Genomic DNA, 50,182 nt, shown 5'->3' with positions numbered 1-50,182 from the left:
GCGCGCGGTCTGCTCCGCAGACACGACGCGCCGCCGCTACGCGGCGGGTAATCCCGCGCTCCGCGCGGGATGCGGCGGACTCCGTCCGCCGAACGGGCCCACTCCGTGGTCCCGTTGGCCCGGCCTTCGGCCGGGCCTGTTCTGTACCGGCCTGCTCCGCAGTCCGGTACAGAACATGACGCACGCTCCGCGCGCGTCATGGCTGGCTGCACGAGGGGGGTACCGGCTTTCCGCTGTTGGGTTGGGCCGGGGTTGGCGGGTGCGTTTCTTGGGGATTGACGGCCTGTCATCCCGTGGGCCGCCTCTCGATGAGATTGTGCCGGCGGGCGATCCTGTCGGCTGGCACTGGGACCGCGGATTGGTGCGTCAGTTTCAGGGTTAGCTTGGTTCTGGGATAATGGCCAGGGTGCCCCTCCCCTGGTGCCGTTTTCTCCAGGACCGAGTCCGGCGTCCATGACAGATGCGGTTTCCGATGATCGCCTGGAAAGTGAGCAGTGGGAATGAGCGTCATGGATTTGCGTCCGCATCAGGTCGAGGCAGTGGACGGCGTGTTGAGGGTTCTCGGTACGCCTTCTGGTGGGCACATGCCGCCTGAGGGGCTGCGGGCGCAGGTGATCGCTGCCACGGGTTCGGGGAAGACGCTGATCGGTGTGGAGGCCGCGCGGCGGCTGTCTGCGCGGCGGGTGCTGGTCTTGGTGCCGACGCTGGACCTGCTGACGCAGATGGCCGGGGCCTGGCGGCGGGCCGGTCGTCGGGGGGCGATGGTCGGGGTGTGCTCGCTGCGGGCGGAGGAGAGCCACGGGGTGCCCTGCACCACCGACCCGGTTGAGTTGGTGGAGTGGACGCGGGATTTGGACACGGTGACCGTGTTCGCGACGTACGCGTCCGTGGGGCTGGGCATCCTGCAGCGGGCGCACGCCGGCGGCCTGGCCGTGTGGGATCTCATGGTCGTGGATGAGGCGCACCGTACGAGTGGTGATGTGGGTAAGCCGTGGGCTGCGGTGCATGATCAGCAGCAGGTTCCGGCGGTGCGGCGGTTGTATATGACGGCGACGGCGCGGGTGTGGGAGGCCGGGGGTGGGGGTTCGTCGCGGTTGGTGGCGAGTATGGGCGAGGACTCGCCGGTGTTTGGGCCGGTGGCGTACAAGCTGCGGTTGTCGGAGGCGATCCGGCTGGGGATTGTGGCGCCGTATCAGGTGCTGTGCCTGGATATCCGCGACCCTGGCGTGTGGGAGCTGTTCGCTGAGGGGGATGCGGCCTCGGATGCGGTGCGTGGGGCGCGGCTGGCGGCGATTCAGGCGGGGTTGATGCGTGCGGCCGTTCAGGAGCGGTTTCGGCGGGTGTTGTCGTTTCATTCGCGGGTGGGTGAGGCGGAGGCGATGGCGGTCGGTGTTGCCGAGACGGCGGCCCGGCTGGCGGTCGGGGAGGCGGAGGTGTTCCCGCCTGCGGAGCGGGTGTGGGCGGACTGGCTGTACGGCGAGCATGCGCCCGGGCACCGGCGGATGGTGCTCGATGAGTTCGCCTCGGATTTCCTCGGTAAGTATGCGGCTGAAGGACAGGACGTTCGGGCGGCTTTGCGGGTGTTGAGTTCCGTGCGGGTGCTCGGTGAGGGGGTGGATACGGCCGAGTGTGATGCGGTGCTGTTCGCGGACGTACGCGGGTCGATGGTCGACATCGTGCAGATGGTCGGGCGTGCCCTGCGTATGCATCCGGGGCACGGGAAGCTGGCGACTTTGATCGTGCCGGTATTCCTGCGGCCTGATGAAGACGCGGGTGAAATGCTGACCTCGGGGGCGTACGGGGCCCTGGCGAAGGTGCTGACCGCGCTGCGGGCACATGACACGGAGACCATCGAGGCGCTCGCCGACCCGCGGATGCGCTCCGGCCGGCCACAGCCCGAGATGGACGACGGCCAGGGCGTCGCGGACGACGATCAGGGGTGGAGTGGGGACCAGGAGGCGGACGACGAGCAGGGCGCGGGCGAGGAAAGGGCGGCGTGGGTCAGTGGGCGTGCGGCCGGGCTGGTGCGGTTCGCCGAGGAGCGGGATCCTGCCGTGTTGGCGGCGTTTGTGCGGCTGCGGGTCATCGACCCGGAGGGGGCCTACTGGCGGCGCGGTATCGAGGTTGCGTCCCGGTGGCTGCGGGAGACGGGTGCGGCCGAGCTGCGGGTGCCGTACACGTACGTCACCCCGGAGTCGTGGGGTGCGGCCGGCAGGCATCCTTTGGGGCGGTGGCTGGCAGACCAGCGGAAGTACTACGCGGCCGGGACACTCGAGGCGGAGCGCGTGATCGAGCTCGAGGCGTTGGGGATGGTGTGGTCGGTATGGGAGAGCGCGTGGGCGGAAGGCCTCGCTGTGGCCCGTGACTACGCGGCCGTGCACTCCCATCTGTTGCCGCCCACGGCTGCGGTCTGGGAGGGGTATCCGATCGGGAAGTGGGCCAAGAACGCCCGGGACGCGGCCCGCAGGACGCGCCTGAACGCTGAACGACGGGCGGCTGGGGAGACGGGCGTGAGTGCTGCTGGAGAGCTGTCAGAGCGGCGGATGGACGCTTTGGACGAGATCGACCCTGGGTGGTGCCCGGCGTGGGAGATCGGGTGGCAGCGGGCGTTCCGGCTCACGCACGCGCACGTTCAGGCCGGCGGAACACTCCCGCGGGCCGTGGGTGAGGTGATCGTGCAAGGCGAAGACCTCGGCGCGTGGGTGGCCGCGCAGCGGGCCGGGTGGGACAAGCTGCTGCCGGCGCAGCAGTGGCTGCTGTCCGGTGTGCTCGGGCTCGAGCCGCTGCCCGCTGGGGAGGCGGCGCGGCCGGTGCGGCGCAGTCAGGACGAACGCTGGGCGGCCAACCTCGCCGCCGCACGGCAGTACCACGCCCGCGAAGGGCATCTACGGGTGCCACGCAAGCACATCGAGTACGTCGACGAGGGCGAGAGTGACGGTCAGCAGGCCGTGAAGCTGGGAACCTGGCTCGACAACACACGACGCCGCGCCGACCGACTCAGCGCAGAGCGCCGCACCGAACTCGACGCGTTGGGCATGCACTGGTGACACCGGCGCACAGCGCGGCCACAGAGGACCGGCCAGCCCGAGGACCGCATTGAGAGGCCGCAGGACGGAGGTGGCCAGGGGGGTGTCGCGGCTGGTTCAGTCGGCGTCGGTGGTTCCGTCCTGGTCTACCGGCGCTGCAAGACGTTCCGGATGCTCGTAGTAGTCGCTGATCCGCTCGAGCAGTTCCCGCAGTTCCGGATCGTCTTCAGCGGCGTGCGGGAGCGCGGCGTACTCGTCTAGCTACTCCCGGGCCAGTTCCTCCTCGACGGCCCGCGCTGCCTGAAGTGCGCGTTCCTCGATCGCCTGGAGAAGGACTCCGCTCAGCAGGGTCCCGCCGCCGAGCGCAAGGTCGAGGAGATCGGGTGGCAGCGGTGCTTCCGACTCACCCACGCCCACCTCCAGGCCGGCGGAACACTCCCCCAGGCCGCGGGCGAGGTGATCGTGCAGGGCGAAGACCTCGGCATGTGGGTCGCGATGCAGCGCGCGGGCTGGGCCAAGCAGCGCGCGACGATACGCGCCTGGAAAGCGAGGCGGAGCGGCGGGAGGAGGAGAGGGCTGCGGTTCTGGCCGCTGCGCGCGAGCGGGAGCAGAGGTGGGTTGCGGATCTGGGCGCGGCGCAGGCGAACATCGGTGAGCTGACCGGGCAGCTCGCTGCTGAGCGTCGTGGGCGCCGGGTGGAACCGGCAACGATCGACGCGTGTGCGTTCCCCGCCCGCTCGCGGCCCGCCTGCACGCCACCGCCGGGGGCTGCCACCGGTCTCCTGCCCGGCCGCGGGACCTCACCGAGGTCCGGGGGGCGGGTTACCTCCCGTCCCGCGGCTCGCTCTTCGTCCTGCTGTCCGCATGGCCCGCTGCCTGCTGGCCTCCGAGCAGGACATGGGGCCCGGTGGGTTCAGGCGGGCTGCCGCGCCGGCGGGGAGGCGGGGCTCGGCGAGGATGCCTTTGGTGGCGCTGTGCGGGCCAGGAGGAGGAGCAGTCCGCCGCAGGCAGCGACCAGGACCCAGCCGGGGCGGGAGGCGTGGGCCAGCCCCGCCGGGGTGGCGGCCGTGACCAGTCCGCCGGCAAGGGCGATCCCGAGGGCGGCGCCGAGTTGCCTCGCGGTGGAGGTGATCGCCCCGGCTACGCCGGCACGGGCGGGCGGCAGTCCGTTGACCGCGGTGTTGGTGATCGGAGCGTTGGCGAAGCCGAACCCGATGCCGATGAGCAGGTAGGCGGCCAGCAGCAGGAGCACGCTCGTGTGCGGGGTGAGCCCGACCAGGCAGAGGGCGCCGGCCGCGATGAAGGCGCCGCCCAGCAGCAGCGGCCGTCTCGGTCCCGTGCTGGCGACCATGCGGCCGGACCAGGGGGCGCAGACGGTCGCTCCGACGGCCAGGGGCAAGGTCGCCAGGCCGGCGGCCAGTGGCGTCCATTGCCGGGTGTGCTGCAGGTAGAGGGTGTTCAGCAGCAGCGTCATGTTAAGGGCGACGAACACGGCCACCGCGCCCACGACGGCGCCGCTGAAGGCCGGGCGCTTGAAGAGCCGCAGGTCCATGAGTGGTTCAGTGCGGCGGGACTCCACCCGCACGAATACGGCTGCCGCCGCGGCGGCCCCGGCGCAGCCAGCCAGCGCCGCGGGCGATGTCCAGCCGATGCGCGGTCCTTCGATCAGGACGCCGACCACGGCGGTGAGGACCACGGTCAGCAGGAACTGTCCGGGCAGGTCGAGCCGCCTGTTGTGCGGCGCCCGGGAATCGGGCACGAACACTGCGCTGAGCAGCAGGGCGGCGGCGATGACCGGGGCGTTGATCCAGAACAGCGCCCGCCAGTCGAGCCCGTGGAGCAGCGCGCCGCCCGTGACGGGGCCGGCGGCCATGCTCAGTCCGAACACCGATGCCCAGATGCCGATCGCCTGCGCCCGTTCCTTCGGGTCGGTCATCACGTTCACCACGATCGCGAGTGCCACCGGGCTGAGCATCGAGGCGCCGATGCCCTGCAGGGCACGAGCCGTGATGAGCAGGCCGGCGGACGGGGCGAGGGCGCAGAGCAGTGAGGCGGTGCCGAAGACGGCCAGTCCGCACTGGAACACCCGGCGGCGTCCGAAGCGGTCCGCCATTGCGCCGGAGGAGATCAGGCAACTGGCCAGGACGAGGGTGTAGGCGTCCACGATCCATTCCAGTCCGCGGGTACCGACCCGCACACCGCGTCCGATGGCCGGCAGGCCCACGTTGACGATGGTGGTGTCCAGACCGACCAGGAACATGCTCAGGCAGCAGACGGCCAGGATCGTCCAGCGTCTGCGCGCACTGAGCGGGGAGGGAACGGGATGTGTCGTCGCGGTCATGTCTGCCTCTGGTGTCCGGGAACTATGTCCGGCAAGACTCAGGCCGCGCGGTGGCCACGGCCCAGCAGTTTTGCGGACCCTGCAAAATGGGTGCATGGGCAAGGAAGTCGAGGACGCGGAGCTGGAGCAGATCCTCAACGGCATCGGGCCGCGGCTGCGCAAGCTGCGCCGGGAGCGGGGACTCACGCTCGAGGCACTCGCCGTCACGACCGGGATCTCCGTCAGCACGCTGTCACGGGTGGAGTCGGGCAGGCGCCGTCCGACGCTCGATCTGCTCATCCCGCTGGCACGGGCGCACCACGTCGCGCTCGACCAGCTGGTGGCGGCACCGGCCAGCGGTGACCCCCGGGTGCATCTGCGGCCCCTGCCCAAGAGGCGCGGCAGCGTATTGGTGCCCCTGACGCAGTACCCGGGCCGGGTTCAGGTCTTCAAACAGGTGCTGGCGCACCGCGAGCCGGAACTGGTCACGCACGAGGGCTACGAATGGCTCTACGTCCTCGCCGGCCGGCTGCGCCTCGTCCTCGGGGCGCGAGAGTTCACGCTGCGGCCCGGCGAAGTGGCCGAGTTCGACACCACAGAACCTCACTGGTTCGGGCCCGCGGACTCCAACGCCGTAGAGATCCTGCACCTGTTCGGTCCCCGCGGGGATCAGCCCACCGTCCGCACCAGGCCATCCACCACGGACCCTGTAATGCCTGGCGCCCAGAACCCGCCGACGACGAGATGACCCACACCCCAGCGCGTGGGTCGACGACCAACTCACCGTTCGTCATCGCAGCAGACCAACCAGCTTGGGCCCGCCCGGCGGTGAGTCCGGTGCCCGGCCACTGCTGCGGCCGCCGGGCTGCGTCAGTGTGCCGGCCGGCCCTGCTCCAGGACGGATGGCCGGGGCTCACCAGCAGTGTGTCGGCGGTGCGCGGTCCGGTGGCGGCGGCCAGGACGCCGACCGTGAAGTCGGTGAATCCCGCCTCGTCGAGCAGTTTGGTCCACACGTGCCCCTTCAGGACCGAGCTGTCGAGATCACCCACGTGGCAGCTTCGAGGGGGCCGGCTGCCTTCAGCCACGGCGTGCGCTGAACGTCGGTGACCAGTTCGTCCTGGGTCTCCGGTGCGCCGAAGGGCTCGACGACGTCCACCCCACGATCCGCGCCGTCCGAAGGAGTGCGGGTCCCCCGCGGCCTGAGCTTCCCTTGGAGACGACTGCGGCCGGAATCGGGCGGCACGTGCGGGCGACGAGGCGGCCTACTCGTGGGAACGGTCTACATCGCTTGATCGGCGCGCTCGGGCTTCGTACGCTCGCCCGATGGGCCACGATGATCTGCCGACTCTCGAACTTGCCTTTCCCGGTCCGGAACGCGACCAGGGGGTGGAGGCGATCATGAGCGGCCGCAAGACCGCGCTCACGGGCCTGTTGGAGATCCACCAGCACGTCGGCGAGGCTGTGCCGACAGTCGGTCAGCGCTTCGCGGTGCTCGATTCCCAGGGGCGTCCGGCCGTCACGATCGAACTGGTAGACGTACGGGTCGTCCCCATGAGGGAGATCGACGACGACTTCGCCCGCGCCGAGGGCCGCGGCTACCGGGATGCCGCCGAGTGGCAGGGGGCCCACGAGAAGTTCTTCCGGAGCGAGGGTGTGACCAAGTTCCTGGGGCGCACCGCGATCGTCGGCGACGACACCCTCGTGGTCGCCCAGCGGTTTCGGGTGATCGAAAGCGAAGCATCCTGAAACCTGCCCCATCTCGGCAGGAAACCGGGCGGCAACGCCCCGTCGAGTGCGTCCGGACGCCGCCTTAGACGTCATTTCACTTGGTGAGTCTGCGGTGCATATGAGGGTCGCGGCGATGGCGTTGAAGGCGAGGAAGTGTTCCGGCTTGCGCTCGCAGCGGCGGCGGAGGGGGACGGGGCACTGACTGCGTTGCATGTGCGGATCGCGGCGGAGCTGGCGGGTGTGTCGGAGCGGACGGTGTGGCGGTGGCTGGCCGATGTGCGGCGGGGGCATGTCGAGGCGCGGCCGCGGCAGGACGCGTTTTCGCTGAGTGACGGCTCAAGCAGTGGCGCGGTCTGGCCACACGAACCGACAAGCTCGCCATCACCTATGAGGCCGCACTCCACCTCGCCGGCGGCACCGGACCCGCGCTCTGCTGGATGCTGACGAGGCGGCGTGTGCCGCGTAGGCGATCTCCCCAGCACCGAGGCCGATTCCCATCCCGCACAACCCTGCCCAGTCGCCAGGGGCCTGCACGGGCATGTGCTCCGCCCAGGAGTCCGCTGCTTGTATGCCTCGGCGTCGAAGCCAGGTGGGCGGCCACCTTGGCGGCCCCGCCGCAAGCGGTGACCGAACTGGTCGGACGGCTGAGGGATGACAGCTGGGGCACGTAAAAAGGGGCGGCTTTCTCCGGCGAGCCCGCCGATCACGCGCTCGGACGCTCCCGCGGTGGGCTGAGCACCAAGGTGCACCTGGCCGCGGACGGCGGGGTAAGGCCTCTGGACTTCACCGTCACTGCAGGTCAGGTTGGTGACGCGCCGGCACTGATGTCCCAGGCGGTCACTTCGTCCGGCGCACGTGAGTGTGCCCGATGACCCCATTGCTTTCGAGTATCGCGCAGCTCTACATGACCTTCGTTCGCCTTCGTGCTAGAGCTGATACCAGTTGTCGCCACTGGCTCGGAGCGAACGGCCGAGGTAGTCCTGCAGGTTGTTGGCGACCCATCGACGGCTGTCGCTCTCGTGCTCCCAGACGAAGATGTCGGGACGCTCGGGCTGGCGCGCACCGGCCAGCCCACGCTGCTAACGCATATCGAGGGAAGTGGCCTGGTCGAACGCCGTGAGGCTGTACCAACGACAGCGCAAGGCGCACTCCTCACGCCGTATTCATGTCGAACACGGCATCGCCCACCTCAAGAACCCTTCGAATGTCCCGCATCCGCGTGCCCCGCGGCGGCCACCGTGTGCTGGTGGGACAGCAGGCCGGCGACCGCTTGGACGCGCGGTCAGCCGCATCGGGCGGGAGCCCTGCCTCGCGGCCACCCGGGAATGCGACCCAAGGCGAAAAGGTTTCCTCCCTTATGGACGATCCATCCAGCAATGCTGCCTTTCCCGTACCTCCGGCCGAGGCGATACGTGCGGTTCTGGCGGCCGACCGCGTCGGCACACTGCAGCAGATATCCGCCCTGAGCCGTGAGTTCGAAGGGATCGTCGAGGCGAACGCCCTGGTGGCCATCGACGACGAGCACGACCCGGAGGGGGCGAGCACGGCCTTCGAGCGGGCGCACGTCGCTGCCCTGCTGTCCCAGGCGCGCGAGCATCTGATCGATCTCGAGCACGCCCTGGAGCGCTTGGAGAGAGGCGACTACGGGCGCTGCGAGCAGTGTGGTGAGCCGATCCCGACGGGGCGCCTCGAAGTTCGCCCGGCGGCGAAAACCTGCGTGCGCTGCGCGTCTGTAGCACGTTGAAGCGTGCATGGTCGAGGGCGCGACCAGCCTTCGAGACCCGCGTGCGGGGGTCTACGTTCTCAACGGCGGAGATCAGGCGGCCCACGGGCCTCCTGGGGCTCCTGGGGCTCCTGGGGCTCCTGGGGCTCCTGGGGAGACCGCGCTACTTCGCTCCGGATTCGCTTCGCTGGGAGGCTTTGGGGGACGGTCGCTCAGCGTGATGGCCTGGCTTGGCATCGGGGACGCACCCGGACGGGCCGAAGACCGGCAGCAGCTGTCGCCATGTACAGCCCGTCGTGGCCACGGAACACGATCGCCGTCCAGCACCTGCCGGTCCCCATACCTCCGTCATCCACCACCCTGCGACCGCACGGGAGCAGCAGGAACCACCCGCTGGAACAACTGCCACAGCCCATCCGGCACCAGCCGCTCCGCCAATGCCATCATGCCCGTGAGCCTACTGATCAAGCCAGTCGAGACGATCTTCAAGGCTGGGCAGGTCGGCGCTTGCGTGACCAGATTCGATCTACTCAGGCCGAGACGCTGACGCGGCCAGGGTCCGAGGCATGCCGCGGCAGCCGTGGCACATGCCCTGCCAAGCACCGGAAGACACCCGGTTCAGAGCGACACGGCACCAGGGCGGCGATGGCCACTCACTGTCACCAGTCCGGGTAGCTGGGGCGCAGGCATGTCTGACAGACACTGCCGTTCCAGGGCCCGTTCGAGCCGCAGTGGTCGCACATCCAGCTCACGTGCGTGCCGATGGCTCCGCCTGTACGGCCCTCGCCGACGACCGCGACATCGTCGGTCTCCAGGAGGTCGGCCTGCGCCGCGCTGATGCGCTGAGCGGAGGTCCCGGGGCCGGTGCCAAGGGGGTCGTCACAGCGCAGTTGAGCCGTCATCTGTCTGTCCTGTCGCGGGTGGCCCCTGGTCTCTACGGGGGCGGAGAGACCAGGGGCCATTGGTGACAAGGCGGTCACCTCAGGGTGCTGGTTGCGCCGCTCCGCTCATCGCCGGGCGGGGAGCGTCGAGCTTTTGCCTCTGCAGGTGCGCTCGGCGAGCGGTGCCCCAGGCGCTCGCCGAGCCGCATCTTCCGCTCGGGTGCCGGGGTTCTGGCGTCGCGGTTCGGCTGGTTGGTCAGCGGAGGAGGGCGATGCGGATGGCTCGTTCGACGAGGGCGGCGGTGTTGGCGTGGCCTTCGGCGTTGGGGTGGACCAGGGTGACCCGCTTGTGGATGACAGCGCAGTTCAGCAGGGTGCCGGGGAGTTTGGCGGGCCAGTAGTCCGCGGCGTCGCCGCAGATTCCTTCGACCCACTTGGTGTCCGCGCTCTGGCAGGCGTCGTGGCCCACGCTGGAGGAGTAGACATCGACGTAGCGGTCGCCGAAGAAGGACGTGACCCGCTGGATCGTGCTGTTCAGCGGCTTGAGGACGTGGTCACGAAGCCAGTCGATGTCGGCGTGCTTGATCGAGCCCAGTTCGGTGAGCGACGTGCGGTTGCAGTCGGCGGCCTCCTCGGGCAGCACGGCCGGATAGCCGACGGTGATCACCTTGGCGTTGGGTGCGGCCTGGTGCACCTTGGCCAGCATCGTGACGTACTCGTCCTGGACCCTGGCGAGCTTGTCCTGGATGCTCTCCTCACCCTCGGGAGGACTGGTGTAGTACTCGCGGCAGGACTTGCCGAGCGTAGCGCCCAGTTCGAGGCACTTCAGGAGCATGCCGCCGAAGGGCAGGCTGTTACCGCCGACGCCGATGGTGACGACATCGGTCTCGTCGTTGAGCTTTGCTCGCTGGATCTGCGGGTCCACCGCAGGCCAGCCTCCGGCGGGCGGCTGGACCGGGCTGATCGGTGTCTGCTTGCTGTCGGCGATGTCAGCGATGGTGGCGTTGCCGCAGCTGACGTTGGTCAGGTGAACGTACTTGCCCGGCGGGAACTCTTCGAGCTCCCGCTCGACCACACCGGGGTAGGCGTCGCTGGTGCGGTCACAGCCATCCCGCGACGCATCGCCGAGCGGAGGCTGCGGGTCCCCGACGAACCCGCCCGCGGTGTATGAGTCGCCCAGCGCGGCCCACTCGTACTGGTCGGCCGCGCCGGCGGGGAGCGCGGGCACGAGGGCGACCGCCGCCATAGTGAGTGCTAAGGCCAGGGCTCGCCTGCGCAGGCGGGAGACGGGGTGTCGCATGGATCCTCCAGGGTTAAGCGGCAGCGGGGAGTTGTCGAGGTGAAGGCCGCCAGTCGGCGCTAGAGGTCGAACGCACCTCACACCTCATCTCGCTCTCCGTAGTCGATTGACTACCCTTCGAAGGTAGAGGGGAGCACGCGGCGTCTGACGGGTGCGCCAGGTAAACCACCCGCCCGTATAGCGCTGATGCTCTGGCCGCAGCGAGTACGCCGGCGGCCACCCCGACCGCTGAGTCACTGAGGTGCAACAGACGATGCCCCGCCCTGATGGGGCAGGGCATCATCCTTCGTCCGTCTGCTCATCGGGCGGGCCTTTTGGCCCCTGGGCGGCATCTCGTCAGAGCGTGCATCGAAGGGCGCGCGGCACGCTGCCGGTGTCCGGGGCGGGTCGGTGCTGCGGGCCGCGTACGGCGCGCAGGCCCGGCTGCGGCCACTGGTACATACGGTGGCTGATCCTGGCGTCGCCGAGCAGGTCGACCTGGACCTGGTGGAAGACGCGGCCGTCGGCCCAGTCCTGGCGGGCCATGACCGAGGCGTACCGCCAGCGCCCATGAGAGGTCGGTGCCATCGGCACCGACCCTGACACAGCATGACCTTCTGCTTCGTGGCATGACGGGACAACTCTTGGCTACTGGCTGGACGCCTTCGAGGGCGGAGCCGAAGCAGGATCACGGCTGCCGTGACAATGCCGTGAAAGATGTGGGCGCTGACGGGCCGGCCATCCTTTGCCGCCGCCCGGGTTGCGGCTACCCGGGGGCATCCAGTTCGTGGAGGGGATGGACGAGGAGTTCACCGATGCAGCGGCGACGCACACTCCGGAAGGCAGCGCCTTTTCGGGCGGCAGTGAAGCTCCGTCAGGTGCGCAGTGCTGATGTCGCCTTCGCCACCAGCAGTACGGCCAACAGGCCGATGGTGATGAGGACGTAGCCGGAGGTGGTGAGCGCGCCGAGAGTACCGAGCACGGCGACACCGAGGGCCGAGCCGGCCTGGCGGATGCCGTTGAGCGCGCCCTGGCTGGTGGCGGCGTACTCCTGCGGGGCGGATGCGGCCATCGCGGCGGCGGCGCCTGGGATGGACAGGGTGCCGGTCGCGGCGAGGGTGAGCTCGGCCACGAGGATCAGGGGCAGGGGCGGGTGATGACCCACCGCGAAGGTCAGGAGCACGCCGGAGAGGACGGTGGCCGTCATGCCGGTCAACAAGATCGGGCGGGGCCCGTAGCGGGCGACGAGCCGGCCGGTGAAGAACGGCATGACGCATACCGGGAAGGCGATCGGCAGCGAAGCGATGCCGGCCCTGAACGGGGTCAGGTGGTAGGTGTGCTGCAACCACAGCGCGAACAGGTACATCCCGCCGAAGTAGGCGAAGCAGGACACCGCAGCGGCGATCATCGCTGCCCGTACCTTCGGCAGGGCGAGCAGGGCCGGCGGCAGGACCGGGGCGGCCGCCCTGCGCTCCACGAGGGCGACGGCTACGAAGCAGACCAACGCGGCTGCGATGGGGATCAGGGCCTGTGGCGTGCCCCAGCCCTTGATGCCGGCCTCGACCAGGCCGAAGGTGAGCAGGCCGAGTCCGGCGGTGGACAGGGTGAGGCCCGGACGGTCCAGGGCGCGGGTGGCGCGCACCGGCGGCGCCGGCAGTCGGCGGGCGAGGAGCAGCGCTGCCAGTGCGATCGGCGGGTTGACAAGGAACACCAGCCGCCAGCCGCCGAGTTCGACCAGGGCGCCGCCGAGGATGGGCCCGGCGGCGGCACCGAGGCCGCTGAGGGCGGTCCAGGTGCCGATGGCTCGGGTGCGGCGGACGGGGTCGGGGTGGAGATGGATCAGCAGCGCCAGGGATGCGGGCACCAGGCCGGCGCCCGCGGCTCCTAGCAGTGCACGGCCGGCGATGAGGGAGCCGATGTTCGACGTGAGGGCGCACACCACGGACAGGGCGGCGAACAGACCGAGCGCGGTGGCATACACGCGGCGGGGGCCCCACCGGTCGGCGATGACACCGCCGGCGAGCAGTAGCCCGGCGAAGACGACGGTGTAGGCATCGACGGCCCAGGGCAGTACGGCGGCGGCCGGGTGCAGGGACTTCTGCATGTCGGGGACGGCCACGTTGAGGATCGAGGTGTCGAGCAGGACGAGTAGGTTGCCTGCGGCGATGCCGGCGAACGCTGGCTTGGACAGGAAGGTGGGCAGTGGGGGCTTTTCCGGCGCGGCGCCGGAGATGCAAGAGAGGGGCTCTGCTGTGGTCATGGCTGCAGCGTGTCCCAACGGCCCCCCGACCTGCGACGCCGTAAATCCGATAGCCCCATCGGAGAGTCCGATGGCCGTTACCCTACCGTCGTGGACTCTCGCTATCTGCGCGCTCTTGTCGCTGTCACCGATCATGGCGGCATCTCTGCTGCCGCGCAGGCTTTGGGGTATGCGCAGTCCAGCCTCAGCGCTCAGATCAAGCGGCTTGAAGCGGACTTGGGAGTGAGCGTGCTGGTGCGCGCGGGCACTGGTGCGGTACTCACGGAGGCCGGCGAGAGACTACTGCCATACGTCCGCGAGGCCTTGGAGCTGGAGGAGCGGATGCGTCGGGTGGCCCGCGGCGAGCGGCCGCGGCTGCGGATCGGGGCGCAGGAGTCCCTGGCGCACGTGTGGATGCCCGATGTCCTGGCAGCATTGAAATACGGGACGAGCGACACGGACAGCGGTGCGGACGTGGAGCTGACGGTCACCAACCGGCAAGCGCTGCAACATGCCCTTGCGGAAGGCGTGTTGGACTTGACCTTCCGCTACGACAATGGCGGCCGGATAGTCGGCCCGCACACGGTCGTCGGGCACGATCGAACCGTGCTTGTGGCGGGGCCGAGCCATCCGCTGGCCCGCAAGGAGGTCGTAACGCCCGCGGAGATGCTGCGGTACGACTTCTTGGTGGCGGAGCCCGGGTGCACCTCGGAGATGCTGGTGGACCGCTTCGGCCGGGATTTGCTCGCCGGCGCCCAACTGACGATGATTCAAGGTTCGTTGTCAGCGCTGCTGCGGCTGACCGGATACGGACACGGGGTGTCGCTGCTGCCTGAATTGGCGGTGGCCCGGCAGCTGCAGGGAGGGGAGCTTACCGCACTGCGGCTGGCCGAGCCGATCCGCCCGGTCAGCATCGTCGCGCAGTGGCGGCCACGGCTGGGCCGGGCCGAACGCACCCTGCACGCCCTGCTCGACGTGGCGCACCGAGCCGACCCGCTGCCCGAAATAACCCGCGCGTTCCACGCCGGGCAGGGACATCCGCGGAAGCCTTGAGGAAGCCCTCAGCGACTGACTGCCGCCGCGGCTGAGGCACGCGAGGGCGAGCTGGCGCGCCTGTGTCGTCGCAGTGGGGCTCCCCGAGCGGGCCTGCCCGGCGGGCGTGGGGGGCGCTGCGCCCGTAGGCTGAGGGCGATTCTTGGTCCGAGGTTTCGGTTGGCCGGTGCCCTGGGGACCCGCGTTCCGCGCGACTGGGCGCCGGCCTTTTGCCGTCCGCCTGACCGACGTGCGGCCACGGCCTTGCCCCCGGCTACTTCACCCGTTCTGACGCAGCCGCGCCGGCGTCAGTTGAGCCGGCTGCGGATCCGCCAGAAGCTCAGGACGGCCAGCAACCCGGCGAGGACCGTGAAGATCGCGGTCTCCATCCATTGGAAGGTCCAGTAGCGGCCGGCCGGTTGCTCGGAGACGTCCACATGGAGGTTGCCCTTCGCCAGGCAACCCGGCATCTCGGTCAGCGATTTGTTGTTGGTGCAGTCCTGGAACCATGTCGTGTGGCCGACCTCCTTGCCCTTGGAGTCGAGCATGGCGGTGGTCTCCACCACCCAGGGTCCACCGGGCACTCGCAGCCCGCCGATGTCGCCGTAGGTGCCGATCTTCGTCAGGCCGCTGATCAGCTGTGCGGTGAGCGGCACCGGCGTGCGAACCGGTGATTGGTAGTGGGGCCGGATCACGGTGGGCACGACGATCTGGAGCACGGCGAAGACCACCAGCGTCGCTCCCATGGCGGGCACGGTGTGGCGGACGAACAGCCCGAGGGTGGTCCCCAGCACGGAGGCGAAGGCCGCATAGCCCAGCGGCGCGATATTGCGCGACGCGAACAGCACCGGTTCGAAACGGTTGTTCAGGACGGTGTTGACCGGGTCTGAGGCCCAGGTCAGCAGCAGGCTGAACAGCCCGGCCACGCCCGTGCTCAGCAGGCCGGCCACCCCCAGCTTGACTGCCAGCCACCGGGTACGGGTCACGCTCTGGTTCCACACCAACTGGTGAGTTCCGGCCTCCAGCTCACGACTGATCAGCGGCGCGCCCCAGAAGATGCCGATGACGGCGGGGACCACCAGCAGCAGGTAACTGAGCAGGTCGACCTGGAGGCTGTAGTGGTCGGCGAACGTGCCCAGTGTGCTGGAGCAGTTGCCGTGGCCGGTGCAGTGCGCGAGCGTGTCGTCGTAGCTGCTGTGGATCTGTCGGCCGAGGATCACCAGATAGATCCCGAGCAGCAGGAGGGCGCCGAGGCCCACCAGCGCCTGAACGCGGCACTGGCGCCAAGTCAGCCAGATCATCGCTGTGCCTCCATGACCGTCAGGGCGGGCTGGGCGGCGGCCTGGTGCGCCCGGGTCATATAGGCCAGGACCAACTCCTCCAGAGCGAGGGTCTCCACGCTCCAGGGGCCGCCGGCCAACCACCGCTGTTCCGCGCGCACGACCGCCGTGCTCTCCGACAGGGCGTGTTCCACGCGGATCACCTCCACACCGGCCGGCAGCTCGTCGATGACCTGGCGGCCTGCGATGAGCCGGTGATGGTCGGCCAGCAGTCCGGACACGTCGCCGGCCACCTGGATCCGGGAGCCGGCCAGCACGATCAGGTAGTCGCAGACCCGCTCCACATCGGAGAGCGCGTGCGAGGAGAGAATGGCGCTGGCCCCCAGTTCGGTGACGAACCCCATCAGGTTGTCCAGGAAACCCGCGCGGGCCAGCGGGTCGAGTGCGGCGGCGGGCTCGTCGAAGATCAGCAGCTCGGGCCGCTTGGCCGCCGCGATGGTCAGGGCGAGCTGGGCGCGCTGGCCTCCCGAGAGACGCCCCGCCTTGTGTTTCGGGTCCAGTCCGATCTGGGCGATCCGCCGCTGCGCGAGCGGCCCCTCCCAACGGGGGTTCAGTTTCGCGCCCATGCGCAGGTGGTCCGCGACCGACAGATCGGCGTACACCGGTGTGTCCTGTGCGACGAAGCCGACCTTGGCCAGGTGGGCCGGACTTGCGGCGGGCTCGGCGCCCAGCACGCGGATCGTGCCCGAGGTGGGCCGGATCAGCCCGCAGGACATGTTGAGCAGCGTCGACTTTCCGGCGCCGTTGGGACCGACCAGGCCGATCACGCGCCCCTGGGGGATGCTCAGGTCGCAGTCGGTCAGTGCCTGGTGACGGCCGTAGCGCTTACCAAGCTTCATGGCTTCCAGTACTGGTGTCATGTGTTTCCTCGATCGAGGTGGAGAAGCGGTGAGGATGTGGATCCCGTGTCCTGGGGTCGGACGGCCCCGGTCACCCGCGCGCCCTTTGGCCGGCACGCCACTTCTTGGCGCTCCAGTAGACGGCGTAGCCGACCCCGGCGAGGACGATCAGGTTGAGCGCCCACCAGGCGTACAGCAGAGGACTCCGCACGGTCTTCTCGGCCAGCGTCGAGACGGCGAGGACGTGGTGAGCGGAAGAGATGAGATCAGCCATGTCCGCAGCATGCTGAGCAGGTGCCAGTCGTCGCACCGGCTGTCAGAACCATCCGGCTCGTACTTTCGGCCGGTATGGCGGTCCACCTGCGATCGCGTAGCGTCAACCGGGTGAACACCGCACGTCGACCGGTCTGGGGATCGAAGGCCGCAGTCAACACGGCCCTGGGGGTCGTGTTCACCGCGGTGCTGCTTTTCATGGCCTTCGAGTACATGGGTCAGGGCCGCCCGTGGGTCTTCGACACCGGGGTCGGCCTGGCAGTGTGCCTGCTGGCCCTCGGGCGCGCTCGGCACCGGGGCTGGGCCGCGGCCATCGGCCTGGCCATCGCGGGCGGCGCCGGTCTTCTCGCCAGGCTCATGCACCTGCCCGGCGAGCCGGGCGCCGGCGCGGTGCTGGCGCTGCTGGTTCTCGGCGGCTCCGCGATCCGGGCGCTGCCCAGCCGGCAAGCCGGTGCAATTGCGGCCGCCGGGTTCGCGCTGGTGACGATCGGCTGGCTGACCGCAGGCGCCCCCACCACTCCGGTGCGGGTCGGTACGAATGCCTGGATTCTCGCCCTCGGGGCGGGTCTCGGCCTGCGTTTGCTGGACTACCGCCGTCGCATGGCCACCGAGGCTGTCCGGCGCGACGAGCGCCTGGCCCTGGCGCGGGAACTGCATGACGTGGTCGCCCACCACATCACGGGCATCGTGGTGCAGGCCCAGGCCGCGCGGATCGTGGGCAAACGGCAGCCCGAGATGCTGGACCAGGCCGTGGCAGGCATCGAGGAGGCCGGCGGCGAGGCGCTGGCTGCCATGCGCCGTGTGGTCGGCCTGCTGCGCGACACCGACGACGCGGCCACCACCTCTCCCCCCACGCCGGGCCCGGAGCAACTGGCGGAGATCGTCCGGCGGTTCCAGGGGCACGGACCCGACGTGGAGCTCCGGCTGCCCGAGAACCAGAGGCCCTGGCCACCCGAGGTCACCACCACCGTCCACCGGATCGTCCAGGAATCCCTGACGAACATCGCCCGGCACGCCTCGCACGCCCGCTCGGCCACCGTCGACATCGCCCAGGACCCGGCCGGTGTCACCGTCACGATCACCGACGACGCGTCCCCCGGTCATACCCGGCACCTGCCGAAGGGCGGATTCGGCCTGATCGGCATGCGGGAGCGGGTCGAGGCGCTCGGTGGCACCCTGATTGTCGGGCCCGGGCCCGGAGTCGGCTGGTCGGTGGTCGCCAAAGTCCCGATTCTCCAGAAGGAGTGTCGGTGACGATCAAGGTCATGCTGGCCGACGACCAGGCGATGATCCGCGGCGGCCTGAGGCTCATCCTGGAGGACCAGGAGGACATCACGGTGATCGGCGAGGCCGCCGACGGCGCCGAGGCGGTCGCCCTCGCCCGGCGGCTGCGCCCCGATGTCTGCCTGATCGACATCCGGATGCCGAAGCTGGACGGCATCGAGGTCACCCGCGCCCTGGCCGGGCCGGGCGTGCCGGACCCTCTGCGAGTTGTCGTCGTCACGACGTTCGACCTTGACGAGTACGTCTACGGCGCGCTGCACGCCGGGGCGGTCGGCTTCGTCCTCAAGGACGCCGGGCCGACCCTGCTGGTCGAGGCGGTCCGCGCGGCGAACGCTGGCGACGCCCTCATCTCACCGTCGATCACGCTGCGGCTGCTGCGCAACCTCGCGCCGGCCTCGAGGACGACCGTGCCGAGGCCGGCGCAGCAGCTCTCGGAGCGCGAGACGGAAGTGATCCGGGCCATCGCGCGAGGCCGCACCAACCAGGAGGTCGCCGCTGAGCTGTTCATCTCGCTGAGCACGGTCAAGAGCCACCTGGCGACCATCCAGAACAAGCTTCAGGTCCGCAATCGAGTCGAGATCGCGGCCTGGGCCTGGGAGAGTCGACTCATGGACAACGCCCAACGACCGTCCCAAGCTTGACGTTTGCCTGATGTCGGCGAGGCCGGTCGCGAAGAGGTCAACGGCCAACGGCCCGTATCCGTACCTCTTCTCAGCGCTTGCGCTGCTCGGCGGGCAGTCCGCCACCGTCCGGATACCGCATGCCTTTGGAGCCTACTCGGGCTCGAGCCGCCGGCGGAGGGTGAGGCGGCGCAGCCGGTACGACTCAGCCAGAACGAACGCTGGACCGCCAACCTCATCACCGCGCGGCAGTCCCGCGCCGGCGAAGGCCACCTGAACCCGTTTCATGAACAAAACCACCTGGTAGAAGACGCGGCCGTCAGCTCAGTCCTGGCGGGCGATGAGCGGGGCGTAGCGCCACTTTCCGTGGGACCAGACCTCCAGTGCGGGGCTCTTCCCGGCGGGCCATGTGGTCACCTTGGGTTCGGGACCGTCTTCCGGCCGCCAGGGGCGGCCCGGTTCGGGCTCGGGGAGCTCCTCGGTGCTCATACCGGCGAGCGTAGGCACGGCAGCCCGGCAGGGGCTCGGGCGGGTCAAGAAGCGGCCGGTGCGGTGGCGCCGTACGGTCGTGCGCGTGAACGATGCGCCCCGACGTATCGACCCCACCACGGACCGGGCCACCGCCGCGCTCATCCTCGGCTGCCGACCCAACCAGGTCGGCTACTGCGCACGCTGCGACGGACTCACCGTGCGCTACGGTCCCCGCGCCCAGCTCATCTGACAGTGAAGGGGGACTTCAGCAATTTCGCTCAGCCCCCTTCACCACGCTATGCCGGCGAGGCTCTCCAAGGGCGATATCCACCAAAGGAAGCCGGTCGGGTGACGTAGTGGCACACCGGGCGACGACGACAGGCACACCGGGGGGCCGCCTACCGTCATCATCGCGTGCATGGAGACGCCTTACGCCTGTTACCTGCGACTTCCCGCGCTCCTCGATCTGCAGCGGCCGCGCACCCCGGACGAGCGGACTGCTCAGTGGGCGGACGAGCGCTTCTTCATCACCGTGCACCAGTCCGCCGAAGTCCTTGCCAGCCAGGCCCTGGTATATCTGCACCGGGCCGCCGAGCACGCGCAGGCGGACAAGGACCTCGAGGCCGCCACGGACCTGCGCCGAGTCACAGCGTTTGTGGACATCCTCGAACACCACCTCGCGCTCCTGGACCACCTCGAACCCGACAGCTTCGCCTCCTTCCGCCCGCTGCTCGACAACGCCAGCGGAGCCCAGTCCAGCCAGTTCGCCGAGCTGTTCCACCGCATCGCCGCCGAAGACCTCCTGGGCCCGCCGACCGACGCCCTTCCGACTCAGCAGCCCCTTGCCAGCTCTGCGTTGCAGGCCCTGCGCGGCGCTGTCGTGCGCTGGCGGGTCCGGCACCTGCTCCTGGTCGAGCGGATGACCGGTGACCAGCCCGGCACCGGTGGAACGTCGGGGCTGGCCTTTCTGCGCGACCAGATCGACCTGCCGCCCCGCTGACGGCCCGCGACCCCGCCCGCGGGCAGGCCATGCTCCCGAGTGCCGAAAGGGGCGGAAAGCCGTGGGTGCGGTTTTCCCCGGGTCGGTGCTGCTGGCTGGGGTGGTCGGACGATGGAGTTCCATGCCCCAGCCGCTGCCGCGAGGGCTGCCCGGCAGCGGTCGTCGGATCCTGTACACGCGCAGGTCGGTGGCGTTGATCCGGCTGGCGTATGTCGCCGCGCGCTGGGGAGGGACGCCCCCTGAGGACCTCATCGACCGGTCGGCCATGCTTCCGCTGCTGTCCAAGATCCCTGACCGTGAGTACCGGGACGGCGCGGACGTGGAGCGTGAGTACCAAAACGCCATCCGAAGGACATCGGCAAAGGCCCCTACGCGACCGAGTGATCAGCGGCATCCGGTGGGGTGCGGGCGGGCGGGAGGCCCGTCCCTGCCTGCTCAATCGCGATGAGACGTACTTCTCCGGCACCAATCGCGGTGGCCCTGCACTGCCCTGTGTGAACGACTCAGAGCGCCGCGGCCCGCAGTGGCACTTACCTTGACTTTGACCAGGCAACAGTTGATCGATCACGTCGAGAAGAACCCGTCAGCCGACAAGTCCCTGGGCGACGTCGTGAAAGCTCCCGGACCGGAAGTTCACCAGCGGGGCCGACGTTACGGAAGCGCTGGGCGCGGGCTGAAGTGACTCCCTGCCTCCGGCTCGCCGGCCACGAAGCCGGGCCCGTCGCTTCATCCGGCGGCCCCGGCTTCGCGTCTGTGCTGGGTCGGTTGTGTGTCCGGCCGGGGTCAGAGCTCGGTGGCTTCGACGTCGGTGATCAGCGGTCCGCAGGCGCCGGGGGTGGAGGAGATGAACTGCAGTCGGCTGTGGCGGCCGGTGGCCGGCAGAAGGGCCCGTACCAGCTGCCAGGTGGCGTAGCGGCGGGGGGAGTTGGGGGTTCCCAGGCTGAAGGACTGGACGTCGTCGGGGTTGTCGGCGAACTGGACGTACATGGCCTCGTTCACGTTACCGGCGTTCGCGGCGCACCAGGGATGGTCGTTGATCTTGAGGGCGAAGGTGACGGCGACCGTGGTCCCGCGCGTGGTGTTCAGGGTCTGCTCCACGCCTCCGGGTTCGCCTCCGTTGAGGTCGACGGCCTGTGAGCCGCTGTCGACGACGGGCGAGCCGCTGGTCTTGGACGCGGCCCGGCCGAGGACGTCGACGCTGCCGTTGGTGACGCGCCAGCCGGGGATCGCGTTGCTGCCGTATCCCACGGTCGTGTAGGAGCTGATGTTGGTCGGGTCGACGTAGGGCTGGATGAAGGAGGGGTTGGTGACGGCGATGCTCGAGTCCGCACTCGCCGGTGTTGCGGCGGCGATGGTGGTGGCGACGATGCCGAGGGTCGACAGGGCCGCGATCAGTTTTCCTGGCAAGACAGGCTCCCCTCTCTGGGCGTCGCTGCCGAGCGGCAGCGGTACCGAGCCTTCCGCTTGATGCGTGTCCTGCACATCCTTCGATCGAGTGCTGCCAGGGGCGTGCCAGAGCACTTCACCTCCCGCTGACTGCGCCGGCACACGCTGCCGAACTCGGCGCACTCGGCGTCCGCTGGTAGGCATGCCACCGCCCCAGCGACACGCAGGCCGGGCACATCGCACAAGCCGCGTCGAGTTCACCGGGCTTGATCGCGTGCATTGTTGGGGGTGCTGGGCGGCTCCTGTTCCCCCGTCAGAGGGTCGCTCAGTATGAGCAGATCTGATCACTGGCCTCGTCTCCGACCGGGTCGTCAGCCAGGACCACGGCCGCCACGATCCGCTTGCCCACCGGTTCCCGGTGCATCTCGAAACTACGGCACAGCGCCATCACGGTCTCCAGGCACCGTGCTGGCCGACCCGGCCCGGGTCGGTGGCCTGGGCCACCGGCAGGCACGGCCCGCTGGGTCGGACACGAGAACTGCGCGGACCGCCCCCGTCCACGGCTTCGCGCCCAGTGCCTGCGGCATGGCTTTGGCCTCGGAAGCGAGGTTCTAGGAGGCGAGCGGCCGGCGGCTTGCGCGCATCCGGAAGAACGGCGTCAGCCACATGTGGCCGTACCCGTGTCGGGGGTGATGACAGCACCGTCGGACGCCACCTAGTCGGCCTCCGTAGCCCATGCGTCCCGCCGGCCACGCCCCAGGACGCAGCCTCCGTCAGGCCACGGCCGTTCACGGACGCAGACCTACCAGCCGGTAGCCCTTCGAGGGCCTCCCCGCACAAACGCCGAAGTCCGCGAACGCTAGGGTGACGGGCGCTTGGCAGCCGTCCGTTCAAGGTGGCCGGCCTGTCTGCGGAGAAGCTCTCCCCCGAGAGGCGCTTCTCAGGGGCCTCGGCCCAACGCCGACGAGGACGTCGCCTTGGTCCTGTCGAGCGCTCCGACATGGCGAGAGAAAGGTAAGTGCGTTTCATGGACAGCGCTCCCCATCGCACTGGTGGCAGGCATGGCGCCCCGATGTCACACCACGGTGAACTCGCTTCCGGGCACGGCAGTGCCAGTCCGGCAGCGGGACAGGCCTGGGAGCGGCTGTGAGGGGCAGAGAGGGGTACATGCACCAACACTCGAACGCGGACATACCGCCTGGACCTGTGGATGGATGGAGCGGGGCCGTCGCAACTCACCCGGCTCCCGGTCCGTTCCCCGGTCACATCGCGCCCGGTCACTACCCTGTCAGCGCTGACGACGTCGCGCTGGTGCGGGCCAGCCTCGCGGTGGTAGCGCCCCACGTAGATGAGTTGGCCGCGCACTTCTACGCCATCCTCTTCGCACGCTACCCACAGGTCAGGAGCTTGTTCCCCGCCGAACTCGATGTCCAGCGGGAACGTCTCGTACGCGCTCTTCTCCGCATCGTGGAGCTGGTCGACGACCCCGGAAACCTCATCGCGTTCTGCTCTCGTCTGGGGCGCGGTCACCGCAAGTTCGGCACACACAGCGCTCATTACCCGGCTGTCGGCGAATGCTTGCTGCAAGCTCTCTCCCACTACGCGGGGCCGGCCTGGAGTCCGGAGTTGGCGGCGGCGTGGCAGCGCGCCTACACAGCTGCCGCGGACGTGATGATCCGCGCCGCCGAGGACGATGCGCAGCACCGGCCGGCCGTCTGGGACGCGCACATCGTCGAGCATGTGCAGCGCGGTCACGGGATAGCTGAGATCACGGTCCAGCCGCAGCTGCCGTATCCCTTTGTGGCGGGCCAGTACGTAAGCGTCGAAACGCCCTGGGCTCCCAGGCTGTGGCGGCACTACTCCCCCGCGCACGCACCACGGCCGGACTCCCGGCTGACCTTCCACGTCCGTGCCGTTCCCGGCGGCAAGGTCAGCAACGCGCTGGTCCACGACGCCCGCCCGGGAGACCCCGTCCGGCTGGGGCCGCCTGAAGGTGACATGGTCCTGCATCCAACCGGTGGCCGCGACCTTCTCTTCGTCGCCGGCGGCACCGGCCTCGCCCCGATCCGCGCCCTGATCGAGCAGGCCGCTCGGGAGGGCGTCGGCAATGCCCAGGAGGTCAGTCTGTTCATCGGCGCCAGAACGGCGGACGAACTGTACGGACTCGACGACATGCTGCGCATGTCCCAGCGCCACCACTGGCTCCGCGTCCGAGCCGCCGTCTCCCACCAGCGCATCGCGGGACTTGAGGGCACCCTTCCCGAAGTGCTGGCAGAGTTCGGTCCCTGGTACCGACACGAGGCGTACCTGTGTGGGCCGCCTCAGATGCTCGGTGACGCCGTACAGGCGCTGCGACGGCATGGCGTTCCGCCTCGTCACATCCATTACGACCCCTGGGACACCCCCGTCCTGACCGCCCCGCTGGGGCCGCCCCCGCGCGATGAGGAGACCGACCAGCTGTGAACGGCCCCGAGACGACCGGCTCCTTCGGCGAACGACTGCTGCAGCAACAACTGGGCACCACCGACCGGGCGTCCGACTTCTACGACCGCCAGGTTCACACCTACCTGACGGCCGCCATGCGAGAGTTCATAGCCCGGCAGAGCATGGTGTTCCTGGCGACGGCGGACTCCCGTGGAGCCTGCGACACCAGCTTCCGCTCCGGCCCGCCGGGCTTCTGCGTCTCCCTCGACGACCGCACGCTGACCTACCCCGAATACCGGGGTAACGGTGTCCTTGCCAGCGCCGGCAACATGACCGAGAACCCCCACCTCGGCATGCTGTTCATGGACTTCACCCATGACCACATAGGGCTGCATGTCAACGGCACCGTCCGGCTCTACACCGACCCTGAACTGCGCACCTGGTATCCCGATCTGCCAACCGACGCGGCGCCCGCTCGTCAACCCCACCTGTGGGTCCATCTCACGGTCGAGGAAGCCTACGTCCACTGCTCCAAATACATCCCCCACCTGGAACCGGCCCCACGCCCCCGCCCCACCAGGGAGCGAAACCGTCCCAAGGACAGTTCCTACTTCACTGAGGCCGCCCCTTCCGACGAGCTTCCGGTTAGCCGCGATACGGAGACTGGCACCAGCTCATGGCGACGCCGTTTGCGCTTCCACACTGACGCGGTCCACCGGCAGGATGCCCAGTTGTCGCAGTGGCTGCCCAGCGGACGGCACCGCTCCGATCCGGGCAATTGACAGGATCGCCGGCGCGACACTCGTAGGAGTTGGCGTTGCCGCCCGGGGCCGGGTCCGTCTGCAGGAAGGAGCTGATCACCGACATCGGCGCACTGCGGCTGCCGGAGCGGTCATGCTGCTGGCTGAGACAGGGGCACCCACCTGGTCGTGGAACCTCCTGACCGACTTCCAGGACATGTGGTCCTGCCCGTTCATGGTCAACGCGTTCCGCGCGGGAGCGGTCGTGGCCGTGGTCTCCGCGGTCGTGGGGTGGTTCGTGGTGCTGCGGCGGCAGACGTTCGCCGCGCACACCGTCTCCGCCGTCGCCTTACCGGGCGCCGCCGGAGCGCTCCTGCTCGGCCGTATACGCCGCCACCTTCCTGATACGACGCCCGGTTCCCGGCCCCCGAACGCACACCGCCGTACCCACCGGCACATGAGAGAAGGCACCCGATGGCGCCCGACCGCCGGTGCACCCCTACCCCGTCGCACGACGCCACGCTGATCGGCCGACTCACCCAGCAACGCACCACCGTGGTCGAGGCATTCATCCGGGCCGACGGCTTTGTCGGCGCCCTGGGCCGACACCATCGCACAGACCTCCGGGTTCGCGAACGTCCGGCACACAGTGGAGCTGTCCGGGGTGTGCCCGGACTGCGGCCGACGGCAGGCGGCGGACGAGCGCCAGTGAACGCCGGCGCCACTCCCCTCCGGCCTGGTGTCCGTCAAGGGCAGCAGTCGCACCCCGGAGCACAGCCGCAGGTATCCGCCTCCCGCCGACCCGTGCCCGGCGCGACAGCTGCCGGTGCAGCACGGCACTCCTTCCCACTCCAGGCGTTACTTCGTAATGGTGTTCATTTTCATGTAGCCTCTACTCGCCACCCGAACCAGGAGGACTCCCATGGCTGTTCCCAAGCGGAAGATGTCCCGCAGCAACACCCGCCACCGCCGTGCCCAGTGGAAGGCGAGCACGCCGGCGCTCGTGCCGGTCACCGTCGACGGAGTGTCATACCTGGTACCCCAGCGGCTGGTGAAGGCGTACGAGCGCTGCCTGCTGCGCCCCGAGGGCTGAGCGTTGATGCCGTCCGACCCCTCCGGCCGACTTCCCGTCACCGTCTTGTCCGGATTCCTCGGCGCGGGCAAGACCACCCTCCTCAACCACGTCCTGGGCAACCGCGAGGGCCTGCGTGTCGCGGTGATCGTCAACGACATGAGCGAGGTCAACATCGACGCCGCCCTGGTGCGGGGCGGCGAGGCGACCCTGTCGCGTACCGAGGAACGCCTGGTCGAGATGACCAACGGCTGCATCTGCTGCACCCTGCGCGACGACCTGCTTCAGGAGGTCGACCGGCTGGCCCGCGAGGGCCGCTTCGACTACCTGCTCATCGAGTCGTCCGGCATCTCCGAGCCCATGCCGGTCGCGGCGACCTTCGCCTTCGCCCGCGACGACGGCGCCACCCTCGGCGACCTCGCCCGCCTGGACACCATGGTCACGGTCGTGGACGCCGCGAACTTCCTGCCCGAGCTGGCACGCGGCGACGAACTCGTCGAGCGCGGCCTGGACCAGTACCAGGACGACGAACGCACCGTCAGCGACCTGCTGATGGACCAGATCGAGTTCGCCGACGTCATCGTGCTCAACAAGCTCGACCTCGTCGACGACGACGCCGCCGAGCGACTGCGGGCGACACTCACCCGCCTCAACCCCGTCGCCCGGATCGTGCCCGCCGTACACGGACGCGTCGAGCTCAAGGACGTACTCGGCACCCGACTGTTCGACCTGGAGCGCGCTCAACAGGCCCCCGGCTGGGTCATGGAGCTCAACGGCGACCACGTCCCGGAGACCGAGGAGTACGGCATCTCCTCCACCGTCTTCCGCTCCGAACAGCCCTTCCACCCCGGGCGATTGTGGAGGTTCGTGACCGAGGAGTTGGACAGCGGCGCCTACGGGCAGATCCTCCGCTCCAAGGGCTTCTTCATTCTGGCCAGCCGCCCGCACGTGACGGGGCTGTGGTCGCAGGCCGGCTCCGTCGCCCGCTTCGAGCCCTCCGCCGCCCGCGACACCGACAGCCCCGCAGGCCAGGAGCTGGTCTTCATCGGCACGCACCTGCATGCCGACGCTCTCCACGCCGCGCTCACCGACTGCCTGATGGCGGACGGCGAGGGCCAGCCGGCGGACGATCCGTTCCCGGCCTGGGACACCTACGGCATCGACGACACCTGCGACCACGAACACCCCGAGCTCGCGGCGCGGACCTGAGACTCCGGGCCGGGCGGTGGACGCAGCCACGGCACCGCCCGGCCCGGCACATCCCGCACAACCACGTGCGGACACCGCATCGGGAGGCAGTCATGACGGAGCCCGGTGTACGGCTCGGCACGGTCCAGGAGACCCTGCTGATCCCGCTGTACGGGCGCGCGGTGGACAGCCGGAAGCCGGACGCCGTCCTGCGCGACACGCGGGCCGAGGAGATCGTCGCCACGATCGACTACGGAGCGTCTCGTTCCTGGTCCTCAGTGGCCCATAGGCACTATCGGTTGTCGAGGTGCCTGGCCGCGATCCCTTTCCAACCGCTGCGCAGCCATTCCTTCGGGGAAGAGCAACACAATCGACGCGCCCACGAAGCAGAAATGACGCCACTCGTCCGAGCGGTAAGTCACATCGTCGCCGTGGAGCATCTGGGCAGATGTCGGCACCGGGCGAGCGACCACCGGTGCGGACCCCGCCAGGCTGGGCCGGCCCGCCTGGCCGCCTATTTCGCCAGGCGGGGCAGCCGGGGCGAAACGCTCCGCGTCGTCGTCGGCACCGACCACGCAACCACGTCGTCATCGCAGCCGACTAGGGCCTGTCGTTTGGATCAGGTCGGCCGGGAGCTGCGGTGCATCTCGGCCGACCCGAGCGGGGTCTGGTGCGTGCAGCTGCAAGGCGGAGGAGGGCGCCAACGCGGTGGGGGTCCCCCCTGCTCGAAGAGCTAGGGGGAGTTGGCAACCGACGACAACGCGGCAGATGCGCGTGCCAGACCCCGCGACGCCGGCATGATCCAAACGACAGGCCCTAACTCACCGCCCCCGGCTGGGAGGCAGACCCGGCCGTCCGCCAGGCCCTCGCTCAGGCCGGTTCGATGGAGGAAGACGACTAGGACCAAGGCCCGTAACCATCAGAACAATCGCGCCACCGCCCTCCCCGCGCCCACTGCGCGGAGAGGAACGCCCAAGGGCTGTCACAGCTTTGGGCATGAACCACGTCCCACCCCTCGGCGGGGGCGCCCGGACGCCGGTCCGGACGCACCCGCCCATGCCTGTCCTGGCCCGTGTCGCCCGATTACGCCGAGGCCTCGGCTCTGCTGGGGGCGAACCCGCTCCCCTGCTCGGCGAACACCTTGATGGCAGCTCCCAGGAACTTCACCAACTCGGGGTGGTAGGAATCGTGGAACGCCCTCATGGCCTCGTCCTCGGCGTAGAAGAGCGACATGCCGACGTAAGCCTCCCTGGAGGGGGTGTAGAACCGGGAGACGATGTCAAAGTGCCTGCGGATGAGCTCCTGGACCTGCTGGTCCCCGGGCAGGGAGCCGCCGTCCAGGAAAGTCGTGATCTCGCGGTACAGGACGTCCCAGTCCCGGTGGACCCGCTCCCTGTCCACGTGTTCCCAGTCGTTGGTCTCGGCAAGGCTCTTCGCCTGCTCCTCGGCCAACGACCGGCGACACTCGTCCTCGTAACTGTTCCCCACGACACCGGTTCCCATCGTTTCGCCACCTCTCCGGTGGATCCCCGAGAGGCCGCCGGCATATCGACGTCGACCGGCCGCCGATGATCAACTTCCGGTTCAGGCCGAACGGTGACACACAGCCCACTGGGTCGACAAACCATTTCCTGGACCCTCCGGCGCTCCGCCCCGGTCGCCGGCGGTGGAAAAGCGCAGCTTGAACGGTGAGCGTCGGAGGGGGGACGTCCAGCAGCTCCACCGCGCGGCGGGGATCATCGCAGCGCCCTCGCGACGCAGGACGAGCTCAAGTGGCACCGGGTCGGTTCCCGACGGCGCAACATTGCCCCGCATCCCCACGCCGCCCACTGGATCCCCGGCAGGGGAAGTCACTTCGGTTCCTCGACTGCTGCGCTTGTCGAGCGGATGGCGCCGGACGACCTGCGGACGTCTGGCCGGGCTGAGGAGGCGCGCTGCGCGGTGGATGAGCTTGTGGCCATCGACGCCCGCGGCGCTGTGGTGACGTGCCCCAGCCGATGGCCAGGAGGGCCGATCGAGCCGGGACGGTTGTTTCGGATTCTCCCGTTCCTCTCGTGGAGAGTGACCGCATCACCTGAGAGCAGGCCGTGTCCGGTGCCCGGCTGACGACGGCATTGGCGTTCGGGCCTGCGGGCGAACTAGGCTACGTCGGTTCGTGCCGTTCACGGCGGCAGCCCATCGACGGAGAGGAAAGCCGATCATGCAGCAGGCATCGGCCACCGACCCGGCTCCCGGGCGCCGCCCCGAGCTGGTCCCCGACCCGGATGCGGAGGCGGCCCGGATCGCGGCGGTGCGCCGCTACGACATCCTCGACACTCCGCCCGACGGGGCCTTCGACCGGGTGGCGGCGATGGCCGCCCGGCTCTTCGACGTGCCGGTGGCGACCGTCACAATAGTGGATACCGACCGTATCTGGTTCAAGGCCGCCCACGGCCTGGAGGGCGTCGCGGAGATCGGCCGTGATCCGGGCCTGTGCGGCTCGGCGATCCTGCGTGATGACGCGATGGTCATCCCCGACACCCTGCTGGACCCCATCGCGGCGGACAATCCCCTGGTCGCCGGGGAGATGGGCGTGCGCTTCTACGCCGCCGCACCGATCATCACCCCCGACGGGCACAAGCTGGGCACGGTTAACGTCCTGGACACCCGGCCGCGCTCGATCACCGAGGAGGACACCGCCACCCTGGCCGATCTCGCCGCGATCGTGCTGGACGAGATGGAGCTGCGACTGTCGGCGCTGCGGGCCCTGCGCGACGAGCAGGCCCGCCGGGAGGCGGAGAGGCGGCACGCCGAAGCGGAACGGGCGCGGGCCGAGGCGGAGCGGGCGGCGCGGGAGAAGGCGGAGCAGGACAGGGCCGCCATCGCCGCGTTCGCCTCCACCCTCCAGCGCACCCTGCTGCCCCCGGCCCTTCCCGTGGTGCCGGGCCTGGAACTGGCCTGCCACTACCGCACCGCCTCCGCCCACGACGTGGGCGGCGACTTCTACGACGTCTTCCCCCTCGACGGCGACCGGTGGGCGTTCTTCCTCGGTGACGTGTGCGGCAAAGGCCCCGAGGCGGCCACCGTCACCGCCCTGGCCCGCCACACCCTGCGCGCCACGGCCCAGATCGACGCCGACCCCGTCACCGTGCTGAGCGCGCTCAACACCATGCTGCTCACCGACGTCACCGCCGGCCGCCGCTTCTGCACCGTCCTCTTCGGCCTCCTCGAGCCCCGGGAGGACGGCGGCTTCACCGTCACCCTCGCCACCGGCGGCCACCCTCCGGCCTACCACCTGCGCCCCGACGACAGCGGCGCCGTCTGGGTGCGAGCCGTACGCCCCAAGGGCGGCATGCTCGTCGGCGCCTTTCCCCAGGCGCCCTTCGCCCAGACCACCTTCTCCCTGACGGCCGGGGAAAGCCTGTTCCTCTACACCGACGGGCTGATCGAAGCCCGCACCACCGAGGGCGCCATGCTCGGTGACGACGGCCTGACCGGCTTCCTCCACCAGCGCACCGCGCCCGTCACCGCCACCTCCCTGGTCGAGGACAGCATCACCCTGCTGGCCTCGCTGCCCGACGGAGCCGGTGACGACGTGGCCCTGCTGGCCCTGTCCGTGCCCCACCCCCACGCCATGCCCGACGGCAGTGTCGCTGCCACCGCTCACACCGCCGCCGCGCCCGAACACCTCGGCCAGGAGTGACCGACGTGACCGACACGCTGCAGCTGACCGTCCAGCACCCCCGTCCCGGCCTCGCCATCGCCACAGTCGCCGGGGACGTGGACATGCACACCGCGGAAACCCTGCGCCGCGACGCCTCGATGATCATCGAGCAGGTGTCTCCGCACCTGGTTCTGGACCTGTCACAGGTCGGGTTTTGCGACTCCGCCGGTCTGAGCGCGCTCATCGGCCTCTGGCACACCGCCCAGGCGGCGGGCGGCGCACTCGGGCTCGCCAACGTCCCCGACCGCCTGATGCGGATGCTCACCCTCACCGGCGTCGACACCATCCTGGCGGTCCATCCCACCACCGCCGAAGCGCTCACCGCCATGGCCGACAGCCCATCCACATGCACAGGACAGCATGGCTCGATCACCCATGTCTCCTCCGGCAACGGGACCGGTGAACCGACCGGAGCGCAGCGCCCGGCCTGAGCCGGCACTTACAACACCTCTCCACACCTGAGCTGATCGCGTCGACCGGCCCCGATCGGCTCCGGCCGCCGAGTGGGCGCACGTCGCCCAGGCACGTTACGGCGCGCGTCTGCGGGCCAGTCCGGCCGGCCGGCGTGTACTGCGTGTGAGGGCGGCCGGCCCGTAGCCCTGTCAGAAGGGCTCAGAAGTGGACATCGATGCGCGAAAGGACAGACGCCTGACGGTCGGCGTACGCAGCTACGCGTCGGAGCGGTCAGCAGATCCTGACCGCCTGAGTCCAGATCTTCCCGGCGACCCCTTCGCCAGGACTCCCGTCTCGCCGCCCTCGCGCCAGGCCCGGCGCCACCGCTCGACCGACCGCAAGCTGATCCGCAGGACAGCGGCAATCTCTGCGTTCTTCTGCCCGCTCTCGCAAGGCTTCGGCCTGCTGCTCGGCCGCGACGGCCAGGTCCTGGCAGTTCTCACAGAGCAGCCCGGCGCCGGCGGCGGCCAGCCGGCGAGGCGCTCCCGGGGCGACAGCCTGCGCCTCGGCCACGAGATGGTCGAGGCATCGGCTCCTACGCCCCACCGACGGACCGGAACCGGCCGCATCGGCACCCGGCACGGCACTTTTCCGGTTTCCGTCCCCCACGCGCGCCCGGGGCGCGGTTTGATGTCCTCATGACCTCCGCCGAGCACGCGCGGCTGATGCGCGCCAACCAGGCGAACTGGGACGCCCGCACTCCGGTCCACGTCTCCAGTCAGTTCTACGGCCTGAACGAGGACCTGCATCCGGAGCGCTGGTTCGCCGCGTTCGAGTGGGAGGACCTCGGAGAGTTGTCCGGCCGGGATGTGCTGCACCTCCAGTGCCACCTCGGCACGGAGACACTCGCCTTCGCCCGGCGTGGAGCCCGGGCGGTCGGCCTGGACTTCTCTGAGGCGTCCGTGATGGCCGCGCGGAACCTCGCCGCGAAGTCGGGCCTCGGCGTCACCTACGTCCAGGCCAACGTGTACGACGCCGTGACGGCGCTCGAGGGCCGGCGGTTCGACGTCGTCTACACCGGCAAGGGCGCCCTGTGCTACCTGCCAGACCTCGAGCGCTGGGCGGATGTGGTGACCAGGCTGCTGCGGCCGGGCGGGCGGTTGTACGTGGTGGAGTTCCACCCGCTGCTCAACGCACTCGGTCCGAAACCCGGTTCGGGTGAGGGACCGGAGTTGCTGCTGCGCCACGACTACCTGGGGGGCTCCGGTCCGGTGCACCGGGATGCCACCTACACCTACACCGACGGCCCAGCCGTCGAGGGCGCCACGAACAGTTACGAGTGGATGCACGGAGTAGGAGAGGTCGTGAACGCGTTGACGGATGCGGGAATGGGCGTCCGGCGACTGCGGGAGAGCGAGGAGCTTCCCTGGCCGCGATGGCCGCGGATGGTCCGTACAGACTCTGGCTGGTGGCGGCTGCCCGAGCCGCGGATCCCTCTTTTGTACGGCCTGCTGGCCGTTCGTTGATCGTCCTTCCCCCGGCAGCTTGACCCGTCGGTGCGGCCATCGGACCGAGCGCCTGCGGTCGACGCTGGCCGCGGTCGGCCCCGCGCCGGCCGGGCGGCCCGGTACCCGCGAGGAGTCGTGCGCCATCCGGGAGGTCGCTCCGTTCGTGCACCTCACGGGTCGCTTCGAGGTGGCCGACCACGATCCGGTGCGACTGACCGAATCGGAGTGGCGCATCAGGGCCTTGCCGAGGCGGCGACGGCGGAAGAGGCTGTGTCGATCGCGGTTGGCCGTCTGCCTTCCGATCTGGGACCCGTCACGCTCGGAGCAGAGTGAACAAGCCAGGTCGGGCTCGGCGAGGATTCCGCAACTGACCAGGCGCTTGGGCTTGTTCCGGCTGCTCTCGAGGTTCTTCGGGGTGAGGTCGAGGGCCTGGCACTGTTGCGGGCCCGCGGCGGCTTCCGCGCCTCGGCGAAAGCGGCGAGGATCTGCTGGTGCCGCGGGTGAAAAGAACCCAGACGTGTGTGTCGGTCGAAGCCCGGCACGGCGGATACTCTTCGGTCCGTCTTCGGTGACAGCGCGGGCCTGCACGCAGTAATGGCGCGAAACGGCAGTATTCGGCCTGCTTCTCCAGGCCATGCGCTTCGAACCACTTGATGCCCTGTGACATCGGACGCAGGCCTTGGGCGAGTTCGGGCGTCCTCGCTCCGCAAAGCGGTAATCAGCTCGCCGAACTGACGCACGCTCAGGCCGGTGAACGGGGCAACCCAGGGCGGCTCCGGACGCCGTGAGCACACTGAGCCAGGGCGGGATCATCTCATCGGGTCGCTCCACCACGCCCAAGCTGAATCCGCCGCTCAGTGGAACCCGTGAACCAACTGGATCGTGCCGACGATATGGGCGACTCGTCAAGTTCCTCGGAAGAAGATCGGCTGCTCGAAGAGCCGGGACGGCCAGGCACGCCAGGAAGAGACCGACGCTCTCGCGACCACGCGCAAGACTCAGGACGTCATCCGTGACCATTTCAGACTGGCTCTCCCCCGGCACTTGCTCGAGAGCGGGCGCCTGCCGTCCGTCGTTCGCCCGCACCTCACCGCCCTCATCCTGGTAACTGGACGTCGAGGCCGGCGCGTCCGGGACGGAGGCCGTACTGCCGGCGTCGGCGGCGGGCAGCGCGCCGGCGAGCGGCGAGCGTTCGGACCGGTCACTGTCGTGCCCGGAGACTGGATCGCGCTCGACGCATTGCAGACCGCACACAAACAGCTGATCAGACGGGACCTCCGCCCCGGCCCCGGTCACGCTGATGTCGCCTCGTCTCCGGCCAGGAATGGATGCAGCAGCTTGAGCAAGGCGCGCGGGCGGTGCAGAGGGATGATGTGGCCGCAGTCTTCGATGACGTGTCCGGTGAGATCGTCGGTGACCGGGCGGAGCTGACGTTCCAGCGCGGCACCGACGGGCCGGGCACCCAACGCCATGGTCGGCACCCTCAGGCGGGCGGTGGCGACCGCCTGCTCGATCTGTACCGCGCTTTCGGGCAGAGCCCGGTAGTACGAGAACGCGCAGCTCAACGCCTGGCGGCCGGTGTAGGCGCGGACGAAGGCGTCCCGGAGGGCCGGGCGTACCCCGTCTCCGAGCGTGCCGGTGCACAGGAACCAGTCGACGTAGTCGGCCTCGTGGCCCTCCAGCACGGTCTCGGCGAGGCCGGGCGCGGCGGAATGGAAGCCGAACCACCACGGCGGCCCGTCCGCGAGGAAGTCCTCGGCGCCAGGCAGCCTGCCCAGCAGGGACTCCATGACGACCAGGCGCCGGACGAGACCCGGGCGACGCAGGGCGAGGAGGAAGGCCGGCGCGGTACCCGCGTCGATACCCACCACGGCGGCCGAGGACACTCCGAGTGTGGTGAGAAGCGCCTCGGCGTCCTCGGCCAGGGTGACCGCGTCGTGTCCGGAGGCGGCCCGGCTGCTCGCCCCGAACCCGCGCAGGTCCGGAGCGATGACGCGGTAGCGGCCGGACAGGTCGGCCATGACGTCCGTCCACAGCTCCCAGGTGTGCGGGAAACCGTGCAGCAGCAGTACGGCCGGGCCCGATCCGTCGAGAGCGACGTTCAGCTCGACACCATTGACGGGGACGCGGCGCAGCTCGGGCATGGAGAGACTCCAGGTGCGTGGTGAGGAATAGTGACCAGGACACGCTAGGGAACTATGGTGGTCCGTCCAAGACGGCACTTTCCCTTCAGGTGGTGAGCCCCGAGTGACCGCATCAAGGCGCGGCGAGCCCAGCCGGCGGCCCGGTGAGCGCGGTGACCTGCTGGATCCGCGCTGCCCGACCCGGCAGTTGCTCGACCGTATCGGCACCAAGTGGACGTCGATGGCGGTCAAGGTGCTGGCCGAGGAGGCTCCGGACGAGATCCGTTTCGCGGAACTGCGGCGCCGTATTCCTGGCATTTCACAGAAGATGCTGTCTGTCACCCTGCAGAGCCTGGTCCGCGACGGCCTGGTCGCGCGCCGAGTGGAACCCACCGTGCCGCCCGCCGTCCACTACCGGCTCACCGAGCTCGGCCTGTCCCTCGAAAGACCGCTCTCCGCCCTGCGGGTCTGGGCCGAGACACACATGCCGGAGATCCACCGCAGCAACCAGCTCGCCGACGAGTCGTCCGCCCACTAGGAGCTCGATCACGTGGCTGCTCCATGCCGGACTCGTGATGGGCCACGGGGCGGGGGGATCCGAGTGATGCCGAGTGGGAACGGCTGCTGCCGTTCCGGCCGGTCAGCAACAGGCGTTGCAGAAGGTGGCCGGGACCACTGGCAGCTGATCGGCGGGGTTCTTCAGCGGGTCCGGGGACCCGCGCACTGCCCGCGCGGAACTCAGCACCGAGCAGATCAGGTGTTCCTCGCGGCCGGCGTCCTCGTCGGGACTCCTCCGTACGGGGAAGGCCAGGGCGGGCGCGAGCAGTGAAGACCAGCCGGGGACGCCGCACCTACGGCCAGGTCTTCATGGTCATCGCGCCCTCCGGGGCGGCGTGAACACGTACAGATCAAGAATGTCGGGGCAGGGGGCGATGCCGGGGCCGCCGGCCTGTACCCAGGCGGCGATGTCCTCGGTGGCGTCGCGGTCGTTGACGAGGCCGATCCAGACCGGACGAGCGACGCCGGCGGCCCGTGCGGCGGCGGAGGGCTGGAGGACGATCACGTTGGCGTGTTCGCAGACGTCGAGGCAGTCCGAGACGCGTACGGGGGCCTCCTCGGCCAGGCGTGTGAGCTGCCGGTCGTGGTCCACGCCGGTGACTTTCCGGCTCCCGCAGCAGCAGTCCCGGCAGACGACGACACGGCACGGCACCGGTTCGGCGGGGGTGTGCTCCGTGCCCGCTTCTTCAGATCGCTGTCGGGGCATCGCTCGTCACGTTCCTCTCCGGGGGAGACGCGTCCCGGGCGGCCGGGCGCAGGAAGCGGATCACGGGGTGGCCGGGGTCGTGGGTGATCTCGGCGCGGACGCCGTAGACCTGCTCGATGAGGGCGGGGGTCAGGATGTCGGCGGGGGTGCCCTCGGTGACCGCGCGGCCGTCGCGCAGGACGAGCAGCCGGTCGCAGTACATCGCGGCGAGGTTGAGGTCGTGCAGGGCGATCACCGTGGTGACCGGCAGGCTCGCGACGAGGGCCAGCAGGTCGAGCTGGTGCTGGATGTCGAGGTGGTTGGTGGGTTCGTCGAGGAGGAGTTCGCGGGGTTCCTGGGCGAGGGCGCGGGCGATCTGGGTGCGTTGGCGTTCGCCGCCGGAGAGGGTGTGCCAGGACTGGTCGGCCCGGTCGGTCAGTCCGGTGCGCCGCAGGGCCTCGGCGACGGCTTCCGCGTCGGCCGCCGTCGGCGGTGTCCAGGCGCGGCGGTGCGGGATGCGGCCGAGAGCGACGACGTCCCGGACGGTCAGTTCGGTCTGGGTGTGGGCGTGCTGTTCGACGGTGGCGATCCGGCGCGCGGTAGCGCGGCGGCCGGCCTCGGCGAGCGGGCGGCCGTCCAGGGTGACGACTCCGGCGGTGGGGGCGAACACCCCGGCCATGAGTCTCAACAGCGTTGACTTTCCCGACCCGTTGGGGCCGAGCAGACCGACGGTCTCGCCTGGCCGGAGAGCGAGGGTGACGCCGTCGATGACGATCTTGTCGCCGATGCGTCGCACTACACGGTCCGCACGCAGGCTGTTCATGTCCTCCTCCGTCCGCGGTAGAGAACGGCGACGAACGCCGGTACGCCGATGAGGGACGTCACCACGCCCACCGGGACCTCCTGAGGGTCGAGGAGGGTGCGGGCCAGGGTGTCCACCCACACCAGGAACACGGCCCCGGTCAGCGCCGTGACCGGCAGCAGTCGGGCGTGGCCCGCGCCGGTGAGGGCACGGGTGGCGTGCGGGAGGACCAGGCCGACGAAGCCTATCGCGCCGGCGCAGCTGACCAGAGCGGCGGTGAGGAGCGCGGTGGCGCAGAGCAGGACCAGCCGGGTGCGGGCGACCCGGATTCCGAGTCCCGCGGCGGCCTCGTCTCCGAAGGCGAAGGCGTCCAGCGTGCTCGCATACCCGAGGCAGAGGACGAGAACCACCGCCAGGACGACGGTGCAGAGCAGCACCTGTCCCCAGTCGGCGCCGGTGAGCGATCCCAACAGCCAGAACAACACGCCCCGGGTGGTCTCCGCGTCGGCCGAGGTCAGGACGATGAACGAGGTCAGCGCGGAGAACAGCTGCATGACCGCCACCCCGGACAGTACGACCCTGTCGGTGCTGCCGCCGAGGGTGTGGCTGAGCAGCAGCACCAGGCCGAAGCAGAGCAGCGCCCCGAGGAAGGCGCCCGCCGACAGGGATATCACTCCGCCGCCCACCCCGAGCACGACCACGGCGACCGCGCCCGTGGACGCCCCGGAGGAGACCCCGAGCACGAAGGGATCAGCCAGCGGGTTGCGCAGCAGTGACTGCATCACTGCCCCGCACACCGCGAGTCCGGCCCCGCACACGGCGGCGAGGAGGGTGCGGGGCATGCGCAGGTTCCACACAATGCCGTCCCGCAGCGGCGCCAACGTGCTTTCACCGAGGCCGAGATGGGCCGCGACGGAGGCCCAGACGTCCTCCGTGGAGATGTCGGCCGGGCCGATCGTCACGGCCACGGCGATCGACGCGAGCAGGGCGACCAGCCCGCCGCCCGTCAACAGCAGGGAACGGGCGCTCACTCGGGCGCTCACTTGGCAAGTCCGAAGTGCCGCAGGCCGGCTGCGACTTTCTCGATCCCCTCGACCGTACGGATGGACGGGTTCATCGCCTGCCCGCTCAGCAGGACGTACCGCTTCTTCTTCACCGCGGTCAGACCGCGGGTGGCGGCGTTCGTCTCCAGGAAGCGGATCTTCGCTTCTGCGGTCTCCGCGGTCTGCTGCTTGCGGGTCAGATCGCCGATCACGATCACATCGGGGTCACGGTCGGCGACCGTCTCCCAGTTGATCTGGGGCCATTCGTCGTGGGTGTCGGCGAACGCGTTCTTCGCGCCGACCGCGCGGGTGATGGCGCCCGGGGCGCCGCAGCAGCCGGCGAGGTAGGGGGACTGGGAGTTGGCGAACCAGTACATCAGGGAGACACCGGAGGCGTTCAGCCCGTCGGTGGCGTTGCGCACCCGCTCCTTCAACTCGCCGACGAGCTTCTCGGCACGCTCCTCGACGCCGAACACACGGGCCAGATCGCGTATCTCGCCGTAGACGGCGTCCAGGGTGAGCGGCTTGCTGCGCGATCCGTCGCCGCCGCGGTCGTTGTCCTTGCCCGAGCAGTCGGACGGTGACACGTAGGTGGGCACGCCGAGCTTCTCGAACTGCTCGCGGGTGGCGACCCCGCCCTTGCCGAGGGTGGAGACGAACGAGGCGGTGACGAAGTCGGGTTCGGCGCCCAGGACCTGCTCGAAGGAGGGGTTGTTGTCGGCGAGGCGCGGCACAGACGTGTTCGCCTTCTCCAAGCCCTTCATCACCGGGTCGGTCCAGGTCGCCGTACCGGCCATGCGGTCGGCGAGGCCGAGGGAGAGGAGGATCTCCGTGGTGCCCTGGTTGAGGGAGACGGCCCGCTTCGGGGGCGCCTTCAGGGTGACCTCGTGGCCGCAGTTGTCGAGGGTCACCGGGTAGCCGGCGGCCGAGGTCTCCTGCGACTTCGCGTCGTCGCCGGAGGAGCCGCAGGCGGTGAGCAGCAGCGCGGACGCGAGGAGAAGCGCCGGGGTGCGGGGAAGAGCGGGGGTGCGGAGCACGGGCATGCCTTTGGGGTCGGGGCTCGTACGCGGAGCCTGGCCTACGGACGTCCGTCCGCGCCGGGACGCGGAGGTGCCAGCAGGTCTTCGGACTCGGGTTCGCCCGGTCGGGGCGCCTTCCCGGTCTCCCAGTGGCGTCGTGCCCCGCCCGTCCCCCTCACCGCTGCGCGTCAGCTCCGGATTCGCACCGGATTCCCTGGCCTCGGATGTGGCTCGACTGGCCCGCTGAGGCTATCAAGCCCGTCGTGGGGTCAGAGCGTGCGATCGGTCACGGGGTGCGTCACGAACGTGCTGGTGTTCTGGTCGATCCGCAGGGCTGACCGAGTGGCGGTGCGCCGCGCTGGGGGCAGTCGAGGCGTTCACAGACCCGGCACCCATGCCGATGGGGCTGGTGGCGGCGGCGCTGGTGAGGTCAAGGCCGTCGGACACGGGCTGAGGGCCCGCTCCGTCGCAGGGGTGAGGGTCCCCCGCGCGGCGTGACTGGGGAAGGGCGGGAGGCGCGTGTGCGGTGGGCTTCCCGCCCGGTGGCCTGCCCGGCGGGGTGTGGTCCGCCTCACCGTCCCGATGATGGGCGTCCCGCTCTCTTCTCTGACGGTGACCCCGTAGGCTGGCCGGTGCAGCTGGTTCGCCCCGTCCGCCAGGCGGGATGCGTCGCAAGAGGGAACCCGGTGGGAATCCGGGACTGCCCCGCAGCGGTGAGCGGGAACGACCGCCGTCATACGCACTGGGTCCGAGGAGGGCCTGGGAAGCGACGGCCAGTAGGTGTCTCGTACGACTTCGTACGACGAGACGTGCCCGCGAGTCCGAAGACCTGCCAACTGCCCGCGCCCGAACCACTCGTGCGCGGACATCCCGGTGACCTCGAGGGCGGGTCGGCGAACACACCGAACGGACGGCCGCCGGCCGACACCGTCCGGCACGTTGTTCCTTCGCGCTCTCGTCCCGTCGCCGGGATCTCAGGGATTCATCTCGCGAAGGAGATCTCCGTGACGACCAAGCCCGCAAGCGCGGCAGCACGGGCCACCGTGTACGGCTACCCCCGCCAGGGACAGGGCCGGGAACTGAAGAAGGCGATCGAGGGCTACTGGAAGGGCCGCGTCACCGCTGACGCCCTCCGCGCCACCGCCGCCGGCCTGCGCCGTACGAACTGGCACCAGCTCACCGAGGCCGGCATCCACGAGGTGCCCACCGGCGACTTCTCGTACTACGACCACGTCCTGGACACCACCGTCATGGTCGGCGCCATCCCCGCCCGCCACCGGGACGCGGTCGCGACCGACCCGCTTGAGGGCTACTTCGCGATGGCCCGCGGGACCCAGGACGTCGCGCCGCTGGAGATGACCAAGTGGTTCGACACCAACTACCACTACCTGGTCCCCGAACTCGGCCCCCACACCGTGTTCGCCGCCGATGCGACCAAGCAGGTCACTGAGCTGAAAGAGGCCCTGGCGCTGGGGCTCACCGCCAGGCCCGTGCTGGTCGGTCCAGTCACCTACCTCCTCCTGGCCAAGCCCGCACCCGGCGCGCCCGCCGCCTTCGAACCGCTCACCCTGCTCGACCGCCTGCTGCCTGTGTACGCAGAAGTCCTCGCCGACCTGCGCGCCGCAGGGGCCGAGTGGGTCCAACTGGACGAGCCCGCCCTCGTCCAGGACCGCACCCCAGCCGAACTCAACGCGGTCACCCGCGCCTACCGCGACCTCGGCGCCCTCGTCGACCGGCCCAAGCTGCTGGTGGCGTCCTACTTCGACCGGCTCGGGGAGGCCCTGCCGGTACTCGCCAAGGCCCCGGTCGAGGGTCTGGCCCTGGACTTCACCGAGGCCGCCGCCACGAACCTGGACGACCTCGCGGCCGTCGGCGGCCTGCCCGGCAAGCGCTTGGTGGCCGGCGTCGTCAACGGCCGCAACATCTGGGTCAACGACCTGACCAAGTCCCTGTCCACCCTGGGCACCCTGCTCGGGCTGGCCGACCGGGTCGACGTGGCCGCCTCCTGCTCCCTGCTGCATGTCCCGCTCGACGCCACCGCGGAACGGGACATCGAGCCGCAGATCGTGCGCTGGCTCGCCTTCGCCCAGCAGAAGGCGCGTGAGGTCGTCACCCTCGCCAGGGGCCTCGCACAGGGCACCGACACGATCACCGCCGAGCTGGCCGCCAACCGCGCCGACCTCGCCTCCCGTGCGGGCTCGCCCATCACCCACGACGCGGCCGTGCGCTCCCGCGCCGCCGCGGTCGCCCAGGCCGACGCCCGCCGCTCCCAGCCCTACGCCGAACGCGCTGCGGCCCAGCGCGCCCACCTCCGCCTGCCCCTCCTGCCGACCACGACGATCGGGTCCTTCCCACAGACCGGTGACCTGCGCACCGCGCGGGCCGACCTGCGCGCCGGCCGCATCGACACAGCAGGCTACGAGGAGCGGATCAAGGCGGCGATCGATGAGGTGATCGCCTTCCAGGAGAAGGCCGGCCTGGACGTCCTCGTGCACGGCGAGGCCGAACGCAACGACATGGTCCAGTACTTCGCCGAGCAGCTCACCGGCTACCTCGCCACCCAGCACGGCTGGGTGCAGTCCTACGGCACCCGCTACGTCCGCCCGCCGATCCTGGCCGGTGACATCTCCCGGCCCGAGCCGATGACCGTGCGCTGGACCGCGTACGCCCAGTCCCTCACCGGCCGGCCGGTCAAGGGCATGCTCACCGGCCCGGTCACCATGCTCGCCTGGTCCTTCGTCCGCGACGACCAGCCCCTCGCCGACACCGCCCGCCAGGTCGCCCTGGCCCTGCGCGACGAGGTCAACGATCTGGAGGCGCACGGGACTTCGGTGATCCAGGTGGATGAACCCGCCCTGCGTGAGTCCCTCCCCCTGCGCGCCGCCGACAGGGCTGAGTACCTGGACTGGGCGACCGAAGCCTTCCGCCTCACCACCAGTGGGGTCCGCCCGGACACCCAGATCCACACCCACATGTGCTACGCCGAGTTCGGCGACATCGTCCAAGCGATCGACGACCTCGACGCCGACGTCATCAGCCTGGAGGCCGCCCGCTCCCACATGCAGGTCGCCCGCGAACTCGCCGCCTACGGCTACCCGCGCGAAGCCGGCCCCGGTGTGTACGACATCCACTCGCCTCGCGTACCGAGCGCCGGGGAGATGGCGGGGCTGCTGCGCACCGGCCTCAAGGCCATGCCCGCCGAGCGACTCTGGGTCAACCCCGACTGCGGCCTGAAGACCCGCGGCTGGCCCGAGACCCGCGCCTCCCTGGAAAACCTGGTCACCGCCGCCCGCACCGTCCGCGGCGAGCTGCCCGCCTCCTGACCCTGACCGGACGATTCTTCGGCCTGGGACGCCACGCGCAAGGGCCCCGACCGTGATGCGTCCACCGGGCGGAACGCTGACGGCCGAGTATCCCTGCTCGGCCGTCAGCAACAGCCGGGGGGGCCACGTCGGGATGGACGCCGTTGCGGATGAGCATGGCATCGCGCAGGGTCCCGGGGCCGCGTCACCCACAGGATCTGCTGCGCGGACGACCACGCACTCCAGGGCGTCCTGCATGATGGCACGCGGAAGCCGCCGCGCGAGGCCGGCCATGGCTCTGCGCATTGCGGGGTCGCCGGTCTCGCTTCGCAGGCACATCACCGCAGTGGAAAACCAGACCCATGACACCGACAGGAGGAGCAGCCGCGTGACCAGCCGCGTTGCCTTCGTCTCGCCCGCCATGTGCCGGTCGCTGCGGCAGGCCCGTTTCTACGACGGAGACTCCATCGACGACATCGGCGCGGCCCGTGCCCGTGAGGCCGCCGGGTCACTGCCCGCGCCTGCGCGTGTCCTCATCTCCCCGAGTGTGCGCTGCCGGGACACGGCGGCTGCCCTCGGCTTCGATGGCGTGGAGTCGCCAGAGCTGGGCGGCCTGGACGTGGGCCGCTGGCAGGGCCACACACTGGATGCGGTGGGGGCTGCCGAACCGGAAGCCGTGGCCCTCTGGCTCGCCGATCCGCGCAGCGCACCCCACGGGGGTGAGTCCGTACATGCCCTGTGCCAGAGGGTCGCGCAGTGGCTGGAGGAAGCGCGAGCTGTCGAGGGTCGCACGCTCGCGGTCGTCGAGCCGGAGGTGGTGCGGGCTGCTGTCACAGCGGCGTTGGGGATATCCGCCACGGTCTTCTGGCGCCTCGACGTTCCGCCGCTGACGGTGACCGAACTCAGTGGACGGGCCGGGCGCTGGAATCTGCGGCTGGGACAACCCCTGGCCGTGCGTGACGTCGATGAGAACCTGTGACCGGTTGTTCAGGACGTCGAATCCCGGTGGCGACGCAGCAGCGCCGCCAACTCGCAGCGCAGGCAGGAGTTGTCGGTGTTCTTCTGGGTGGCCCGTTCTTCGCGGCACCTCGTCGAAGGCGTGTGGACCTGCTGCTCGCAGCCCTCTCCTTGTGCAGCTACCAGTGCCTCCAGGTCGTGAAGGAGCTCTTCGGTGCGTTTGGCTTGCTGGCCGAGGACCCGGACCCGGGCGCTCTGCCCGCCGATCTGCCGTCGGCTGGCGATCAGTTGGTCGTATTCCTCCAGGGTGAGGGCGACCGCCTGGCGGCCACCGTGGGTTATGTGGCGCGGCTGGGGGGTTCTGGCCACTCGGCTCCTCCGCTCCTGGACTGAGTGGTCCGCATCTGGTCGAGCTGCCTGTCAGTGCCGTTCGTGTGGCTGGGTGTGCTTCGGTGCCCGGGGAACGCCAGAGGGCCCCCGGATGGTTCCGAAGGGGCCCTCTGTTGTCTGGAAGGAATCAGTGCGCGGCCGGAACCACGCGGCCGCTCGCGGCCGTTGCCGGCTTGGGGTTCAACAGGCGTTCCGCCAGTTCACCGAAGAGCAGGCCGAAACCTGTCCACAGACTCAGCTGGATCGCCAGGGCCGAGAGCCGGAACCGCCAGAGCAAGGTGGCCGGGAAGTCTTTCGGCACCTCGTTGATGACAGGCAGGAACTGGTAGGCCAGGCCGATCACGACGGCGAAGGCCGCCACCGCGACCACCGTCGCCCACCAGGTGCCCAGGCCGGGCGCCAGGCGCTTGCCCAGGAGGGTGGCGGCGACCGCGAGGAGGACGCTGAGCAGCATCATCAGGAAGTACAGCGTGGTCCGCTTGCTGATGGTGTCGGGATCGCCGACCGACGGCGGGTTCGCCGGATACTTCAGGAAAGGCACGACATAGACGGCGAGCAGAGCGCAGCCGGACAGCAGCAGCGCCGTCGCCCGCGGGCTGAAGCGGCCCACGCGGCCCAGGGCGAAGCAGTAGGCGAGAGCGGCGATGCCGCCGAAGGCGACGCCGTACACGAGGACGCCGGTGGCGAGGCCGGCGGTGGATTGCAGGGAGCGGGAGACGACCTCCATCTCGTGCTCGTGGGAGTGCGCCGCCTCGAAGCTGATCGCCTTGTCGACGTTCGGCTCACCGAGGAGGTAGGCGACGAGGAGGGCGAACACGCCGGCCGCGAGACCGGCGAGCATGCCCCGCACGAGGAGGTTTCTTACCGATGCGGAGTTCATGGGAGTCGGGCGCCCCTCGCGTCAGTGGCAGGGGAAGCCGAGCAGGTGGCGGGCGTCGTGTACCCACTCGTGGACGTCCGTGCCGTTGAACACGGAGGTGGCGCCCTGCTCGGCGCCGACAAAGTACAGCAGGACCAGCATCAGGATGCCGAAGAAGACCGCCCAGGGAGCTATCGCCTTCAGCGGCAGCTTCGCGGGGATGGCGGGAGTGGTGGCTGTCGGCTGGGCGACGGTCTGCGCCATGGCAGAACCTCCTCTGGGAGTTCGCGTCCCATCTCGGTGGTGCACTGGACGACGGCCACGGGTCTGACTCACCGGACACCTGCGGTGTCTGGCACACAGTGGCGCGACCGTGCCGGATTCCCACCGGCTTCCGTCTCGCCGTCGTCGATATCGGACAGACCGTACCGCGTGACACGAGCACGGCCAAGACCGCCTCAGCCTGCGTGATCTTCCTCTCGCAGCGGGCGGGGCGGAACGGGTCTCATGGGAAAAGGGTTCGAACCAGCCTTCTCACCGAGCTGCACAGGTATTCCTCGCGATCTCGTCCGCCGGGCGCCCGAAGAACACCTCGAACCACTCCAGTGCCTTGGTCCGGTCACTCACGCACATGACGCTGTACAAGTCCACTCGGGTCGCTTCTCACCGCCGTGTCGGAAGTTTTCCACTGGCGCCGCGTCCTCGAAGGGGACATGGACGACGTCGGGGCGAGCGAAGTAGCGCCTTGTGTGGGCGCCGACGGCGAAGACCCCCTCCCCGGCACCCACGAGCGTCAGCGTCTCCTTGAACGCATCGCCGACGGACCGAGTGCGATCGGTCTCCCAGCGGGTGTCCGGCGCGGCGCCCGGTCCTGGCGCAGGGCTTCCGGCAGCGTCGGAGAGGTGCGGAAACGGGCCCGGCGTCGGCAACCGGCCGCGGGTGCGGGCCGTCGACGGCACCTGGGGGCGGGTGTTCACCGCGCCGATGGCCCATCCGCCGCGATCCGGCTCCCGGCCTGGGCCGCCGGGCAGGGCCGACGCCGATGAGGACTTCGGCCGGGCGGTCTCGGTGGACTCCCGGATCGTGCGGCTCACCAGCGTGCGGTCGGGTCCCGCACAATGGGGTCGCCCGATGTCCGTCCCGACCGAAACTGCGGAATTCCATGAGCCCTTTGATCGACCGGACTCGAATGGAGTCGGTCTTCAGCGCCGATGATCTGGTCGCTCTGGACGACGGTGTGCTGGCTGCCGTCGCGCATGAGCCGACCAGGATCTTCCTGCGCGAGGTCGGGCTGCCGGACCAGGTGGGCTGGTTCGAGTGGGACCGGTTCCTTCTCGACGGTGACCTGCGGATCGGCGGTGAGGCGTGGCAGGCCGTCGCGGAGAAGTACCCGAACTGCGCATTCGACATGTCGGCCTGGCTGACGCTCGGAGGGATCGCCCTTGACGACGTCATCGTCGATACCGCCACCGGCATCGTGTACTGCGTGCCGGAGGAAGGTGCGCCGCACCTGCTCAACAGCAGCATCGACGCCCTGGCGTACTTCCTGCACGCCCTGGAGGAGGAAAGGCCGGAGTACGACGCCGAGGCCGGCACCGACGAGGGTGTCGACCCCGAGGGAGCCGCGGACAGGCTTTCGCATCGGATGCGCCAAGCCGATCCCGCCGCCCTGCAAAATCCCGAATCGTCCTGGTTCGCGGTGCTGCGGTATGTGCGCAACCTTCTGCGGGGCTAGGGGGCTTGGTTGACGGGTGGTCTGCCGCCTCGGCTGCCGCGTCGCAGACACGATGGCCGCGTCGGTCCACCGGGACGGGGGGCGCGGCGCGGATGCCGCGTCGGCGCAGGTGTTCGCGGATCGAGCGGGACGAAAACGCTACTCTCCGAGCCGAGACCCGCGGCGTCTCTGGAGCCCATTTCCTCGGCGAGGTGGGCGGCAGCCGCCGGCTGCGCTCCGGCCCAGGTGGTCGCCAACGGTGGACTCGAAAGCGGGACTTCGCCGTGGAGCCAGTCCTCGTCCACGGTGATCATCGGCCGGTCGGGCCGGGTACAGCGTCCACGAGGACCGTCTCCTTTACGAAGCCGCATCCACCGACGGCGACGGGCGGGCGAGGCTGTGCAGCAGGTTGCCGAGCGCGGCGGTGAGGGTGGAGTGGCCGGCCTGGAACGTCACGCGGGGCCGTGTGCCGTACGTAAGCCGCTTTCTCCCGGCTTGCGTTCACCTCAGAGGCGAACGACACGAGGAACCGCTTCGCGCATCATACGTAGACCTTGAGTCACTTCAGTCGCTGTGGGGCTGCCATGGAGCGATCCCACCGGTGCACTTGTCCGAGAGCCTCGTTCACCCGGCGGCGGTGACTTGAGCGGACTGAGCCATGGCGGGCAGAGCCCAGCCCGGCCATGGTGCTGCCCTTCAAAAGAGCATTTTGTCCCGTCAGGGCTGTTTGAGAAGTGAGAGCGTTCGCGGGCGGACGACGCGATTCAACCGAACAGGCTCTGGCAGCGAGGGATCAGGCCGAGCTCGAAAAGACCGCTGCCCTCGAAGAGAAGGAGAAGGCGAGAAGGGGCGGGCCGCCGGAAGCCGGCCGCCAGGCCAGTCGCCGCCGGCGTTGTCGGCTTCGTGGCCATCAGGGCGCTGCCTGCGCCCTGGTGAGCGGCACCGGGTCTTCCCGGGCAGTGAACCACGACCGTGGGCAGGCGGGCGGTTCACGGGCCACCGGATCGCGGGGTCGGTCCGGTGGCCCAGAACGCGGGCTTGCCCGACGCCGCTCTTGGCTCGGGTGGCGGCTCAGCGGAGCAGCAGGGCGCGTATCACCTGGGTGATCTCGTCGGGCGCTTCCTCAGCCATGAAATGCCCCGCGCCGGTCAGCCGGTGTTCCAGGTCCGGCGCCCACACGCGCCAGACCGCTGCGGCGTCGTAGCCCAGTCGCGCACCCCAGTCCTGCTGGACGACCGTCACGGGCATGGCCAGCTGCGAGCCGGCGTCCTGGTCCGCTTGGTCGTGCGTGACGTCAATGCCCGCCGAGGCCCGGTAGTCCGCGACGATCGACGGCACAGCCGCGGCGCTGGCCCGCAGGTACGCGGCCCGGACCGGTTCCGGCATGGCCGCCGGGTCGCCGGCCCAAGCGTCGAGGAAGGAGCCGAAATAGGCGTCGGCACTGTTGGAGATCATCGTCTCCGGCAGACCCGGCGGCTGCGCCATGAGGAACAGGTGGTAGCCAACCGCTGCCGGGACACCGTGCAGGACGTTCCACATGTCCAAGGTCGGCACAACGTCGAGAATGCCCACGTGTGAGAGGGTCTCGGGATGGTCCAGGCCTGCCCGGAAGGCAACGAGAGCGCCTCGGTCGTGGCCGACCAGGGCGAAGCGCTCATGGCCGAGGGCTGCCGCCAGGGTGACGACATCGGCAGCCATGGTGCGCTTGGAGTACACCTCAGGACCGGTGGCCGCCGGCTTGTCACTGGCGCCGTAGCCGCGCAGGTCGGGACAGATCACCGTGTGCTCGTCGGCGAGCCGCTCGGCTACGTGCCGCCACATCAGGTGGGTCTGCGGAAAGCCGTGCAGCAGCACGATCGGGCTGCCGCTGCCGCCGACGGCAGCAGCGAGCTCCACTCCGTCCGCGCCGGGCAGACGGACGTGGTCGAAACCGGGGATGGCGAGCGTCATGAAGGCCCCCTCCTGGGGTCTGCGGACCGAAAGCCTCGGTCCGAGGACGGACGGGATCAGCGTGGGCGACGGCGATCAGCAGCCGATCAGTACGCTTCGACGCCACAGATCCGCGGCACGGAAGATGGAGGACATGCGAATCGACGTACTCGGTGCCGTGCGGGCCCTCCATGACGACGGCACCCCCGTCGACCTGGGCGGACCCCGCCACCGCGAGGTGCTCGCCCGGCTCGTCGCCGCCGAGGCACGGATGGTCCCCACCGACACCCTCGTGGACGACCTGTGGGCCGAGCCACCGGTGCGCGCCGTGGGTGCGTTGCGTACGTTCATCGCCGCGCTGCGCCGCGCCGTCGAACCCGACCGGCCACCCCGCACCCCGCCGCGCATCCTTGTCACGGAAGGACCCGGCTACGCGCTGCGCCTGCCGCGCCACACCGTGGACGTCCACCGGTTCGAGGACGCCCTGGCCCGCGCCCGGCGTACACCCGATGCGCTGCCCGACCTCGAGGCGGCCCTCGCAGCCTGGCGCGGTCCCGCCTACGCCGACGTGACCGACTCCTCCTGGGCCCAGCGCGAACGTACCCGGCTGGAGGAACTGAGGCTGGAGGGGAGAGAACTGCGCGCCCGTATCCTCCTCGACTCCGGTTCAGGAGCCGAGCTCATCGCCGAACTGGGCGCCCACGTCACCGAGCACCCCTGGCGCGAGCAGGCCTGGGGACTGCTGGCCCGCGCACTGCACCGGGCAGGCCGTCAGGCAGATGCGCTGGCCACCCTCCGCCGCGCCCGCACGATGCTCGCGGACCAGCTTGGGCTCGACCCCGGTGCCGACCTCCAGCGCCTGGAGACGGACATACTGCATGGAACTACGATGATCCAGGCGCCGCGTACTGTGTGGACCGCCGGCGTACGACTCGGACCGCGCACCACCGTCGAACTGGCCCGCACCCTGGCACTGGCGGGTGGCGACGCCCTCATCCATTCGCGGCGCGACCGCCTCGCCGCCGTCCAGGCGGCGGAGCGCACCGGAGACACCGCGCTGACCGCCCGCGTCATCGGCGCCTACGACGTGCCCGCCCTCTGGAGCCGGGCCGACGACCCCGAGCAGTCCCGCGCCGTCGTCGCGGCGGCCGAACGCACACTCACCGCGCTCGGCACCGACGGCCCGGCCGAACTACGCGCCCGCCTGCTGGCCACCGTCGCGGTCGAGAGCCGCAGCGCCGACCTGTCCGCCGCCGCACGCAGGCGCGCCGGACAGGCGGCGCGCGAGGCCGAGGCGCTGGCCCGGGAGCTGGGCGATCCTGCCCTGCTGGCGTTCGCCCTCAACGGCAAGTTCCTCCAGTCCTTCACCCGGCCCGGACTCGCGGCAGCACGGGACGTGATCGGCGCCGAGATCCTCGACCTGACCACCCGGCACGAGCTGCCGGACTTCGCCGTGCTCGGCAGGCTCATCCGCCTGCAATCCGCCTCCGCTGTCGGCGACCTCGACGGCGCGACCGCACACGCCGAGGCCGCCGAGCAGCTCGCCGTCAGCACCGAGGCCACTCTCGTCCCCGTACTCACCGGCTGGTTCCGGGCCCGGATCACGGCCGCGCGCAGCGCCGAACCGGGCGGACCGACGGCCGCCACGGCCGCGGCGCAGTACCGCGCCGCCGAAGACGCCCTCGCCGGGACAGCAGGCATGCCAGGACTGCACCGCGGCCTGTTCGCCCTCGCCCTCCTGGGCCTACGCCTCCTGCACGGCCGCCCGGCGCCCACCGATCCCGCCCTCGACTGGGGGCCGTACCGCCCCTGGACGCGCCCCTTGGTGCTGCTCGCCCAGAACCGTGACGAGGAAGCCCGTACCGCCCTGACTCTCACGCCCGAACCACCCCTTGATCACATGCAGGAGGCACTGTGGTGCCTGACGGCCCACGCCGCCGCCCGCCTCGACGAGCGCCCGGTCGCCGCCCACGCGGCAACGGCCCTGCGCACCGCCCAAACGGAACACGCGGGCGGGGCGAGTGGGATGCTGACGCTGGGGCCGGTGACGCGGTACCTGGCGGAGGCGGAAGCTTGCGCGAATGAGCGATGACCGACATCGTCCGCAGCCCCGCCTCCACCTGTCCGCCCCACCCACCTGTCCGCTCCACGCTGACCGGGCAAGACGGGTCCCGGACCAGCCCAGCCCCATGTGCACAACCGGTCGTCAGCACTCCTCGGAAACCCACGCCGGTAACAAAAGCCTGCCGGACACGGCGTTGTGGGGTGGTGTCCTGCGTCGTGTTCCACAGCGGGTGGCGCATGCCCTGAGAGACGCTGACGCTCGCCTGCG

At 70.1% G+C, this 50,182-nt stretch carries 45 protein-coding genes, 6 pseudogenes and 3 riboswitches; of the genes and pseudogenes, 24 read left to right on the top strand and 27 right to left on the bottom strand.

Going from position 1 to position 50,182, the window contains the following annotated elements:
* The first annotated feature begins 500 nt into the window (after positions 1-500).
* Positions 501-3,047: a helicase associated domain-containing protein gene (locus tag ACZ64A_RS28375; RefSeq protein ID WP_469814301.1), complete on the top strand. Its 2,547-nt coding sequence runs from the start codon at positions 501-503 to the stop codon at positions 3,045-3,047.
* Positions 3,048-3,287: 240 nt separating this feature from the next.
* Here the strand turns inward: ACZ64A_RS28375 and ACZ64A_RS28370 are convergent, their stop codons facing one another.
* Together ACZ64A_RS28370 and ACZ64A_RS28365 are read right to left on the bottom strand one after the other, a co-directional pair.
* Positions 3,288-3,437, bottom strand: a complete 150-nt coding sequence (locus ACZ64A_RS28370; RefSeq protein WP_469814299.1) for a hypothetical protein — start codon at positions 3,435-3,437, stop codon at positions 3,288-3,290.
* 502 nt (positions 3,438-3,939) lie between these two features.
* Positions 3,940-5,367, bottom strand: coding sequence for an MFS transporter (locus tag ACZ64A_RS28365; RefSeq protein WP_469814297.1), 1,428 nt, complete (start codon positions 5,365-5,367; stop codon positions 3,940-3,942).
* A gap of 94 nt (positions 5,368-5,461) precedes the next feature.
* Here ACZ64A_RS28365 and ACZ64A_RS28360 point away from each other — a divergent pair, with 94 nt between their 5' ends.
* Positions 5,462-6,094 (top strand): helix-turn-helix domain-containing protein, encoded by a 633-nt coding sequence (locus tag ACZ64A_RS28360; RefSeq protein ID WP_469814295.1) that lies wholly within the window; start codon positions 5,462-5,464, stop codon positions 6,092-6,094.
* 273 nt (positions 6,095-6,367) lie between these two features.
* Here ACZ64A_RS28360 and ACZ64A_RS28355 read toward each other — a convergent pair whose 3' ends face one another.
* Positions 6,368-6,502: a hypothetical protein gene (locus tag ACZ64A_RS28355; RefSeq protein WP_469814293.1), complete on the bottom strand. Its 135-nt coding sequence runs from the start codon at positions 6,500-6,502 to the stop codon at positions 6,368-6,370.
* A 167-nt stretch (positions 6,503-6,669) separates the two neighbouring features.
* On the opposite strand from ACZ64A_RS28355, the gene ACZ64A_RS28350 reads away from it, so the two are divergent.
* A complete protein-coding gene (locus ACZ64A_RS28350) occupies positions 6,670-7,092 on the top strand; it encodes an ASCH domain-containing protein (RefSeq protein ID WP_469814292.1) in 423 nt (140 codons plus the stop codon).
* Positions 7,093-7,168: 76 nt separating this feature from the next.
* Here ACZ64A_RS28350 and ACZ64A_RS28345 read toward each other — a convergent pair.
* Together ACZ64A_RS28345 and ACZ64A_RS28340 are read right to left on the bottom strand one after the other, a co-directional pair.
* A pseudogene (locus ACZ64A_RS28345) lies at positions 7,169-7,260 on the bottom strand (IS5/IS1182 family transposase); the annotation flags it as partial.
* Between the two features lie 371 nt (positions 7,261-7,631).
* Positions 7,632-7,733, bottom strand: a pseudogene (locus tag ACZ64A_RS28340) (IS5/IS1182 family transposase); the annotation flags it as partial.
* Positions 7,734-7,775: 42 nt separating this feature from the next.
* Here ACZ64A_RS28340 and ACZ64A_RS28335 point away from each other — a divergent pair.
* Both ACZ64A_RS28335 and ACZ64A_RS28330 read left to right on the top strand, forming a co-directional pair.
* A pseudogene (locus ACZ64A_RS28335) lies at positions 7,776-7,892 on the top strand (IS5/IS1182 family transposase); the annotation flags it as partial.
* 539 nt (positions 7,893-8,431) lie between these two features.
* Positions 8,432-8,818, top strand: a complete 387-nt coding sequence (locus tag ACZ64A_RS28330; protein WP_469814290.1) for a TraR/DksA family transcriptional regulator — start codon at positions 8,432-8,434, stop codon at positions 8,816-8,818.
* 226 nt (positions 8,819-9,044) lie between these two features.
* Here ACZ64A_RS28330 and ACZ64A_RS28325 read toward each other — a convergent pair.
* From ACZ64A_RS28325 to ACZ64A_RS28305, 5 genes and pseudogenes are all read right to left on the bottom strand, one after another.
* A pseudogene (locus ACZ64A_RS28325) lies at positions 9,045-9,244 on the bottom strand (transposase); the annotation flags it as partial.
* A 212-nt stretch (positions 9,245-9,456) separates the two neighbouring features.
* Positions 9,457-9,699: a hypothetical protein gene (locus tag ACZ64A_RS28320; RefSeq protein ID WP_469814288.1), complete on the bottom strand. Its 243-nt coding sequence runs from the start codon at positions 9,697-9,699 to the stop codon at positions 9,457-9,459.
* A gap of 235 nt (positions 9,700-9,934) precedes the next feature.
* Complete coding sequence (locus ACZ64A_RS28315; RefSeq protein ID WP_469814286.1) at positions 9,935-10,924, bottom strand: SGNH/GDSL hydrolase family protein; 990 nt, start codon at positions 10,922-10,924, stop codon at positions 9,935-9,937.
* A gap of 390 nt (positions 10,925-11,314) precedes the next feature.
* Positions 11,315-11,545: a hypothetical protein gene (locus tag ACZ64A_RS28310; RefSeq protein ID WP_469814285.1), complete on the bottom strand. Its 231-nt coding sequence runs from the start codon at positions 11,543-11,545 to the stop codon at positions 11,315-11,317.
* Positions 11,546-11,831: 286 nt separating this feature from the next.
* Positions 11,832-13,217 (bottom strand): MFS transporter, encoded by a 1,386-nt coding sequence (locus ACZ64A_RS28305; RefSeq protein WP_469814284.1) that lies wholly within the window; start codon positions 13,215-13,217, stop codon positions 11,832-11,834.
* A gap of 90 nt (positions 13,218-13,307) precedes the next feature.
* On the opposite strand from ACZ64A_RS28305, the gene ACZ64A_RS28300 reads away from it, so the two are divergent.
* Positions 13,308-14,249 (top strand): LysR family transcriptional regulator, encoded by a 942-nt coding sequence (locus ACZ64A_RS28300; RefSeq protein ID WP_469814282.1) that lies wholly within the window; start codon positions 13,308-13,310, stop codon positions 14,247-14,249.
* Between the two features lie 287 nt (positions 14,250-14,536).
* Here ACZ64A_RS28300 and ACZ64A_RS28295 read toward each other — a convergent pair whose 3' ends face one another.
* The 3 genes from ACZ64A_RS28295 to ACZ64A_RS28285 form a co-directional block, all read right to left on the bottom strand.
* Entirely contained in the window at positions 14,537-15,529 is a 993-nt protein-coding gene (locus ACZ64A_RS28295) for an ABC transporter permease subunit (protein WP_469814281.1), read from the bottom strand.
* Positions 15,526-16,428, bottom strand: a complete 903-nt coding sequence (locus ACZ64A_RS28290; protein WP_469814279.1) for an ABC transporter ATP-binding protein — start codon at positions 16,426-16,428, stop codon at positions 15,526-15,528. Before ACZ64A_RS28290 ends, ACZ64A_RS28295 begins: the two co-directional genes overlap by 4 nt.
* A 70-nt stretch (positions 16,429-16,498) precedes the next feature.
* The gene (locus tag ACZ64A_RS28285) at positions 16,499-16,681 is read right to left on the bottom strand and encodes a hypothetical protein (protein ID WP_469814277.1); all 183 of its coding nucleotides are present in this window, start codon (positions 16,679-16,681) and stop codon (positions 16,499-16,501) included.
* 110 nt (positions 16,682-16,791) lie between these two features.
* Here ACZ64A_RS28285 and ACZ64A_RS28280 point away from each other — a divergent pair, with 110 nt between their 5' ends.
* Together ACZ64A_RS28280 and ACZ64A_RS28275 are read left to right on the top strand one after the other, a co-directional pair.
* Positions 16,792-17,934, top strand: coding sequence for a sensor histidine kinase (locus tag ACZ64A_RS28280; protein WP_469814276.1), 1,143 nt, complete (start codon positions 16,792-16,794; stop codon positions 17,932-17,934).
* An 11-nt stretch (positions 17,935-17,945) separates the two neighbouring features.
* The gene (locus ACZ64A_RS28275) at positions 17,946-18,605 is read left to right on the top strand and encodes a response regulator (RefSeq protein ID WP_469814318.1); all 660 of its coding nucleotides are present in this window, start codon (positions 17,946-17,948) and stop codon (positions 18,603-18,605) included.
* Between the two features lie 303 nt (positions 18,606-18,908).
* On the opposite strand, the gene ACZ64A_RS28270 is transcribed toward ACZ64A_RS28275, so the two are convergent.
* Positions 18,909-19,073 (bottom strand): hypothetical protein, encoded by a 165-nt coding sequence (locus ACZ64A_RS28270; protein WP_469814274.1) that lies wholly within the window; start codon positions 19,071-19,073, stop codon positions 18,909-18,911.
* A gap of 85 nt (positions 19,074-19,158) precedes the next feature.
* Between ACZ64A_RS28270 and ACZ64A_RS28265 the strand changes: the two genes are divergently transcribed.
* Together ACZ64A_RS28265 and ACZ64A_RS28260 are read left to right on the top strand one after the other, a co-directional pair.
* The gene (locus ACZ64A_RS28265; protein WP_469814273.1) at positions 19,159-19,305 is read left to right on the top strand and encodes a hypothetical protein; all 147 of its coding nucleotides are present in this window, start codon (positions 19,159-19,161) and stop codon (positions 19,303-19,305) included.
* Between the two features lie 168 nt (positions 19,306-19,473).
* On the top strand, positions 19,474-20,055 hold the full coding sequence (locus ACZ64A_RS28260) for a tryptophan 2,3-dioxygenase family protein (protein ID WP_469814271.1): 582 nt from the start codon (positions 19,474-19,476) through the stop codon (positions 20,053-20,055).
* A 783-nt stretch (positions 20,056-20,838) separates the two neighbouring features.
* Here ACZ64A_RS28260 and ACZ64A_RS28255 read toward each other — a convergent pair.
* Positions 20,839-21,462 (bottom strand): DUF642 domain-containing protein, encoded by a 624-nt coding sequence (locus tag ACZ64A_RS28255; protein WP_469814270.1) that lies wholly within the window; start codon positions 21,460-21,462, stop codon positions 20,839-20,841.
* 1,290 nt (positions 21,463-22,752) lie between these two features.
* Here ACZ64A_RS28255 and ACZ64A_RS28250 point away from each other — a divergent pair.
* From ACZ64A_RS28250 to ACZ64A_RS28230, 5 genes are all read left to right on the top strand, one after another.
* The gene (locus ACZ64A_RS28250) at positions 22,753-23,904 is read left to right on the top strand and encodes a globin domain-containing protein (protein ID WP_469814268.1); all 1,152 of its coding nucleotides are present in this window, start codon (positions 22,753-22,755) and stop codon (positions 23,902-23,904) included.
* A complete protein-coding gene (locus ACZ64A_RS28245; RefSeq protein WP_469814267.1) occupies positions 23,901-24,647 on the top strand; it encodes a pyridoxamine 5'-phosphate oxidase family protein in 747 nt (248 codons plus the stop codon). Before ACZ64A_RS28250 ends, ACZ64A_RS28245 begins: the two co-directional genes overlap by 4 nt.
* Before the next feature lie 112 nt (positions 24,648-24,759).
* Positions 24,760-25,131, top strand: coding sequence for a metal ABC transporter permease (locus ACZ64A_RS28240; RefSeq protein WP_469814265.1), 372 nt, complete (start codon positions 24,760-24,762; stop codon positions 25,129-25,131).
* 396 nt (positions 25,132-25,527) lie between these two features.
* The gene (rpmF, locus tag ACZ64A_RS28235) at positions 25,528-25,698 is read left to right on the top strand and encodes a 50S ribosomal protein L32 (RefSeq protein WP_469814263.1); all 171 of its coding nucleotides are present in this window, start codon (positions 25,528-25,530) and stop codon (positions 25,696-25,698) included.
* A 6-nt stretch (positions 25,699-25,704) separates the two neighbouring features.
* Positions 25,705-26,886: a GTP-binding protein gene (locus ACZ64A_RS28230; RefSeq protein ID WP_469814262.1), complete on the top strand. Its 1,182-nt coding sequence runs from the start codon at positions 25,705-25,707 to the stop codon at positions 26,884-26,886.
* Between the two features lie 1,062 nt (positions 26,887-27,948).
* Here the strand turns inward: ACZ64A_RS28230 and ACZ64A_RS28225 are convergent.
* Entirely contained in the window at positions 27,949-28,368 is a 420-nt protein-coding gene (locus ACZ64A_RS28225) for a TipAS antibiotic-recognition domain-containing protein (RefSeq protein ID WP_469814261.1), read from the bottom strand.
* 697 nt (positions 28,369-29,065) lie between these two features.
* Between ACZ64A_RS28225 and ACZ64A_RS28220 the strand changes: the two genes are divergently transcribed.
* Both ACZ64A_RS28220 and ACZ64A_RS28215 read left to right on the top strand, forming a co-directional pair.
* The gene (locus tag ACZ64A_RS28220) at positions 29,066-30,547 is read left to right on the top strand and encodes a PP2C family protein-serine/threonine phosphatase (RefSeq protein WP_469814259.1); all 1,482 of its coding nucleotides are present in this window, start codon (positions 29,066-29,068) and stop codon (positions 30,545-30,547) included.
* A 5-nt stretch (positions 30,548-30,552) separates the two neighbouring features.
* Entirely contained in the window at positions 30,553-30,999 is a 447-nt protein-coding gene (locus ACZ64A_RS28215) for an STAS domain-containing protein (RefSeq protein ID WP_469814257.1), read from the top strand.
* Between the two features lie 282 nt (positions 31,000-31,281).
* Here the strand turns inward: ACZ64A_RS28215 and ACZ64A_RS28210 are convergent.
* Positions 31,282-31,410: pseudogene (locus ACZ64A_RS28210) on the bottom strand (helix-turn-helix domain-containing protein); the annotation flags it as partial.
* 249 nt (positions 31,411-31,659) lie between these two features.
* On the opposite strand from ACZ64A_RS28210, the gene ACZ64A_RS28205 reads away from it, so the two are divergent.
* Positions 31,660-32,487, top strand: coding sequence for a class I SAM-dependent methyltransferase (locus ACZ64A_RS28205; RefSeq protein ID WP_469814256.1), 828 nt, complete (start codon positions 31,660-31,662; stop codon positions 32,485-32,487).
* A gap of 30 nt (positions 32,488-32,517) precedes the next feature.
* The gene (locus ACZ64A_RS28200) at positions 32,518-32,802 is read left to right on the top strand and encodes a DUF6193 family natural product biosynthesis protein (protein WP_469814254.1); all 285 of its coding nucleotides are present in this window, start codon (positions 32,518-32,520) and stop codon (positions 32,800-32,802) included.
* Between the two features lie 959 nt (positions 32,803-33,761).
* On the opposite strand, the gene ACZ64A_RS28195 is transcribed toward ACZ64A_RS28200, so the two are convergent.
* The gene (locus ACZ64A_RS28195) at positions 33,762-34,613 is read right to left on the bottom strand and encodes an alpha/beta fold hydrolase (protein WP_469814252.1); all 852 of its coding nucleotides are present in this window, start codon (positions 34,611-34,613) and stop codon (positions 33,762-33,764) included.
* Between the two features lie 103 nt (positions 34,614-34,716).
* Here ACZ64A_RS28195 and ACZ64A_RS28190 point away from each other — a divergent pair, with 103 nt between their 5' ends.
* Entirely contained in the window at positions 34,717-35,130 is a 414-nt protein-coding gene (locus ACZ64A_RS28190) for a winged helix-turn-helix transcriptional regulator (RefSeq protein WP_469814250.1), read from the top strand.
* A 333-nt stretch (positions 35,131-35,463) separates the two neighbouring features.
* Here the strand turns inward: ACZ64A_RS28190 and ACZ64A_RS28185 are convergent, their stop codons facing one another.
* From ACZ64A_RS28185 to ACZ64A_RS28165, 5 genes and pseudogenes are all read right to left on the bottom strand, one after another.
* Positions 35,464-35,856 (bottom strand): (2Fe-2S) ferredoxin domain-containing protein, encoded by a 393-nt coding sequence (locus tag ACZ64A_RS28185; RefSeq protein WP_469814249.1) that lies wholly within the window; start codon positions 35,854-35,856, stop codon positions 35,464-35,466.
* Positions 35,837-36,658 (bottom strand): ABC transporter ATP-binding protein, encoded by an 822-nt coding sequence (locus tag ACZ64A_RS28180; protein ID WP_469814247.1) that lies wholly within the window; start codon positions 36,656-36,658, stop codon positions 35,837-35,839. Before ACZ64A_RS28180 ends, ACZ64A_RS28185 begins: the two co-directional genes overlap by 20 nt.
* Entirely contained in the window at positions 36,655-37,668 is a 1,014-nt protein-coding gene (locus ACZ64A_RS28175) for a FecCD family ABC transporter permease (protein ID WP_469814246.1), read from the bottom strand. The genes ACZ64A_RS28180 and ACZ64A_RS28175 overlap by 4 nt, the downstream gene beginning before the upstream one ends.
* An 8-nt stretch (positions 37,669-37,676) precedes the next feature.
* Positions 37,677-38,723, bottom strand: a complete 1,047-nt coding sequence (locus tag ACZ64A_RS28170; protein WP_469814245.1) for an ABC transporter substrate-binding protein — start codon at positions 38,721-38,723, stop codon at positions 37,677-37,679.
* Positions 38,724-38,778: 55 nt separating this feature from the next.
* A riboswitch (cobalamin riboswitch) is annotated at positions 38,779-38,954 on the bottom strand.
* A 14-nt stretch (positions 38,955-38,968) separates the two neighbouring features.
* Positions 38,969-39,143, bottom strand: a pseudogene (locus ACZ64A_RS28165) (short-chain fatty acyl-CoA regulator family protein); the annotation flags it as partial.
* Between the two features lie 178 nt (positions 39,144-39,321).
* Positions 39,322-39,550: riboswitch (cobalamin riboswitch) on the top strand.
* Between the two features lie 153 nt (positions 39,551-39,703).
* On the opposite strand from ACZ64A_RS28165, the gene metE reads away from it, so the two are divergent.
* A complete protein-coding gene (gene metE, locus ACZ64A_RS28160) occupies positions 39,704-42,022 on the top strand; it encodes a 5-methyltetrahydropteroyltriglutamate--homocysteine S-methyltransferase (protein WP_469814243.1) in 2,319 nt (772 codons plus the stop codon).
* Positions 42,023-42,389: 367 nt separating this feature from the next.
* Positions 42,390-42,980, top strand: a complete 591-nt coding sequence (locus ACZ64A_RS28155) for a histidine phosphatase family protein (protein WP_469814317.1) — start codon at positions 42,390-42,392, stop codon at positions 42,978-42,980.
* 8 nt (positions 42,981-42,988) lie between these two features.
* On the opposite strand, the gene ACZ64A_RS28150 is transcribed toward ACZ64A_RS28155, so the two are convergent.
* The 3 genes from ACZ64A_RS28150 to ACZ64A_RS28140 form a co-directional block, all read right to left on the bottom strand.
* Positions 42,989-43,327, bottom strand: coding sequence for a hypothetical protein (locus ACZ64A_RS28150; protein WP_469814241.1), 339 nt, complete (start codon positions 43,325-43,327; stop codon positions 42,989-42,991).
* Positions 43,328-43,475: 148 nt separating this feature from the next.
* Positions 43,476-44,228 (bottom strand): CbtA family protein, encoded by a 753-nt coding sequence (locus ACZ64A_RS28145; RefSeq protein WP_469814240.1) that lies wholly within the window; start codon positions 44,226-44,228, stop codon positions 43,476-43,478.
* Positions 44,229-44,249: 21 nt separating this feature from the next.
* Positions 44,250-44,471 carry a CbtB domain-containing protein gene (locus ACZ64A_RS28140; RefSeq protein ID WP_208030505.1) on the bottom strand — a complete coding sequence of 74 codons (222 nt, stop codon included), beginning with the start codon at positions 44,469-44,471 and terminating at the stop codon, positions 44,250-44,252.
* Positions 44,472-44,506: 35 nt separating this feature from the next.
* Positions 44,507-44,650, bottom strand: a riboswitch (cobalamin riboswitch).
* 728 nt (positions 44,651-45,378) lie between these two features.
* Between ACZ64A_RS28140 and ACZ64A_RS28135 the strand changes: the two genes are divergently transcribed.
* Entirely contained in the window at positions 45,379-45,942 is a 564-nt protein-coding gene (locus ACZ64A_RS28135) for an SUKH-4 family immunity protein (RefSeq protein WP_469814238.1), read from the top strand.
* A gap of 1,050 nt (positions 45,943-46,992) precedes the next feature.
* Here the strand turns inward: ACZ64A_RS28135 and ACZ64A_RS28130 are convergent.
* A complete protein-coding gene (locus ACZ64A_RS28130; protein ID WP_469814237.1) occupies positions 46,993-47,871 on the bottom strand; it encodes an alpha/beta fold hydrolase in 879 nt (292 codons plus the stop codon).
* A 133-nt stretch (positions 47,872-48,004) separates the two neighbouring features.
* Between ACZ64A_RS28130 and ACZ64A_RS28125 the strand changes: the two genes are divergently transcribed.
* Entirely contained in the window at positions 48,005-49,942 is a 1,938-nt protein-coding gene (locus ACZ64A_RS28125; protein ID WP_469814236.1) for an AfsR/SARP family transcriptional regulator, read from the top strand.
* Positions 49,943-50,182: the final 240 nt, after the last annotated feature.

The sequence above is a fragment of the Streptomyces sp. NPDC104814 genome (assembly GCF_055583185.1).
This window is presented reverse-complemented; position numbering and strand designations above follow the sequence as displayed.

Excerpts from the sequence above, each read along its gene's own strand:
- ACZ64A_RS28375 (WP_469814301.1), top strand. The coding sequence starts at position 501 with ATGAGCGTCATGGATTTGCGTCCGCATCAGGTCGAGGCAGTGGACGGC.
- ACZ64A_RS28365 (WP_469814297.1), bottom strand. The coding sequence starts at position 5,367 with ATGACCGCGACGACACATCCCGTTCCCTCCCCGCTCAGTGCGCGCAGA.
- ACZ64A_RS28360 (WP_469814295.1), top strand. The coding sequence starts at position 5,462 with ATGGGCAAGGAAGTCGAGGACGCGGAGCTGGAGCAGATCCTCAACGGC.
- ACZ64A_RS28350 (WP_469814292.1), top strand. The coding sequence starts at position 6,670 with ATGGGCCACGATGATCTGCCGACTCTCGAACTTGCCTTTCCCGGTCCG.
- ACZ64A_RS28330 (WP_469814290.1), top strand. The coding sequence starts at position 8,432 with ATGGACGATCCATCCAGCAATGCTGCCTTTCCCGTACCTCCGGCCGAG.
- ACZ64A_RS28320 (WP_469814288.1), bottom strand. The coding sequence starts at position 9,699 with ATGACGGCTCAACTGCGCTGTGACGACCCCCTTGGCACCGGCCCCGGG.
- ACZ64A_RS28315 (WP_469814286.1), bottom strand. The coding sequence starts at position 10,924 with ATGGCGGCGGTCGCCCTCGTGCCCGCGCTCCCCGCCGGCGCGGCCGAC.
- ACZ64A_RS28310 (WP_469814285.1), bottom strand. The coding sequence starts at position 11,545 with ATGGCACCGACCTCTCATGGGCGCTGGCGGTACGCCTCGGTCATGGCC.
- ACZ64A_RS28305 (WP_469814284.1), bottom strand. The coding sequence starts at position 13,217 with ATGACCACAGCAGAGCCCCTCTCTTGCATCTCCGGCGCCGCGCCGGAA.
- ACZ64A_RS28295 (WP_469814281.1), bottom strand. The coding sequence starts at position 15,529 with ATGATCTGGCTGACTTGGCGCCAGTGCCGCGTTCAGGCGCTGGTGGGC.
- ACZ64A_RS28290 (WP_469814279.1), bottom strand. The coding sequence starts at position 16,428 with ATGACACCAGTACTGGAAGCCATGAAGCTTGGTAAGCGCTACGGCCGT.
- ACZ64A_RS28285 (WP_469814277.1), bottom strand. The coding sequence starts at position 16,681 with ATGGCTGATCTCATCTCTTCCGCTCACCACGTCCTCGCCGTCTCGACG.
- ACZ64A_RS28275 (WP_469814318.1), top strand. The coding sequence starts at position 17,946 with ATGCTGGCCGACGACCAGGCGATGATCCGCGGCGGCCTGAGGCTCATC.
- ACZ64A_RS28270 (WP_469814274.1), bottom strand. The coding sequence starts at position 19,073 with ATGAGCACCGAGGAGCTCCCCGAGCCCGAACCGGGCCGCCCCTGGCGG.
- ACZ64A_RS28260 (WP_469814271.1), top strand. The coding sequence starts at position 19,474 with ATGGAGACGCCTTACGCCTGTTACCTGCGACTTCCCGCGCTCCTCGAT.
- ACZ64A_RS28240 (WP_469814265.1), top strand. The coding sequence starts at position 24,760 with ATGCTGCTGGCTGAGACAGGGGCACCCACCTGGTCGTGGAACCTCCTG.
- rpmF (WP_469814263.1), top strand. The coding sequence starts at position 25,528 with ATGGCTGTTCCCAAGCGGAAGATGTCCCGCAGCAACACCCGCCACCGC.
- ACZ64A_RS28230 (WP_469814262.1), top strand. The coding sequence starts at position 25,705 with ATGCCGTCCGACCCCTCCGGCCGACTTCCCGTCACCGTCTTGTCCGGA.
- ACZ64A_RS28225 (WP_469814261.1), bottom strand. The coding sequence starts at position 28,368 with ATGGGAACCGGTGTCGTGGGGAACAGTTACGAGGACGAGTGTCGCCGG.
- ACZ64A_RS28220 (WP_469814259.1), top strand. The coding sequence starts at position 29,066 with ATGCAGCAGGCATCGGCCACCGACCCGGCTCCCGGGCGCCGCCCCGAG.
- ACZ64A_RS28205 (WP_469814256.1), top strand. The coding sequence starts at position 31,660 with ATGACCTCCGCCGAGCACGCGCGGCTGATGCGCGCCAACCAGGCGAAC.
- ACZ64A_RS28195 (WP_469814252.1), bottom strand. The coding sequence starts at position 34,613 with ATGCCCGAGCTGCGCCGCGTCCCCGTCAATGGTGTCGAGCTGAACGTC.
- ACZ64A_RS28185 (WP_469814249.1), bottom strand. The coding sequence starts at position 35,856 with ATGCCCCGACAGCGATCTGAAGAAGCGGGCACGGAGCACACCCCCGCC.
- ACZ64A_RS28180 (WP_469814247.1), bottom strand. The coding sequence starts at position 36,658 with ATGAACAGCCTGCGTGCGGACCGTGTAGTGCGACGCATCGGCGACAAG.
- ACZ64A_RS28170 (WP_469814245.1), bottom strand. The coding sequence starts at position 38,723 with ATGCCCGTGCTCCGCACCCCCGCTCTTCCCCGCACCCCGGCGCTTCTC.
- ACZ64A_RS28145 (WP_469814240.1), bottom strand. The coding sequence starts at position 44,228 with ATGAACTCCGCATCGGTAAGAAACCTCCTCGTGCGGGGCATGCTCGCC.
- ACZ64A_RS28140 (WP_208030505.1), bottom strand. The coding sequence starts at position 44,471 with ATGGCGCAGACCGTCGCCCAGCCGACAGCCACCACTCCCGCCATCCCC.
- ACZ64A_RS28130 (WP_469814237.1), bottom strand. The coding sequence starts at position 47,871 with ATGACGCTCGCCATCCCCGGTTTCGACCACGTCCGTCTGCCCGGCGCG.
- ACZ64A_RS28125 (WP_469814236.1), top strand. The coding sequence starts at position 48,005 with ATGCGAATCGACGTACTCGGTGCCGTGCGGGCCCTCCATGACGACGGC.